Origin of the sequence: Streptomyces sp. NPDC048650 (assembly GCF_043199095.1) — a bacterium.
Classification (GTDB): Bacteria; Actinomycetota; Actinomycetes; order Streptomycetales; family Streptomycetaceae; genus Streptomyces.
Window position 1 is genome coordinate 541,973 of record NZ_JBICVM010000005.1, and the last position, 57,671, is coordinate 599,643.

Sequence of the window (57,671 nt, forward strand, 5' to 3'; positions counted from 1 at the left end):
GTAGGCAGAGGGCGGGCGCCGGGTTCGAAGTCAGTGCCTGGCCCGAGTGCACTTGTACCGGCTAGCCGGGGGCCACGCCGAACGACCGGCCCTACGCGACGCCCCCGGCCAGCAGCTCGTCATCTACCACGCCGAACCAGGCAGCCCCAGTGCCCAGTCCCTCAATATGCTCGGTTCCATTGTTCGTACGTGAGTGGTTCATTCGGAACCTTCCTTGATACGGCATGTATCAAGGAATTTTCGCGGCAGAAGAACAGTGCGGGGAATCACAGGAGTGGGCCGAACGAAATGCGAAAGCAGATTTGGTGCGCGGTGAATCCGGCGCAAGTGCAGGCGGTGAAATGGGTTACATCATGCGAGCGTAAAATCCCGGACGTCTGCGGTGCAGCTCCAAAGAAGCCCGCATTCCTGGAGAGGGGTCCGCGGGTCTGCGGCGCCCCACAGGGGAAGTTCGAGGGATGTCCGTAGCTGGGGCCCGCACCCCGAGGGATGGGGGCCCCAGCTACGAAGTAGGGTAAGCGTCAGGCGGGAGTGATGTTCTCGGCCGTTGGGCCCTTCTGGCTCGGTGCGATGTCGAAGGTGACCTTCTGGCCTTCGAGGAGCTCACGGAGGCCCTCGGCGGCGATGTTCGAGAAGTGGGCGAATACGTCAGCGCCGCCACCGTCCTGCTCGATGAAGCCGAAACCCTTGGCCGCGTTGAACCACTTCACAGTGCCAGACGCCATAAAATATCTCCTTGTGGGGCAGTACGCCGGGACCCGCAAGCTACGGATACCGGGTCGCCGCGATGACGCCCCGCCCGGAAAGTGACCGGAAATACCAAACGCTTCCCGCGGCTAAGATGCCGACGAAGGCGTTCAGGTCTTCGGGAACCACGACTGCAACTGACCGTGACAGTAGCATGCGATAGCAGAATGTGTATGGTCAATAATTCCACTCTGTTCGTGGCGGCAAACACACTTGCCGCGCGGCACATTAAACTCTCGTTTCGCGGTCATAGATATTGGTCCGCCCAGAATGCAGCGTTCCAGGAAGAGCGGGGTCGTTGTACACCGCTCGGAGGGCACAATTATTGCGGGTGGCATCGTCCTGCGACGTCGCCCCCATCAGTCCGTATGCCGGTCCCGACACAGATCAGGGCCGCGCAGCGCTGCTGCTGCGCGGCCCTGTCACGCGTGCCCCAGATCCCAGCACCATCGCCTGCAGGCCGACGCCCACGGTTCGGTCTAACCAGCCGGACAGCAGGTCCTGCCCGGGGCAGCTGGACGCTCCGAGCGCGGGCAGGAAGGTCAGGCCGGCTTGGGCACGCGCCACATCAGCCCGAGGTCGTCGGGTTCTCTGATTCGGCGGCGTGGCGGTGTTCGGCGTTGATGCGCCGGGCTTCTTCGAGTTGGTCTTCGAGGATGATGATGCGGGAGGCGGCCTCGATGGGAGTGCCCTGGTCGACGAGTTCGCGGGCGCGGGCGGCGATGCGCAGCTGGTAGCGGGAGTAGCGACGGTGCCCGCCCTCGGAGCGCAGCGGGGTGATGAGGCGGGCTTCTCCGACGGCGCGGAGGAAGTTTTGGGTGGTGCCGAGCATCTCGGCTGCCCGGCCCATGGTGTAGGCGGGGTAATCGTCGTCGTCGAGGCGGTTGTGCGATTCGTCTGTTGCTGTCATTGCACCTCTCTGTGGAACGCGTGGAGGGGCCCGGGTGCCGTATGGCACCCGGGCCCCGAAGGAACTGTTACACCATCTGCCGGCCCTGGTACTGCGCCGGCCTTCTTGTTCCGCAAGCCCACTTGGGAGTGGATGGGCAATGCGGGGATCGCGGTTGCTTGACCGGAGACCACCTCACTATCGATGTCCTGCGGTACCCGGGCTCAAGGCTTCCGCCCGAGCGATCCTGATGGCGCCTGGCTCCTCCGTTTCTTCCCTCTGGGATCAATCACTTACCTACTGCGGGTACTGCTCTTGTGCGTAGTGCTCTGTGGCAGCGCCACTCTTCGGCAGCCGGCCCCGTTGCCCGTCCTGCGTCTGCTCTGGCGTGGAACCCCACTGCCGAACTTCCCGGTGCGCGCGCCCGCAGCCGACGCCTTCACCGAGGTACTGCTCACTGACTTCACTGCTGGGTACTGCGAACTGCAGTTACCGAACTGCGGCACTGCTCATGGCGGCCCCTGTCACGGCCGGCCACCCGGTCCGGTCGTCAGCCCCGTCGCCGTCCTGCAACAACCCTGGCTTCGAAACTCCACCACCGCACCGTCCTGCGAACTGCAACTGTTTGCACTGCTGCCCGGCAGTTCATCTCTGCCGGGCCCTGCGGTCTCTCTGGGCTACGGCAGAAACCATACCCACACCGCCATTCAATGTCTACTCCGGCCAACATAGATTTCCGCGTGTTCGGCGGTGAGGTAATCGACCTCGACCACTGAACGGATACGAGGCGGTCCCACTCCAGCCAGGCTCGCCCTCTCCGACCACCGCCGTTACGCCGCCCTCGACGCCGCGGACACCACAGCCGCCCCGTCGGGACAGGTGGATGACCGCTCAGGACACACGCCATAGCTGGACTTGTGCGGTTACGCACCGCAGTGGGTCGGGCACAAGCACTCCCAGGCAGGGCCGTGCGTGACGATCCAGAGAAGGGTGACCTGATGGACGCAATGAGAGGCTGGCCCATGGTTGCCCAACTCGCTCGCGCTACCTACGCGGCCTCACCACCTACGCGGCCTCACCAAGGACGCCACCACCGCCCTGCGAGTCTGGGCCCAGCAGTGGGCCGGCGACCTCGACGAGCGGCTGGCACGGCGCTCAGGGTCTTGAGGCTGCCGCCTGACGGGTCACCGCGACCTCGTGGGCCGAGCGGGCGTGACTGAGCCGGCCACCCGCGGGCGCCGCGATCCTGCGCACGCGGCCCCCGCGGGTGGGGAATCTTGGCGAAGACCGGTCTGGTTCGGCCGTCGTTGAGTACGGAGGCCAGCAGTGGGTTGACGGCTGGCAGCCACGCGGCGCGGGCGTTCAGGAGGTGGGCCCGTAGGGGCTCCAGCCGTGCATGAACGGCTCGAGGTCCCCGGCGCGGGGCTCGGGGATTCCGGTAGCAACGGTGAACCCCCGTTGACTCACACCGACAGGCCTGCAGGTTCTAGCCCGCGGCCGAGGCCCAGAACCTGATACTGATCACCACCCAAGAAACCACTATGGCGGTCAAGCTGCCGGGGCCGGCTGGCGGACCTGTGTGCACGGCAGCCGGCGGGCCTGCGCCGTTGGGAATGGCCTTGGTGGCTTTGATGGCTCCCTTGGTTGAGGAGGCTTTTTAGCTTGCTTCGGATCTTCTCGGCCTCAGTGCGTCACTCCCTCTTCAGCTGCCATCTGGGCCAGGCGCTCGCCGAAGCCGCCGACGGCCCGGGGGTGCAACCGGCTTGAGGTCTCTACTGGGCAGTCCGGGGTGCGCAGAACTCGATGGCCGTTCCGTTCGAGTGCGCTGACAAGAGCGTGGTCCTCGCCTACGGGAAGGGGAGCGAACCCACCGACTTCTTGATAGGCCGTGGCTGCGACTCCGAGGTTGGCGCCGTGGACGTGAGGGTGGCGCCAGAACCCTCCACCGGCGGGGCGTGAGGCGTGGTAGAGCTGGTGGTGACGGTCTGCGAGCTGGGGGACTGGCGGCCACCGGGTCACGGTGACCGTGCCGATTACTGCCTCCCAGCCGACGCGTGCCTGGTCGAGCTGGAAGGCGAGCCAGTTGGGCGGGACGGCGCTGTCGGCGTCGGTGGAGGCAATCCAGATTGCGGTGGCGGAGGCCCCCAGGGTGGCCATGGCGTGCTGCGCGGCGGCGGCGCGGGCCTTACCGGGGTTCTGGGAACCCAGATGCAGGACGCTCGCCCCCGCCTCACTCGCCACCTTGGCCGTGTCGTCCACGCAGGCATCGGCCGCCACGACCGTCAGTACGTGCAGGTCCGCCAGCGCCGGATGCCGCGCGGCAGCTTCCACGGCGGCGAGCGCCCGAGGAAGGAGGTCCTCTTCGTTGTGCGCCGGGATGAGCACCGCAACCGCTTCGGGATTCATACCAGCCCTTCCCTCTCCGCTGCCGACACCGGCCGGCGCCCGTCCGAGCCGACTCGGCCGAACGTCTGCAGAATGAAGTCGCTCTCGCGGTGGTCGGCCGTCAGCATCAGACCGGGCACCTCCGCGAGGACCTGGGCGAGTTCAGCTCCGGTGGCCAGGTGTTCGTCCACCGGGTGGTTCCAGTGAACGGTGACGAGGGTGCCACCGGGCTCCAGGGCGGCGACCGTGCGGCGCATCACAAGGTCCAGCGCCGCGGCGTCGAAGTAGTAGAGCAGCTCGGACAGGACGATGAGGTCGAAGGTGCCCTGCGGCCACTCATCGGGAAGGGTGCGCTGCTCGACCCTCACGTGGGAGTGGCCGGCGGTACGGTCCGCTGCTGTGGCGGCGGCGGACGCGACGCGGTCGCATGCGAGGAGCATGTCGCACCGTTCGGCGAGCCGCGACGTCAGTTCCCCCACGGAGCAGGCCGGTTCGAAAGCGCGGCGGTAACGCGGCTGGGGGAGGGTAGCCAGTGTGAGGTCGTATTTGCGGTGCTCGTACCAGCGGTCGGCCAGATGCCAGGGGTCGGGGGAGTGCTGGTACATCGTCTCGAAATAGGAGGCGGGAGCGCTCATCGGAACACCACCTCCGCGGCCCGCAGATGATGGGCGATCTCTTCCGGCGGCAGGATAGCGGCGTCGCCCGGCTCGGGGCCCAGCGGGCTGACCTGGCTGGTGAAGCGACTGATCGCCGCGGCCTTCCGCTCCAGAGCAGTGTGTGGCAGGACGATGCGGGCGGCCTTGGTCCAGGGCACCCGTGGGTCGTCCGGCCTCGCCCAGTGCCACATCCAGACGGGATAGTGCAGGTAGGACACCCCGACTGCACCCGAGGCGGTGAGCGCGGCACGGCCCGCGGCCTCATGGTCGGCGTGGATGTCGCCCGTCCAGGGCGCGGCGCAAAGGGTCGCACCCGTCAGCACCTCGGTGAGTGCGGTGGCGACTTGGTTCTCGTGATCTGCGACTTCGGTGTCCGGCACGTGGAGCCGGATGATCTCCGCTTCGGCGGCCCCCAACTCGGCGAGTGCAGCGCGCGTTTCCTTGGAACGTATGCGCGCGAGGGACTCAGGGGTCTCTACTCGGCTGTGGGGGTGGGAGCGTTCTCCATCGGTCACACTGACGACAGTCAAGTCCATCCCCGCAGCTGCCAGCAGGCTGATGGAGCCACCGAACCCCAGCACTTCGTCATCCGGGTGGGCCGCGACCACGACGGCGCGGCCCATCGTCGGCAGTGTGAACTCCGGCAGTGCGTTCCACCCGGCCCAGTCCTGCCACTCGCTCTCGTCGGTTCCGCGGGCCTGGATCGGGTCGGCCGGCTCCTGGCCTTGTGTCGTCATCGGTTGTCCTCCGGGCGGGCGACGAGGCCGCCGAGCTCTGCGAGGTTGTGCTCGGCGTGATGTTGGCGTAGGTAGACACTCAGATCGGCGACGTTGCGCGCGTGGCGCAGATCGCGGCACAGAGGCCCGGCGCCCGTGGCCCGGCCCACGTGAGACAGCGCCGCGCTGCACGCCTCTTCGATGAAGGCGCGCACACGAAGACTGCGCACCCTGGCTGTCCTGCTTCTGTCGAGGGGATCTTGGTCGATCTCGGCTGCCGCCTGATCCAGGAGCGCGCCTGCCGCGTGGAGTTGTATGTCAACAGCGCCGAGGTGGGCGTCGGTGTGCGGGTCCGGCCTGCGCTGTGCGGCGCTCCGCAGCGGTTCGGTGACCGCGAGTGCTCCCCCGTACCAACAGGCGGCCACGCCGATACCGCCGTGCTGAAAGCCCGGGCGCCGGACGTACGCCTCCACACCCCCTACGGGCACGGCAGGCAGATCTGTGATCCGCACGTCGGGGGTGTCGCTGCCGGCCATACCGATGGCCTGCCACGTTCCCTCCACGGGTTGGCAGTTTGGGCCGCCGGTGCGGATGGCGAACAGTCGACGACCGTCTTCGGCGGTGGCCGAGACCAGAGCATGGGTGCAGCTGTGAGCGCCGGAGCAGTACTGCTTGAGGCCGTTGAGGCGCCATCCGGTTTCGATGCGGGCGGCGGTGAGACCTTCGCCGGGCGGTTCCGCCGCCCATACCCCCCATCGCTCGGAGGGGCCGGGCGTGGGGCCCCGTAGTTCCACGAGGATCGCCGTGGCATCGACATGGCCCTCGACGAGTCGCGCAAGGCAGAGGTCCCGTTGGGCGAGGGAGCGCAGAGCTGCCAGACGTTGCGGAGTCCGTCCTGAGCCAGGCAGGGGAAAGTCCAGCACTCCGGAGGCGATGTCCGTGACCACGGCGGCAAACTGTTGTGCGATCTCCCGCCGGGCCGTACCGGGCCTGAGTCCGGAGTCCTCGTCCAGGTCGGCGGGCCATTCAAGATCGGCCGCCAGCGGGGAGCTGACGTCACGCATACGACGACTCATTCCCGCTCCACGCAGGGCTCGCTTGCGACCGGCGCGTGACTGCCCGCGTCATGAGGGCCTGCCACCAGGGCCGGCGGGGTGTTCGGTGCATGTCGGTCTCCTGTGCGCTGGAGGTAACAGTTGCCGTGCGGCACGCGCCGCCGCTTCACCGTGACCGCGCGGGTTCGCCGGGAACGGCCGAGCTGCTGTTAGGCACGGAAGGCCCTCGTACGGTGATGCGTGAAAGGAGCTGGTCCGCTGCCTCCGGTTGCCCTTCCCGCCCTGATACATGCGCCTCACCAGCACCTCTGCAGCCCGCCGTCCGCACAAGGGGCTCGGCGAGCTCGTCTTCCCGGCGCAGCCGCTCTCAACGGCAGCGGCAGCACGTTCGTGTGTGGTGCCGGGAGAGGCGTCGCCGCCTTTTGGGTCACCCCCAGACGTCGGGGCCTCCGCCGAGCCACCTGATCCTCGGGTCTCTCAGCCCGACTTCCTCCGGCTCCAGGCCCGCCCGCCGCAGAAACTCCAACAGGTCGGCCACGCCGTAGGCGACGCCGAGGTCTTGGGCATCACCGTGCACTCGGCGACCGCCTGTCGGAGCTGACGGATGAACGACGATGCGGGGCCGGGGGTCGGACATACCTTCAGCCTGCCGAATGCCGGCACATGCCGCGCGCGGCGTAGGCCCAGTCAGGGGATATCGCCCTGCCGGCCGTCGGCGAGGGGCCGCCCGTGCGCACCGGTCCTGGTGATCGGCACCGCAGGCCCGCATCGTCCTCAGTCATCTCGAGCGGGGACCGGGAAACAGGCGCGGGCCCCGTCCACCCGGGTTTTCCTGTCCTGCTGCTGAAATCCGGGCCGTGGATGCTTGGTGGCTGGGTCGTGCGGCTGCGGCGATGCCCTGCATTTGAGCCGAGAAACATTGTGTTCCTCCGTGTGGGAGGCAAGGGCCGGGGCACATGATGGCTCGGAGGTTGATAGATATGGTTCCCCTGCTACTCGTTCTTCTTCTCGCCCTGCTTCTTTTCGGTGCAGGGTTCGCCCTCAAGGCCCTTTGGATCGTCGCGGTCATCGTTCTTGCAGTGTGGCTGCTCGGATTCGTGCTGCGTTCCGCCGGAGCAGGTGGAAAGCGTGGACGGTGGTATCGCTGGTAGCCGCCCTACCCCGCAATGACGCCTCGGGGCGGGAAGACAACACCGTGTTGTCTTCCCGCCCCGAGGCGTCATTGTCGTTCGCGGGGCATCATCCGTCCTCTTGTGGACACAAGGCCACTGTGCCCGGAGCGGCACTGTCCCCGTAGGGAAGCCTCCTCCATCACAGCGCGCTCCGGAGCACTTCCGCTCCGTCCGGATTGGTATTGGTTTTGCGGGTGCATCAAGGGGAACCCGAGTAATACCACCTACGAAAGGACCGCGTCATGAGCGCCAGCGAAAAGGCCAAGGCTAAGGCTGAGCAGACCGCCGGCAAGGTCAAGAAGGAAGCAGGGCGCGCGGTCGGAAACGAAAGCGCTGCCGCTGAAGGCTCGGCGAAGGAATCAAAGGGAGATCTCCGGGGCGCCAAGGAAAAGGCCAAGGATGCCTTCAAGGACTGAGTCGCGCGACGTATATCCGGTGGGTTCCAGCAGAACGCTGGGACCCACCCATACGTTCGGCGCCCCGCCGACGGCCGGTGTATCCAGAGCCGGCAGCTGCGTGCCTGCGTCCGTGTGGCGTTGCCTCGCGGTGTCTGCTGAGCCCGGCGCTTTGTGCGGATGGGACGGCAGCGTCAAACGAGGAGCAGCTGAGGGATTCGATGAGTGGGAGGGCTGATGTGAGCGGTACAGCAGGTGAGCGGCGGGTGGATTCGGCTGAGCAGGACCGGCTGGCCCGGGCTGGTCAGTGGTGGCGGCGCGCGTGGGGGTCGGAGGGCCATGAGCGTCACACGGTGCTGCTGATCGGGAAGAGCACTGTCGCTGCCACGCTCGCCTGGGTGCTCTCCTACAACGTCCTCAATGCTCAGTCGCCGGCGTTCGCGCCGTTCTCCGCGGTGCTGATCATGCAGGTGACCGTCTACCAGTCGCTTCTGCAGTCCACGCGCTACGTGGGTGCCGTGGCCGCGGGTGTGGCCGTGCAGGCCGCTCTCGGCTTTCTGGGCGGTCCTGATCTGCTGACCTTCGCTCTGGTGGCGTTGGTCGCGCTCACCATCGGACGCTGGCCGGCCCTCGGCTCGCAGGGCTCCCAGGTGGCCACCGCGGCGTTCTTCGCCTTCTCCACATACCTTTCCGCGACGTCCGACCTCGACAAGATCACCCAGCTCGGACAGATCATCCTGCTGGTCCTCATCGGGTGCAGTATCGGCGTCCTGGTGAACGTCACCGTTTTCCCGCCCTTGCGGCTTCGCGGTGCCGAACACGGCATCCGCACCCTCGCCCACGCGCTGTGCGACCTGGTCAGCGACATGTACCCGGCACTGCGTGAAGGCGAACTCGACGAGGAACGCACCGGGCACTGGCGAAAGCGGGCGGAACAGACCGGAGAACTGGTCACCCAGGCCCGAACGGGACTGCGCACAGCCCAAGAAAGCATCCACTACAACCCACGTCGCCTCCTGCGCCGACACCGCGGCCGCACCAGCTTCGAGGGCTACGGCGCGGTATTGGAAGCATTGGAGCGGACGCTGTACCAGATGGCTTCCCTCACACGAAGCCTGGACCAGTGGAGCAAAGACGAGGATGAGGATCCCCACCGCTACCGCTCTTTCCTGGAGTGCTACGCAGACTTCGTGGAGTCCGTCTCCGAGATCACCCGGGTCTTCGCTGCCCTCGACGATGACACATTGAACGAGCAGGCGCCGCAACTGTGCCGGCTGGCGGACCAGGCACAGCAGTGTCGTCACCGCGTGAGTGAACAGGCCGAGCAGGACGGCCTGCCACTCGCCGACCCGGACCGCCCGTACGGAGTCCTTGTCATCGAGGCCACCCGCCTCATGGAGGAATTCCAGTACACCTGCGACGTACTCCAACACCACGTCGACCAATGAAGCACTTGGCGCAGCACGAGAACTTCGCAGAGATGACCAATGCAGCCCATAGCCGCAGCTCACCGTCGCCCCTCATGGGAGGTGGCGGCCTGCAGGAACCGGCGGATGGGCCGGACTGCTGCTTCCCGCGTTCGTTGCCAGACGGATTGGCCCTTCCAGCGGGTCCCGGCACTCCGGCTGACCGCCGCGCCATGCCTTGGCAAGTGGGGCAATTGGGCACGCGACGGTGTGATCTCCCCACACGTACGGGAACCCGTGGGGAGACAGCCGGAGGTGCCGGCTTGCAGAGCGAGAGGCGTCGTGCCGTGGGCCATGGCGGTGATGTGATCGCGGAGCTGACCGCCGACCATCGGGAGGTCGATGAGCTCTTCAGGCAGTTCGAGGCCGCTCCCTCAGGGAGCGAGGACCGCAGGCGTCTGGTGGACGCGTTGACGATCGAGCTGGTGCGGCACTCCGTTGCCGAGGAGGAGTACCTCTACCCGGTGGCGCGTGAGCATCTGGAGGAGGGCGACGCGCTGGCGGACAAGGAGCTGGCCTACCACCTCCGCGTCGAGCAGCTCCTCAACGACCTCCAGCAGCGTGAGGCCGGCGATCTCGACTTCGACCGGATGGTGCTGAAGCTGCGTACCGAGGTGACCGCGCACGTGGCTGACGAGGGGCACCGTCTCTTCACTCAGCTACGCAACGGCGTTCACCCCTATGTCCTCGAGGAGCTGGGCAACAAGGTCCGCCAGGCGAAGATGACCGCTCCCACCCGCCCGCACCCCAGCGCCCCCAGCACCCGGCCGGCCAACAAACTGCTCGCCCCTGGCCTGGGAATGGTGGACCGGGTGCGCGATTACGTGTCCGGCCGCGGCCACTAATCACTGCTTCTTCCCTTCGCACACCGAACGAAGGCATAAGCGTGCCTGAGGCGCGCGACGACCTCATGACCCCGGGAGCGGAGCGCATCGATGCCGACGACAGCGCCGACGAAAACTTCGCCATGTTGGCCCGCAAGGTCCGCCGCCTGCCGATCCTCGACGGTCACCACCTGGTCGGCATGGTGGCGCTGGCCGACGTCCTCTGCGCCCTCCCCGGCCCCAGGCCGGCGACTTCCTCGAAGACCTCCACCAATTGATGACGGCACGCGCCGCCTGAGTAGCGCCGCGTGCCCACCAGACGTGGACTGGTATTGCCCACGGCAGACCCGCTGGGAAGACCGGCCGAAGAAAGGATGAGAAGCCGTGCCTGCAGGATCGAGCAAAAAGCGTGAACGGCAGTACGAGCACATCAAGGAACAGGCCGAGGAACGCGGCAGGTCTCAGAAACGAGCCAAGGAGATCGCCGCCCGTACGGTGAACAAGGAGCGCGCCCGCTCCGGCGAAGCCGAAACCGCCAGCAAGACCTCCACCCGCGACCCGAAATCCGCCCCCCAGCGCGGCGGTGAACGCTCCCACCGCGGACCCGTCAGCCCCACCAAGGACCAGCTCTACGAAGAGGCCAAGAAGAAGAACATCGAAGGCCGCTCCACAATGAACAAGGACCAGCTGCGCCGGGCCGTGGGGCGCTGAACCGCTTGCCCCGGCCAGACCCGCATCGGGACGAGCGCCGACCGCAGCCTGCAGCTTCCCGAGAGCGGCAGGCTGCGCCCGGCAGCTCAGTGCTGTGGCGTCAGTTGGTAGCCAGCATTTCTTCCCGCAAATGTGTGCAAATACGGGTGATGAGGCGGGAGACGTGCATTTGGGAGAGGCCGAGTTCCTTATCGATCTCGGACTGGGTCATCTCGGCGCCGAAGCGCAGTTCGAGGACGGTGCGGTCGCGGTCGTCGAGCTCGGCAAGGTGCGGCTTGAGAGCCTGGGTGTCCTCAGCCAGGGCCAGGGCGGGATCTTCTGTGCCGATGAGGTCGGCGACGAATCCGGTCTGCTGCTTGGAGCTGGAGGCTTGGATGGGCCGGTCGATGGAGTCGCTGTCGTAGCCGTGGGCGGCGACGAGTCCTTCCGACACCTCTGCCTGGTCCAGGTCAAGGTGGGCGGCGAGGTCGGACACGGTCGGCTTGTGGATGCCTTGGCCTTCGAGCTGTTCGCGGGCCCGGGCAAGGTCGATGCGCAGTTCCTGCAGGCGTCGCGGCACGCGGACCGACCAGGTGGTGTCGCGGAAGAACCGCTTGATCTCACCCTGGATGTAGGGGACGGCCAGCGTGGTGGACTCCACGCTCCGCGAGACGTCGTAGCAGTCGATGGCCTTGATCAGACCGATCGTGCCGACCTGCAGCATGTCTTCGGCGCACGCCCGGTGGCCGGAGAAGCGGCGAGCGGCATAGCGCACCAAGGTCAGGTTCATCTCGACGAGGGTGTTGCGCACATACTGGTACTCGTGCGTCCCTTCTTCCAACGCGTCAAGTCGCAGCAGGAAAACCTTCGTGAGCTCACGTGCGTCAGCAGGAGCGATGTGCTGAGGGTCCTGGATCTGCGGCAGCACCGTCGGGGCCGGAAGGGCACACTACTTGGTCATGGTCTCCCGCGTGGTTCCTGCTGTCATCGTGCCGTCAGTCATGTGCCGTCTCCCTCCGGTTGCTCAGCCCTCGTCGCCAGGCCCCTACCGGACACCGCGATGAGCACACCCTGCGGGTCCGTCGGGCTGGGGGGCTTTGGCACGGTTGAGACGGGCTCTACCGCTCACGCGTTCCTGGAGGCCGGGGCGGCAGAGGGGCGCCCGCGGGTAGCTCGACGGGCCTGCAGCCACCCAGAACTGGTAGAGCGTCATCCAGCGCAGCGCGCCGCCCGCCATCACTGACCCGAGTGCATCCATCCGGGTGAAGCAGCCCGAATTACTGCCTGTGGAAGCTTCTGACGGCAGCACCTGGATCTGTACGTGGTTGAGTCGTTCGGGGAGGGTCAAGAGGTGGTTGAGCTGCTAGGCCAGCACTGCCGAACCGCCTATCGCCCGGCGCAGCCCGGTTTCGTCGACAAGGTGAACTGGGTCACTTCGGAGCTGCAGCGCCTGTTCACCGAGGGTTGCCTGCCGCTGCAAGATCGAGCCGGTAGACCTCCGGCTCCCCGGCGGCCCGCCACTGGACGGTCGTCTCGCGGATCTCGGCCCAGATGTCCCGCTGGCCGCTGGCCGCTGGCCGCTGGCCGTGACCGTCCACGTGCCGGCACCGTCCGGGCGGGCGACCATCCAGGATCGGAAGGCCCGAGCCTCCGCGCTACCAGCGGACCGCGCTGCGATCCGCTCGCGGAACGCTGCGGACAGGAAGATCTGCCTCCGGCCGTGCCCCGCCCGGTGGGCGAACTCCACCGCCCGCAGGTGCGAGGTGACCCGCCCGTCCGGGCACCGGGAGATCACCGCCAGCGCGGGCCACGACGGCGACGTCGTCGTGATGTGCATCAGCATCCGCCCTCCTGGGGCGAGTTGATCCACCAACGCACCCGGCACGCAGGGGAGGGCGAAGGAGACGAAGATCCGGTCGTACGGGGCGCGCTCCGGCCAGCCGTCCTCCCCGCTGCCGCTCACCACGGCGGGCCGGTACCCGAGGACCCCCAATCGAGCCTGCGCGGCTACCACGATGTGCTGATCCCGGTCGAGGGTGACCACGCCGGTATCCCCGCAGATGTGACAGGCCACCGCCGCGGTCACCGCGGCTCCGGCGCCGAGGTCGAGCACCCGCTGCCCGGGCCGCAAGCCAGCTCCTGCGGCAGCAGGGCGGTAAGGCTCATCACGGTCGTAATGGACGTGATCCCCCGCCCGACCGGGCACGGCCGGTCCGGCCCACGAGAGGCTCCCCGTCGTGCTGGATGAGCACGCTCTCGCCGCCGTAGAACACCGCCAGCAGCTCATCGCGGTCACCCGGTTCTGACCAGTCCAGCAGGTCCCAGCGCGGCGGACGTTCATCGAGCGCGCTGCGGCGGACGTACGCCTGCGGCATGAGCACCTCGCGCGGTAACGCGAGCAGGGCCTCGCGCACCAGACCGGGACCGAGGGCGCTGGCCGCCTCCAGCCGGGCGACCATCTCCGCCCGCGCGGACGCTGCTTCACCTGCGAGCCCGGTCCTGGGCCGCCTGCCCCTGTCAGCCGGGCACTGCGCCGCCGGGGTGGCACACCGCCTTGCGTGCCGTTTCGGTCCGACCCTCGGCGCGTCTCAGCGGTCATGACCATTCCATTTCCGTGTAGCGGCGGCCTGCGCGGATGCCTTCGATGGCGGCCCGGGTGTAGGGCACGATCGGCGCCGGGAGCTCGTCCGGGTGCCACCAGCTCCAGCCCGTGCACTTGTCGGGCTCCCGGACCGCCGGAGTTCCCGACCACTCGCGAGCCCGGAAGACCACTTGCATCAGTGGTCGGCCACCGGGACTGTCCACGAGGTGCACGACGTGGGCGAGTTCGACGTCGCCGGGCTCGATCAGCAGCCCCGCTTCTTCCTCCGCCTCGCGAACGAGGCAGGAGAGGGCGGACTCCTGCGCGCAGTGGCCGGCAAGGAAGTGCCACGTCGATCCTGCGTAGGGGGAGTCGGGGTGGCGCAGACCGAGCAGCACTTCGCCGTCGGCGTTCTCCAGGTAGAGGTGGACGTCGATGCCATTGAGCACGGTGCTCCTGCCCGCGGTCGCCACACGAGCAGCGCGCGGGCGCGGGGTGCGGTGGGCGGCGGAACTCGTTTCGGCGTGGCGGCGGATCAGATCGAGGGTGGTCGGGGCCATCCGCAGGCGTGGCATGACGTCCGGCCGGAACCAGTGCAGCATGACGCCCTCGGTCAGTGGCAGTGCCGCGGGGTCGCCGGTCCACTGGCCGGCAAAGATCTGAATCGGGACGGCGGTGCCGTCGCTGCTCCGCGCTTCCTCCACGGCGAAGGGGACGAGGTCGGGGATGTCGAGGCCGGCCTCTTCGCGCAGTTCGCGCCGGACCGTCTCTTCCAGGGACCGGTCACCCGGTTCACGGCCGCCGCCGATCAGGGACCACGACCCCGGCTCCCAGATCCCGGGGATCTCGTCCCGCAGGTGCAGCAGATACGCGCCGGCCCCGTCGTGGATCAGCGCCGAGGCGTTCGCTTGCCCACGCTCTGGCGGTAGAGCGGGTGCAAGCTGCGGAGTCTGCTCGTTCACGGGTGCACCGTCCTGGAGTCGGAGGCGGCAGACGTGGTCTGATAGCCGGCCGCCTGGAGGGTGAACATCTGGGCGTAGTCGCCCCTGAGGGCCATGAGTTCTTGGTGGGATCCCGCGTCGGTGATGCGCCCGTTGTCGAAGACGTAGATGCGGTCGCATTCGACGACGCTGGCCAGGCGGTGGGAGATCAGCACGGTGATCTGGTCGTCGCGGAGTTTGCCGCGCAGCACGGCCTGGTAGACGTCGTGTTCGGCGCGTGGGTCCATGCTCGCTCTCGGTTCGTCCAGCAGGAGCACGGGCGCGTCTTTGTAGAGTCCGCGGGCCACGGCGATCTTTGCCCACTGTCCGGCCGACAGCTCCTGGCCGTCGCGGAACCGCTTGGACAACAGCGCCTGCCAGGTGCCGGGCAGGTCGGCGATGACCCGTTCAGCGCCGGAGGCCCGCGCGGCGTCCAGCGCCCGCTGAGGATCGGCCTCGGTGAGCGTGCCGCGCGAGACCGTGAGGTTCGCCAGCGCGCTGAAGGGGAAGCGCACCGGGTCCTGGAGCACGGTGGCCACCCGCCGCTGGAGGGATTCGGTGTCCAGGTCCGCGGCATCCACTCCGTCCCACAGGACCGATCCTTCCTGCGGGTCGTAGAGTCCGGCGATCAGCCGAGAACAAGTGCTCTTTCCCGACCCGTTGAGGCCGACGGAGGCGACGGTCTCCCCGGCGTGCAGGGTCAGGGAGATGTCATCGAGAGCTGGGGAGTCCTTGCCGGGGTAGGTGTAGCGGACGTTCCGCAATGTGATCGTCTTGACGGTTTCGGGCGCGGTCTGTTTGCCGCGGCGCGGCTGGAGGGTGCGGCACCGCTCCTGGAACGCCAGGAGGTCGGTCACCCACATCGCGTGCTCGTAGACGAGATGGGCGACATCGATGAAGCGGGTCAGGGAGGTTCGGCTGGCTTGGATGGCGATCACGGCGCCTGCGCCGGCAGCGAGCGGCAGCCATCCGGCGATCAGCATGGCTCCCAGTGCGACGTATGTGATGCCGGCACCGACTCCACCCAGGCCACGCCCGGCCAGCGTGAGCAGAGCGGCACTGACTCCCAGACGGGTGTCCTCCTCCGCGATGCGGCTCGTCAGGCGGTGGTGTTCGTCGAGCAGGGCCTGCTGGGCGGTGTCCGCGCGCAGTTCGGCTGCGGAGTACTGGTCCAGCAGGAGCCAGGAGAAGACCCGCACACGGCGCTGCATGGCATTCCACCGCCGGAAACTGTGGAACCGTGCCCGGGCGGTACGGACCGCTGCTGCGCCGACGGGCAAAACGGAGAGGGGGAGCAGGGGGAGCAGGAGAGGATGCAGGACGGTCAGGACGCTGGCCGTGCCGATCAGCCCCAGGAACGCGGAAGCCAAGGAGACGACCTGGCCGACGATCTGCCGTGCGTAGAAGAGCCCACGATCATTGGCCCGGTAGGCGTCGTCGTGCCAGTCGGAGTCGTCGACCACCTCAAGGCGGACGTGTGCGGTCAGCCGCAGGAACTCGCTCTCCAACGCAGTGCGGATCTTCGGTGTCACCCGGGCCTGCGCGACGGCGACCCCGGCTTCCAACAGGGCCTGTGCGGAGAGAAAGCCCACCACGAGCAGGATCTGCGGGACAGCGGAGCGGATCTTGTCCGGGGTCGGGCCCTGGGCGAACAGCTGCTGGAGAACAGCAACGGAGGCCGCGAGGCCGAAGGCGGACATCGCGGCCGATACAAGCTGGAGGACCACCACGGCCATGGTGGCCCCTCGGTCAGCCTGCCAGGCCAGCTGGGCGATCTGGCGCACGGTGCGGGGAAGCCGGACGAGGATCTGTCCGACCGTCGCCTTGGCCGCGGCGCCGTCGTAGATCGCCCAGTACGCCTCCTTCATGTCGCCGGCGATGTCGTCGCTCGTCGGGCCTGCAGGCATGGTCGCCGGTGGCAGTGTCAGGGGATCGCGGCGTGGTGCGGGTACCTTCCCTTGCGGTTCGGGGGTGTCGGCCGGGGCGGTCGTCTCGCTCATACCCCCCACCCCGTATCCGGCCGTGCTGAGCGCGAGGCGCAGCGCTCGCGGGCGTCAATCCCATGCACCAAGGAGTTCTGGGGAGTGCAATGGATGGCTGGGTGATGTTCGAACGTGGCGGATCCGCTCACGGGCACGGCTACGGGATTCACGGTTCCTCCGGGAGGGAGTGATGAGTACAGGTGCTCTAAGAACGGCCCGGATCGCGCCCTGTAACGGCTACTTCGGGGGCGAATGTTGAACGCATGTTCCAGACTTCGTTGCGGGGCGCATGGCGGTTGGTCTGTGGGTGTCTGCGGGCACTCGAACAGCATGGGTCGCTCTTTCGGGGTATTGCGGCGGTCAACGGGTGGCTTCGTGGAGGACGGGTGGTGGGCATGGCTGGGAGGGCACCGGCGGATTGCCGCTGCCTTGGGGATGGAACAGGTTCAGGCGGCTGAGGTCTCCTGGATCCGGTTCCACGCGTCGAGCCTGTCCGCGGCGAGCAGAGGGGCGACGGGCGAGCGGATGAATTCGTGCTCGACGAGGTAGAGGGCGGCTGTTCCGGCGTGCCCAGGGAAGAGGCGGGTGAGGTGTTCGTGGATGTCTTCGAGCGGCGTCCTCGGCGTCGAGGAGTCGTCGGGCGAGGATCTTGCGGTTCCACACGTCGACTCCGACGACGGCGGGGTCGCGTGAGGCGTCGGAGGCCATGACGGCTGCTGTGTAGGAGCCGACGCCCTTGATCTGTTGGAAGAGGTCGACAAGGTTGTCGGAGCAGGGCGATGACGGCGATTTCGAAGTGGTCTTCGGGGCAGCTCTGCCGCATGCCGGCCAGCGTGTGCAGGGGCTCGCGCATCGCCGGTACGCCCGCGGCGAGTTCGGTGAACGGGACGAGGTCTTCGTCCAGGCCGTGGGAGGTTGTCAGGCGGCGGGTAAGGAGTTCGCGGTGCTCGGGCTTGTAGTCGCCGTCGGTAAACACCTCGACGCTGACAGTCCGGTCGTCGCCTCCGCTGGACAGGGCCACGCCGATGATCAGGCCGTCGATACGGAAGGTTCGCCAGCTGCGGGTGGCGGTGTGGGCTTCGAGTCCGGTGGCGTAGTGGGAGGGCTTCCACACGGTGTGGCGGAAGCTGAAGGGGCCGTTGCCGGTGATGGGCAGCTGGAGGGCGTCGGTGTGGCTGAGGTGGCGGGGTTTCACGTCATGCTCCTGGGTGGCGGCCGTGAGTGGATCGCAGGCGGGAGTCGTCGTGCTGCAGCTCGTCGGGTGGGGCGGGCCGTGCGCCGCGGACGCCTCGTAGGCAGCGAGCGTGTGGCGCAGCTGGGCGGTGGTTGCTTGGCGGCGCCGGATGGACGGATTGTCCGAAGGACGGTCACAGGAGATCGCGGAGGTCGACTTCAGCTTTGTCTACGGTCTCAGTGAGGGCTTGCGTGTGGGCTGTTGAGAGGTGTCCTGTGCCGAGTCCTGACGCGGTGAGCACGGCGCCAAGTTTCTGTATCTGCGTGCTGGTCAGGTGGGGACGGGTCACGGAGTGGTTCAGGACGTCGCGAGCGGCGTAGGCGTCGAGAATGGCCACGTTCGCGACGGCATCCTGCAGTGGGGCCGTGTCGGGGCTGGTTCGGTCATGGGCCAGATCGAGCGCGGCCCGTCGCGCTCTGGTCTGGAACGCTGCCGTCGAGGGGTCGGGCGTAGCTATCAGCGCGGCTGTCCCTTGCAGAGCGAGGTCCAGCTCCGGCTGCGGCGCGGGCGAGGCCGGGGGCCGGCAGTAGATGCGCAGGAGGGCCGCGATGGCGTTCTCCCACGGTTCCGAAGGGACGGTGGTGTCGATCGTGTCGCGAGCCTGCCGGTCGAGCCCGCGTTCCATTAGCGACATGATGTGGAGTTGGCGGCCGTCGAGGAGGCGATTTCCGATGCCGCGGTGCTGGGCCATGGCGTCGGCGGCCTCGGTCCAGCGGCCGATCCGAGCGGGGGCGCGGGCGCCGTCGACGAGCACGGTGATCCACAGCTCCTGGCAGACCTTGCGGTGGTTCGCGTCCGTGTCGGTCAGCTCCGACAGGTCGACGGTGCGTCTGTGGATCTCGGCTGCCTCGCGCTTCTGGGCGGCGCGGTAGAGGCGGGTGAGAACGTCGTATGCGGCTTCGCCGTCGCCCTGACGGGTCAGCAACCGGGAGACATTGATGAGGGGCATCAACGACATCACAGCAACGTCGTCCGTCAGGTCCCGGGCATCCGCGAAGACTTGGTGCTGTCTCCAGCACAGGTCAGCTGCCAGCTCGGGTATCCCGACGTCGGAGGCGATGAGCGCTGCGTAGTTGAGGACCCCGCAGGCACGGGCCACCAGGTCGTGGTGGCTCGCGCCTGCGGGCGCGACGGTCAGCCTGTTGAGGTGGGTGATGCGGTCGTCCAGCGGGAGCGCCGGCGCCTTCGAGCGGCGGACCAGAGGGATGCGGCTGGCTTTCGCGGGAATCATCGGCTCAGCCCTTGCGCGGCCAGTCGACGACGAGACGGCTGTACGTCTTGTCGATGATGAAGCGCGGGTCGGCCGCAGCGAGCTTGTGGCGGGCATCCCCGACCGCCATGCGGAAGGCGGGCTCCGGCCCGGTGTTGCCCCAGCCCGCGTCCCAGTCGCGGATCTCGCTCACGACCTGTTCGGCGAGTGCGTCGCCGCGGGAGCCGTGAGCGATGACGCCGACTTCCCAGAACCGGCCGTCGTCGTCCTCGCCTTCGCGGATGGTCAGGTAGGCCAGGGAGTCGCCGTCGAGCGCGGCCATCGACCCCCAGCCGAAGTGCGGGGTGAAGCCGGGGCGAGCGCCAGCCAGGCGCGATAGGCCGTTGGGCAGCACACAGGCCAGATACAGGTACAGCCATTCCCACGGCGTTCCCGCACGGAACTTGACCCCGGTGTAGATCTTGGTCTGCGGCTGGTCCAGGACGGTGCAGATCGCGTCGCGGTCCACGTCCTGCTCGCTGAAGGTCTCCAGCCGGACGTTGCCTTCACCGCCATGGGCACGAGGGTGTAGATGTCGTCGCAGACGACCTTGCGCAGGGGAATGAAGGTGGCCATCTCGCAGGAGACGGTCTTCCTGGTGTCGCCGTCCCGCTCGAAGGCGAAGCTCCGACTGATGCTGCCGCGGATCCGCATGGGCAGGACCAGGCGCCCGCCGGGGGCGAGCTGGTCGTCGAGGATCTTCAGGGGACGTCGCCCGCGCCGACGGTGAACTGGATGCGGTCGTAGGGGGCGTGCTTGGGAAGGCCGGCGGCGCCGTCGGCCAGTATGGCGGTGACGTTGGTGGCTCCGGCCTGGGCGAGGTTCATTTGGGCGCCGGCGACAAGGTCTTGGTCCACATCCAGGGTCCACACGTGCCCGCTCGGGGCGATGAGCTTTGCCCAGCAGGAGGGCGTTGTAGCCGGTGGTGGCTCCGGCCTCCAGGACCTTGTGTCCGGGTCGGGCTCCGAGCTGTTCGAGCTGGGTGGCGACGATGGAGGGCGCGGAGATGCAGGAGATCATCTCGCCGTGCTCGTCGTGCTTGATGGGGACCGCGTCCTTCGCGCAGGTCGACGGGGTCGGTGACGGGTGTCACGGTGGTCTCCATTCGAGCGAGGTTAGGGTCCCCAGAAGTGGACCGGCGGGTAGACAGGTCGGCGTCCTCCCTTGTGGCAAAGGCGACTTGGCGACCCAGCCACGCGGTGGCAGCCTGCTCGCCAGCAGGCACGCCGGCGCGGTTTTCATGGCGGAAAGCAACATCACGCAGCGCTCGCGGGTGCCGGGGCTGCCGGTCTCGGGCAGGGCGCTTCGGCTGTCGGCGCAGAACACGTCGTGCGCCACGTCCATGCCCTCGGGCCGCCGAAAGCATCGATCTCCGGCTCGTAGATGCCACCGACCCAACCGGTTGCCTGCTGTTCGGCGACAAGGCGATCCAGCAAGGCGGCACAAGGGCGCTCGGTGCGCAGTCGCAGCCCTGAGCCCTTACACAGGAAGCGGAAGCGCTGGTCGTGCAGCGCGGCAGACAGGACCTGGGCGGCGGCGGGGTTCACCGCGCCTCCAGGGAAGGCCACACTGGCGTGCCACCAGGTCGCGTTGAGGGTGATCGGAAGGTCCTCGTCGTCGAAGTCCATACGCGTGGGGCTCCTTGTCGGTGGGATCGGTGCGGGGTCGGGTGATCAGCAGAGCGCTGGTCCAGTCCGTGGCGTTCGGCCCAACGCCGGGCGGCAGAGGACACCGTCGCACGTACGCTGACCGACCGCTTCCACCTCGCTCGGATCACCGACGCCACGCTCTGCCACGGCTGGGCCGGTCTGCTGACGCCCACCCGCGCCGTTGCCGCCGACAGCCCCTCCCCCGAGCGCTTCACCCTTGCGATCGACGACCTGCAACAGCGCCTGGCCGCAGACCTGGACCGGCTGCCCAAGGCCGGCTTCATGGAGGGCCGCAGCGGCGCGCAGCTCGCCCTCACTGGCACCGTTCTATCGCCTTCGGGCCCGAGGTATGGCTCCTCGGATGATTAAGTTGCCCAACGGAGAACTACGCTGCCGTCGCGCCGACTTGGACGCGTGGTGGGAAGCGTGTGAAAGGGATACGCCTGCATGGCGATGAGCTACAAGGTTCGCTTCTGGGAGATACGCGAGCGTCACGACCGCCGCAAGGGATTCGAAGTACGCTGGACGGTCAGCAGCCGAGAAAAGTCTGAGTCCTTCGTCACTAAAGGACTTGCAGAGAGCCGACGCGCCAAGTTGATGACAGCGGCTCGCGACGGTGAGCCGTTTGATACCCGGACCGGCCTGCCAGCTTCCGAGCTGCGTGCTCTGAAGCAGCGGACCACATGGTATGTCCTAGCGCGAGAGTATATCGAGCAGCGTTGGGACCGCACCCCTGGAAATACTCGCCGGACACTCGCCGATGCTCTGGCCACTATTACGCCCGCCCTCGTTGCCCCGGGAGCTGGTTACCGGTCACCGCGAGTACTGCGACGTGCCCTCTATTCGTGGGCTTTCAACAAGAAGGCGTGGAACTCCGATCCGCAGGAGGAATGGATGGCGGCACTGGACTGGCTGGAACGGCACTCCCCACCGGTCAGCAAGCTTGAGGAGCCCGACGTACTGCGCCGAGGGCTTGATGCTTTGTGCCGCCAGGTCGACGGGGGCGCCGCAGCGGCAAAGACCGTGAAGCGGAAGAAGGCGGCCGTCAACGAAGTGTTCGGTGTCGCCGTAGAGCGAGGCTACTTCGGGCAAAACCCACTTGCCGGACTGCGCTGGACTCCTCCCGCGGTTGCCGACGAAGTCGATCCGGAATGCGTGCCGAACCTGCCCAGGTTGGCCGGCTGCTCGCCGCAGTCAACGCGCTCCCTGGTCGAGGCCCGCCCAGGGGTGGGGGGAATCGGGAGTAAGGTCGAATTTCGTTTCGTGGCCTAGGTGCATCCTGGCCAGGGCGCCTGCCGGGCATCTGCCCTGGTCAGGCGCCCTTTCTCGTGCCTTTTAGAAGAACCCCGGCTTCTTCGCCGAGTAGCTCACCAGCAGGTTCTTCGTCTCTTGGTGGTACGCGACCTCCCCCTACTCTGACCTGCAGCAACGGGTGGAAATGCGCGATGCGAAGCCGAGTTGGTCCGCACCTGGCCCGGACCTTGGTACGTGGTGCCGGCGGCGGAGCTTCCCGCGGTACTCCATGGCAAGGTTGCAGCCGCCGTCCGGCCACCCGGGTCAGCCCGACTTCGGCGGCTTCTGCGCGTCGAAAGCGAAGAGAGTGTTCTTGGCCGCGGCCACGATCACCGCACGCCCTGCAAGAGTCACACGTGGGCTTGCGCCCTGCTGGCCCGTCAACCCATCGGCCTGCGGATCTGTGGTCCACAGGGGTTTGCCGTCGTGCGGCGACAGCGCGACCACCCGGCCGGTGGCCGAGCTGAAATACAGTGCGTCGGCTCCCGCAACAGGGCCCGACGCGCCCTCCACGCCGGTCTGCCGCGACCACTTCTTCCGGCCGGTCGCGGGGTCGAGTGCGTTGATGAGACCGGTCTGCCCGCTCACGTAGACGGTGCCGTCCGCCATGCCGGGCGTCCCCACGTATGTCTTGGCCAGTCGGGAGTACGTGACCTTCCGCGAGGCCGGGTCGACCCGTGCCACCCCGTTGTAGCGGTCCAGCTCCGTCCCCCCCATGTGGATTTGCAGGAGTACGAGCCTGCCGTCGGCGACGCCCATCGGCACGGCAGGGCCGTTGACCGAGATGGGCCTGCCCAGTTTCCCCGAGGCGCGGTCGACCGGGTACAGGGTGGGGTGGCGCACCGCCAAGGCATCCACCTCCGCATCCGTCGCGCACATCGCGAGGAGCCGTGGGCCCACCGGGACGGGAGCGCACTGCGTACCCGCAGGGAATGACGACGTCCAGGTGACCTGACCGCTGTGCGCGTTGCGGGCCTCGAAGCGGGAGTTGGAAGCGTCGACCGTCACGACGTCGGAGCCGACCACAATGGCGTCCTGAGTCCGACCCGTGACGGCCGTCGACTGGGCGCCGGACGGCACGGACCACAGCTCCCGTCCGGTGTTCGCGTCGATGGCTACCACCTCGCTGGGAGGGTCCTGCGGGGCGTCCTGGGCGGCGAAGCGGTAACCGAGCACCGTGTCGTCGGTGGCGCCCACCATGTGCATGCCGTTGACGGGGACGCCGGGGCTCTTCGCCGTCCACACCCGCGAGCCGTCCCTGGCCCTGATACGGGTCGCGACAACACTTCCGCCCCCGCAGAACAGCGCGTCGCCGCGCGCGACGCAGCGCAGCTCGTCGGGTGTGTCCTTGCGACCGCCCGGCACGGTCTTGTGCCACGACGTGAAGCCGTCCGGAAGTGCGGCACCCGGGGCCGCAAGGCTGTTGCCCTTGTCGCCGCCGCTGTTCCTCCCAAAGCCGCCCGCCGTCAGTGCGGCGACTCCTCCACCGATCGCTGCCACCGTGACCGCGACCGCGGCTGCGATCACGGGACGCCATCGGCGGCGCCGTGGGCGGCCGATGGGGGTGTCGGCGCTCCCCGTATCGGGATCGGCCGGGGTGGTGGTCGGGGCAGTCGGCGCCGGGGTGGCCGGCGTCGCGAAGTGATGCTGGGTGATCATGTCGCGGGTGCGGCCCGCGTCAACTCCCCACGCGTCGGTCTGGCCGAGGTCGGCCGGCAGGTCCCGTAGCAGCACGAGGAGTTCGTCCGCCGAGGGGCGCCCGTCGGGCTCCTTGGCCAGGCACGACTCGACGACCGTGCGCAAGGCCACCGGCACGTCCTCCAGCGACGGCTCCCCGTGCACCACCTGATACGCAACTATGTATGGGCTGTCCGCGTCGAAGGGCCCATGGCCCGTCGCTCCGTACGCCAGCAGCGTCCCCAGCGAGAAGACATCGGACCGCGGCCCCACGTCACGCGGCGCCTGCAACTGCTCCGGCGACATGAAGGGCGGCGTACCGATGACCCGCCCTGTAATCGTCAGAGTCTGCTGGTCCACGGCGCGCGAAATACCGAAGTCGATGACGCGTGGGCCCTCGGGTGAGAGCACGACGTTCGAGGGCTTCAGGTCACGGTGGACGACCCCCACCCGGTGGATGTCCCGCAACGCCTCCGCCAGCCCGATGGCGAGCCTCCGCAGCTCCGCTCCGCTCAGTGGGCCCTTCGTGGCGATGCGCCGGGCGAGCGTGTGCCCCTGGATGTAGGTCGTCGCCATCCACGGCTGCTCGGCCTCAGGGGCAGCGTCGACCACGGCGGCGGTGAACGCGCCGCTCACCCGCCTCGCCGCCGCCACCTCCTGCCGGAAGCGGCTGCGGAACTCGTCGTCCGCCGCGAACTGCGGGTGGATCAGTTTGACCGCGACAGGTCGCCCTGAACTCGAACGGGCCAGAAAGACCGTGCCCATACCACCTGAGCCGAGCCGGGCCTCAAGTGGATAACCGCCGATCTCGGCTGGATCACCTTCGCGCAGCGACACTCTTCCCGACCTCCCGTCCCCCGTGCATCTCTGCCACCACGGGCCTGCGTACCAGTCCTGCACACAAACTAGCCGCTCCAGGGCCCGTGCCTGACATTGCTCCCGCTCCGTCAGTTTCCGCAGCACCTCCTCGAAGTGCTGCGTCGTCTCCGCGGCGATCTGCGCGCAGGGGCGGTGCGGGCGATATCGCCCCCTCGCGGTCCGGCCGGTTTGTTCCGCTGGACGCAGGCGACGTCGAGGAGTTCCTGACGGACGACGTACTTGGTCCGCTTGCGGGTCGCCACAGACACCTTGCCCGATGCGGCACCAGGGGGCGTATCGAGTCGTGATCAATCCGCAGGATTCCTCCTCGTAACAAACGCCGATCACGCGGCCGACGGGCAGTCGCACTGGATGCGTATGCCGGTCAGCCTGTGGGCAGGCCGATCTGGTCGCGTTCGAGCACGGAGCGCAGCTCCGAGAGGATCTGTACGGCGGCCGGTCCTGAGGGACCGCCGAGGACGTCCGTGGTCAGCTCGACCAGTGTTTCGGTGAAGGACGCCTCCGCCGCCTCGACGAGTTGCAGGCCTCCGGCGGTCAGGTCCAGCAGCGATGAGCGGCGATCCGATGGATTGGTTCGCCGTATGACCCACGCCTGTTTCTCCAGGCGGTCGATGCCCTTGCTGGTCGCGCCGATCCCGATGGCGAGTTCGGTGGCGAGGTCCGCCACCCGGGACCCGGGGTGGTCGCGCAGGAAGCGCAGGAATTCGAACTGCGAGGTGACGATCCCGTGCCGCTCGCGAAGGCGGTCGTTCAGCGCGTTGTAGAGGCGTGTCTCGCAGCGGACGAGATCGGTGAAGAAGCCCGGAAGGTCGATCGGGCCACGGCTTGACTTAGATGCCATGGCATATATTTTTGCCTACATGCCTAGGCATATAGCCCTCAAGGCAAACCACTGTCCCCAACCGACCGGCCCAAGGCATTCTCTCGCTACCGCTTGCCCGCACGGGCCGACAAAGCTCCTGTCCCGTTGCCGTTAGCCGTGGCGGCAGGGATTTCCGCCGGTCGTACGATCCGTACCGGGGTGTGCCCGCCCTGTGGGGTTCGGGGGATGAGGCCCTCCTTCCGCCCGACCTCCTCGAACGCGCCCAGCACACGGGCCAGGTGCTGGTCCGTGTGCGCAGCTGTCAGCGTGACGCGCAGAACTTCGCGGCCCGCCCTGACGCCGGGATAGGTCATGGGGGCGGTGAACACTCCTGCTCTGCACAGCTCTCGCCACATGCGCAGACACCGTTCGCGTCCCCTGGCGAGCACGGGCACGACGGGGGTCACTGAGGTCCCGGTGTCGTATCCGAGGGCGCGCAGACCGTTGTGGAGTTGCTCGGCGAGGTCGAGCACCCTTACGCGGCGCGCTGGTTCGGTCTGAAGGATTTCGAGTGCGGCCAGTGCGGCGGCGACGTTGGCCGGTGAGGCTGCTGCGGTGAACAGCGCTGTGCGGGCGTGGAAGCGCAGGTAGTGGATCACCTCGGCCGGTCCGGCGATGACTCCGCCCACGGAGGCCAGACTCTTGGACAGGGCACTGGTGACCAGCAGGGGACGCAGCCTGAAGTGGTCCCCGGCGCCGGCGCCGTTGGGCCCGAGAACTCCGAGGTCGTGGGAGCTGTCCACGACAATCCGCGCGCCGTAGGTGTCTGCCAGCCTCATCAATTCCGGGAGTTTGCAGATGTCTCCGTCGACGGAGAAGACACCGTCGGTGAGAATGAGCTTTCCGGCTTTGTCGGCGGTGGATGCGAGTAGTTCCTCCAGGTGGGGCATGTCGCCGTGCAGGAATTTGCGTTCCTCGGCGTCACCGAGACGGATTACCTCATCCAGCGAGGCATGGTTCGAAAGGTCGCTGAAGACGAAGTGGTCTTCTGTCAGCAGCGGAGCCAGCATCAGATTCGCCTGGTATCCGGACGGCAGGACGGCCGCTGCCTCCTGCCCCAGGAATGTGGCCAGTCGGTCCTCCAGCTCCTCATGGAGGACCAGGGATCCGCTCACTGCACGTGATCCGCCCAGCGAGGTGCCGAAACGCCTCACCGCGGCAACAGCGGCCTCCCGTACCCTGGGATCGGCCGAGAGGCCAAGGTAGTCGTGGGAAGCGGCCATGATCACCCGCTTGCCTTCGAAGTCGACCGCCGTGCCGTCGAATGTGGCTTCGATCGCCCGGTAGTAGCAGTCCCGTCCCCCATCGCGCAGTTGTTCCACTGCCCATGAGCGGCACTTCTCCAACACGTCCATCCGTGCGATCTCCAGTTTGGCTCGGAGCGGTACGGGCCCGCTCGGCGGACGGGCTTCTGAGTCAGCCAGCAATATGTCATCTCGGCGCTTTGGTCGACCACTTCAGCCTCGGCAGCAGATTCCATCGAGGGGGATGATGATATTTTGGCGAGCCTTTATCACGCCCTCGACGCCGGAGAAACATGTCATTCGATGAACTGAAAAATATTATGATCGCCCTTGGGATTCCCGAGCCGGATATCCGGTTGGATGCCCCACGGGAGGACGTGGGCCTCGACTCCATCGGCGCGGTGGAATTGGCCTTGGTCCTGCGCCGGGAGAAGGGGCTGGCCGTGACGGAGGAGGAGATCAAAGCCGCCGCTACGGTCGGGGACATCGCCGCACTCGTGGCGGCGCGGTGAGCTTCCGTAGGACCGTCCAGGACGTGTGCGTTACTGGTCTCGGCCTGGTGACGCCGGCCGGCGACGGCTGGCACGCCACCTGGGACCGGGTGTGCGAGGGAATGCCGACCGCCGCTCTGGGGCCGCCGACGCCGGTCCCGCACCTGGCATGTTCGGTCGCGTCTTTCGAGCCGGCGCGCCTCGGCCGGGCCCGGTCCCGCAAGCCCGATCGCTGCACTCAGTTGGCGCTCCTCGCGGCGCGCGAGGCGCTGAGCGATGCCGGACTGGAGCCGGCGTGCTGGGACGGGGCTCGCGTCGCGGTGATCGTGGGATCCAGCAGCGGCGGGGCCGAGACGCTGGAGTCCGAGCACCGCGCGCTGCTGTGGAAGGGTGCGGAAGAGGTGTCGCCGTATGCGGTGCCGGCTTCCTTGAGTAACTCCGTGTCGGCGCAGCTGACGATTGAGTTCGATGCCAGGGGCCCCAGCCATACGGTCAACACCGCCTGCGCGTCGGGGGCGACTGCCATTGGCACGGCGCTGGATCTGCTGGCCCTGGGGCGTTGTGACATCGCTCTGGTGGGTGGCGCCGACGCCGTGATCACGCCCTACTACATCGCCGGTTTCGACCGGGTCGGCGCGCTGTCGCATCGTTTCGACGATCCGGCTGGAGCGCTGCGCCCGTTCGACGCACAGCGGGACGGCTTCGTCATGGGTGAGGGAGCCGGGATGCTGGTGCTGGAGCGTACCGCCGATGCCCGGGCCCGTGGGGTCGGAGCGCGGGCCCGGATCAGGGGGTTCGGTGCCTCTTCGGACGCTCACCATGTGGTGAAGCCCAGCCCCGACGGTGCCGGGCTCGCGGCGGCCCTGCGCGAGGCTCTCGACCGGGCCGGTGCATCGGTGGACGACGTCTCACACATCAACGCCCATGGCACCGGCACGCCGCTCGGTGACAGGGTGGAAGCGGCCGTGCTGGCCGATCTGTTCCCCCACCGTCCCCTGGTGACGTCCACCAAAGCGGTGACCGGACACCTGATGGGTGCGGCAGGCGCGGTGGAGGCGGCCCTGACCGTCCTGGCGGTCGAGCAGGGCCTCGTGCCGCCAACCGCCAATCTGGACGACCTCGATCCGGCTGTTGCTCTCGACATCCCTACCAAGTGCCGGGAGAAGCGGCTACAGCTGGCGCTCTCCCTGTCCATGGGCTTCGGCGGCCAGAACGCCGTGCTCGCCATCACCCCCAGCTGACTCCCCGGCGCCCCCGTACGCGACGGTCGTGAAGTCGTCGGCCAGACCAGGGAGGGTCAGGAGCCGACGTGGAACGTGCCGCAACAGCCCGGCCAACAGCTTGTAGCGCGCACTCGGCACACAGACGACGGGCGGGCGGCGTCGGTGGATGGCCCGCACCGCGCGCTCCGCGACGTACGGCGATGCGAGCGTCAGTAGCGGCGGTGACGGAGCGATCCCGGCCAGTTCGTGGAACCGCGAGGTGGTGTGTCCCAGCACCAGAGCCGTCAGGGCAACCGGCGAAGCGCGCAGCCGACGGGAGTAGGCCAGCGACTCGGTCAGTGCCAGGCCGAACGCCTTCGACGCACCGTAGGTGGTGCCCTGCCAGACGGGGCTGATGGCGGCCACCGATGTGACGTTCAGGACCCGCCCGCTGCCACGTTGAAGCATTGCCGGCAGCGCGGCGTGCAACAGGCGGGCGGGCGCGACGACGTTGAGCATCAGCATCCGCTGCTCCTGCTCCCACGTGGTGTGCTCGAAGGACGTCCCCAGGGCGGCGCCGGCATTGTTGACCAGGATGTCGGCGTCGCACGCCGCCTCGGCCACCCGCTCCAGGTCGGCTTCGACGGCCAGGTCGGTGTGCAGGGTGCGCACATCGATCCGATGCTCGGCCTCAAGGCCGACGGCGAGCCGGTCGAGCGCCTCCCCGCTGCGCGCGGCAAGGACGAGATCGTGGCCGCGCCTGGCGAGCGCGCGGGCGATGTCCGCGCCGATCCCGTAACTCGCGCCGGTGACCAGGGCCTTTCGCATGGCAGTCTCCTCAAGCCTCGGCCTATGGCGGCGTTCTGCTGCGGCGGTACCGCCGTCGTGTGTGCGTATCCATGCGGGCGGGGTGCGTGTCATGGCGAGGGCACGCCCGCGCGCGTCGGCTCATCGAGGCTGACGGTGATTTCGTCGTGCAGGCGCTCCAGTGCGTCCGCCCACAGGGCAACGAGGTTGCCGACCTCGTCCACGGCGCGGTCGAAGGTGACGCTGGCGACGACCTGGTCTCCGTAGGAGAGGAACACCATCTCGAAGAGGTCCTTGTCCAGGAACGCGGTCGTCACCACCGTCTCGATCGGGTCCGCCCCCATCGCCAGCCGACCTGGAAGGCGCATCAGACCGGACGTGGCGACGCTGCACTCCACCTTGGCAGCGACACTCCGGAAGATCCGGTACACAAGCCACTCCGGAAGGCTCACCTGAGCCCGCAGAACACGCCGCATGCCCTCGGTCTTGACCGGCCGAGTCGCACGGGCGATGGCGGCGACACGAGTGATCGGGGACTGCTCCCAGAACGACAGGGGGATTCGGACGGCCGAGAGTCTGTTGCCCACCGTGAACCGTTCCTCCGGCGTGCGCACGGAGACGGGCAGATTCGCATACAGTTCGCGGCCCCGCTGCTGGGGCGCGATCCAGCTCTCAGACATCCAGCTGCGTACCGCCTCCGCGAGAGCGGCCAGGCAGACGTCATTCGAGCTGGCCCCCAGCGCCCGCCCGGTCTCTCGCAGCCATGACTCGGGCACGGCTGCCGATACCACCCGGGCCTTGCCGCTCAGGGTGCGCTGCGTCGACCAGCGCAGCGAAGGCCGCAGGCCTTTCACCGCATCGGTCATCAGCCAGGCGACGGCTTGCACCGGAATCCGCTGCCACCAGAACCGGCCTGCGTCCGATACAGCGGCGGCCGCACGGGCCGGGGAGGAGACGGGCGGTTCTGTACCGAACAGTGCCGTCAGTGCGTCCATCATTGCCTGCCCGTCCTGGGCGGCGTGGTGAGCACGGTAGAACAGCGCGTACTCGCAGTCGGAGTATCCGTGAACGAGCCACACTCCCCAGCGCGGCGACTCCTCATCAAAAGGGGCGACGAGGAGCTTGTCCACGGCCTCCTCCAGTGCAGTGGGGCCCTCCGGGATCCGGACTTCGTGAACATGGTCGTACGGATCGAAGGCGGGATCGGCCTCCCACACCGTCCGGCGCCCGCGCTTGGTCACGGTGCACGCCAGCGTCGGCATCCGCTCGATGCGGCAGGCGATCTGCTCCTGCACCCGGCTCAATTCCGGAGCGCGGCCCTTTGCATGCAGGACCATTCCGATGTTGGGTCGGAAACCGCTCTGCTCTCGCTCATATCGAATGAAACAGCCGTCGACTGCATTCAGGCGTTGGATCATCGGTTCCCCAAAAGGCAAGGCAAGGCGACGGCGTACGGCAACGCCCTCGCGACGGCGTGAATGTCCCACTGGACTACGAGGGCTAACCGACCACCCGGAGCAAAGGTCACTTCCCCACCGCTGCCCCCAGCCCCTGCACAGCGGCAGTCCCGGCCATGCCACCAGCGCTTGGTGCCTCGTGCGTGTGACGTCAGACCGCGGAGCGTGACATGCCCGACGCCACCGCGTTGGCCAGGCGCACAGATCCCGCGCACAGATCCCGCGCACATCGGCCACGGTCACGGCCGTCGAGCAGTATCCGCCCCAGCACACGACGCCGTCGCGGCCCGTGTCCAAGCGAAAAGCCAGCCGCATGCGAAGCGATACCGACCGCGCGGCCGCTCGATGCGGCGCCGCGCCGGAGACGGCGAAAGTTCCGTCGCCCTCCTACACGATGACGGCCCTCCCGAGAGCGCTGCCTCTGCTCGGCCACGCGCCATGGTTCGCGCTCAAGCCGCTCGACTTCCTGACGTCGCTCGCCAGCCACGGTGACCTCGTACGTATCAGGTTGGGTCCACTCCGGGCGTACGTGGTGTGCCACCCCACACTGGTCCACCAACTCCTGCTCGCAGACCGAACCTTCGACAAAGGCGGCCCGTTCTACGACAAACTGCGGGAGATCGCGGGAAACGGCGTGGGAACGTGCCCCGCCTCGGCGCACCGGCGACAGCGCCGACTGGTCCAGCCGGCCTTCCACCGAGACCGGATGCCCGGCCACACCCATGTGATGGCCGAGGAAGTCGCAGCACTCACGGCACCCTGGCAGAACGGCCAGACCCTGGACGTGCCCGACGCGATGCATCGGCTCAGCACGGCCGTGGTGGTCCGGTGTCTGTTCGACCCCCGTACCGACACCTCCGGCATCCCCGCATTGCAGTCGAGCATCGACGCCATCGTCGACGGCATCACCCGACGGATGACATGGTCGATGCCTCTGCTCCACCGTCTTCCGACACCGGGCAACCGCCGATACGAGCGGGCCCGCCTCCACGTGCGCCACCTCACCAACGCCCTGATCTCCGAGCTCCGCTCCACGGGAGCCGACCGCGACAACCTGATGTCCCTGCTGATGGCCCCAGACGCGGACGGTGCGTTCCTGAGCGACACCGAAGTCCACGACCAGGTCGTCACCTTCCTCCTCGCCGGGGTACAAAGCATCGCCATCACACTGAGTTGGGCTTGGTACCTGATCGGCGCCCACCCCGACATCCAGAGACGACTGGACGACGAGGTCGACGCCGTACTCGGCGGCCGTCCCGCCCAGCTCACCGACCTGGACTCCCTCGATCTGACCGGCCGCATCGTCACCGAAACCCTGCGCCTGTACCCACCGGACTCTCTGCTGCTCACCCGGACCACCGCCACCGATACGGAACTCGGCGGACACCCACTACCGGCCGGCACCACCATGGTCTTCAGCCCCTACCAACTCCACCGACGTCCGGACACCTACCCCGCCCCCGACCGCTTCGCCCCGGAACGCTGGAACGCCATCGACAAACCAGCGGCAGGCACCTTCGTGCCCTTCGGAGCTGGACCGCGCAAATGCATCGCCGACACATTCGTCCGAACCCAGGCCACGCTCGCCCTCGCCACAGTCGCAGCCCGCTGGCAGCTCCGTCCCATCCCGGGCCAGACCATCCGCCCCGTCGGCCAAGCAGTCCGCGCACCTCACAAGCTCTCCATGCGGCTGAATCAGCGCCCGTCCGCCCCGATAGGGAAACCGACATCTGAGACCGACAGCCAGTAGCGTCCCATCTGCAGTCCGATCGGCGATGAATCCCACGCACAGCCCGGCATCCGGTCGAAGCGTCAGCCGGATCCCTTTCGCAACCAACTGGCTGCCGGGGTGCCAGCAACTCCTATGCCCCGCCATCTCGCACGGAGCCGGGTCATAGGCAGCGTCTGATACACCCTCGCGACCGCAGCCAGGTGCCCGGGCGGTGCACACTCCTCCGTACCTGACGCAATTCGGCTCCGCACGAGGGGTGACGTCATGACGAGGCCCGGATCAGTCCGGTCTTTGGTAGTGAATCCGTCGAGCAGGCTGGGTTGTTACTGCATGTGTTTCAGGCGGATGCAGGTCAATGCGGCGAGTTCGTCGATGCTCTGGGCGCCGGCGTCGTCTACACGCAGGTCGCGAAGGGCGCGGCCTGCGCCCTCGGTGTGGCGGCCACCACCGACGGCCGTATTGGCGAGCTCAAGTGGTCAGCGCAGCACCGCTGTTCATAAGGGCAGCGTCGGGGACTGTCTGATCGGTGGGTCCTCCGGGGCGGCAGGCTGCTGACCGTGGGAGCGCGCTGATCCCCGTGCGGGAGTCGGGACCAAGGCCGCGCCATTCGCTGGCGCCGTTGGTGAACCCTGAGGCTGATCGTGATGTCCTCCTTCGCGATCCGTCGTTGTCGTCCAGAGTCAGATTCAGGGTGTTCCTTGAGCTGGGATGGAGAATGTTCTGCCGGGCCTGGGCGAGGGCCGTGAGCGCCGGGAGAATTGGTGGGTGCTGTCCCGGGCCGGGGTCTGACTCATGAAAACTCTGACCGCGGTGTCCTACTCACGCTGTGTCGACAGCTGACGGGGATGGAGACGGCAGGCGCAGCTGAGGGCGCCGGGCAGGCGGGCGACGACACCGCACAGAGCTGACTCACCGCCGCCGCAGGGTGGCACCGCACGGGGCAGGGCCCGGACCGCGACGCGCGGGACGGGCCCTGCTGCCGGACCGGGGCTCTGGTGGGCGGCGCGATGACGAGCGACGGGAGTGACACCCATGAGGAATTGATCGAGGCGGCCGGGGAGGCGTCTCCGCGTGAACATGCCGTCTCCGCTCCTGCGCGCAGGAATGAGGTGCTTGCGCGCGGGCACGAGGTGCTTGCGAGGCAGATCGCCGGGCACGGTCGTGCCGGTCACGCCGTCGATGAGCGCACGCGTCGAAGGAGAAATGGTCTATGACACAGGGTGAACCGGTCACCAGGAATCCGGACAAAGGCTATATAGCGCTTCTTGGCTGGAGCCTCAATGCGGTGGAAGCCCTCGACCGGTTCGATCGGCGATACGTCGTCGTGGCGCCGGAGTGGGCCGAGGAGTACTGCGTCGACCACGACATCCCCTACCTGCCGTGGGATTTCGAACGGCTCAACGACCGCTCCTTGGAGATCGCCGAGACTCTTCAGAACGAGGGTGTCGACGTCGCGATCCCGCTCTTCGAGGAAACGGTTGAATGGGCAGGGGCGATCAACTCCGTGCTGCTGGACAACCCGCGTCTGTACGGTCAGGCCATGCTGCTGCGGGACAAGGCGCTGATGAAGCGCCGCGCGCAACTCGGCGGCATCCGGGTCGGAATATTCGAGGAAGCCCACGACCGGGACGACGTGATCCGCTTCCTCAAGCGCGTCAATCAGACCCTGCTCAAGCTGGACGGCGACCCGAACGACCCGATCCATCTCAAGGCGTTCGACAAGGCAGGATGCCTCGGGCACCGCGTCATCCGCACCCCGGACGAGGTCGACATGATTCCGGAGGAGGAGTTCCCGGTTCTCATGGAATCCCACCTCGATGGCTGGGAGTTCGCGGTCGAGGCGTGGGTGCACAACGGGAAGATCAAGTTCCTCAATATCTCCGAATACGTCACGCTGGGATATTCGGTGTTCGTGCCGGCAACTCCGCAACTGGAGCAGTACCGGCCGCAGATCACGGCGCAGATCGAGAAACTCATCAAGACGTTCGACATCGAGTTCGGCTTCGTGCACCCGGAGTATTTCGTCACCAGTGACGGCGAGATGTACTTCGGCGAGGTCGCCTACCGGCCGCCGGGCTTCAAGGTGTTCGAACTGCTGGAGCGGGCCTACGGGTTCAACGCCTACCACGGGTTGGTGCTGGCCTTCGACCCGAAGACGACCGAGGAGGAGATCGACGCCTTCTTCCCACGCGAGGTCGTTGACGCATCCGGTGTGGCCGGCTGCTTCGGCGTCTATCCGCGCCGCCGCGTCGTCAGCGACCTGGTGATCCCGGAGGAGACCGAGGACGACGACTACTACGAGTCGCATGACCTTTCGACGCCGCTCGAGGAGACTGTCACCAAGAGGACCGCGTTCGGCACCCACTGGGGTCTGCTGTACTTCTTCGGCGATGACTCCTACCGGATGCGCGACCTGTTGAAGAGGCAGGAAGAGCTCGACTTCTACGTCTGACGACCCGTGGATGCAGGAGACCAACCCGAGGGAAGACCTTTGAAACCGACCGTCGACGTCAGCGGTGAGGCCACGACGCTGGACAAGCGCGTGACTTCACTCGACGACGCCATCCAGGCCATGGCCGACACCCGCGACTTCGGCAAGCACACGAAGCTGCGGCGGGTCCTGGAAGCATTGCGGCGGGTGCTCATGCAGCCGGGTGGCGTCGCGGCGGTCCAGGCCAGGGCGCAGGCCCTTGAGGAAGCCGGCCTCTTCCGGGGGACGGACTGGGCGTCACCGGAGATCCTTATCCCGTCGCTGGTCAGCCCGGGTCTGCACAGCGCAGACGCGGACACCGTTGTGATGGAGGCGACCAGCGACCTGCGGATGCTCGCCGTCGCCCGCGGCGACTTCGCGCACCCGACGTTGCCCGCCGAGGACGCCCGCCAGTTCCTGTCCCAGGTACTGGCAACGAACCTGGAGCTGCTGTTCACCCCGCCCAGCGAGGCGGAGCGAACCCAGCAGGGCCGGACCGCACAGCTCATCCGGGACCTGTTCCGCCACCTCGCCGACGAGATCGGTTACGACAGCGTCCTGGACAACCTGGTCGACGAGATCTGGCGGATCCTGCGCCAGCGTCCGATCCAGGTCGAGGCGGTGCAGTCCCTGATCACCCGGATCGCGATCTACCGCAACGACCCGGACGTCGCTCTTGGCGTGTCGTCAGGGCAGGGCATCGACCGGCTCATCACGAGTCTGTTCGGGACCACCGAGGCGTGCCGGGAGGACCCGGGCTTCGAGGTCTTCCGGTCCCGGCTCGAGGCGATGGACGCCGGCGGTCTTCAGTACGAGGCGACGGGGTTCGCGCGGGCGATGCACGACACCGGCCTGGTGTCGCCGTACCACGCGGAACTGCTCCGGTTCCTGCTGCGCGAGAGCGACTACCTCTACCTCGTCGGTGAGGCGCTCGGGCTGTCCGACACCGGCCGGAACTGCCTGCTGCGCTACAGCCAACTGGTGCACCGGCTGATCGAGGTGGCCGTGCACCCGCAGACCGCGCAGTGCATCTACGGGCTGGCGCTGCTGCTCGACCGCGGCATCCTCTACGAGCCGCCGGTGGTGCCCGCGCTGTGGCGCCAGCTGGCGCTTGAGCTCTCCCCGGTCGCGCGGGAGCGGTTGACGACCGTCTTCGGCGAGGTGCCGGGTCCGCAGGCGCGGCTGGTCGCGGGGGTGCTCTCGATGCTGGGCCAGCCGCTCGGCGTCGGTCAGGGCGACAACCCCACCTGCCAGTCGGCCCGCGCGCTGTCGATGTGGGCCTACAACGACCCGGACTACCTGCTGCAAGTGGTGGTCTGGGCGGCCCGCGACGACGAGGTCCTCATGCACTTCGAGGGTCAGCCGATCTCGTCGAAGGACAGCGTGAGCGGAGTCGCGAGCACGCTGCCGATGGACCTGGACCCCGTGTCGCTGCTCGTGGTGCCCCACTTGGACCGGATCTACGCCGAGATGGGGCGGCGCTGCGCCGCGCGGCCGGGGGACCCGCACCGGTGGGTCAACCCCGAGTTCCACGGCTGGTGGACGGCGCGTGGGTTCCACATCAACGTCGACGTCGCGACCGGAAACCTGGTCGACCTGGACGATTTCCTGCGGCAGTTCCACGCCAGCTACCACCCGTCCTACAACGGTGAGCAGCCGCTGATCCACCCGCAGCCGGCCGGCGTCGCCGTCACCGACAGCGCGGGCCGCTACGTCGGCTGGCACGCGATCACGATCCTGCGGGTCGCGCCGGACCCACAGGACGTCATGCGGCTGTATTTCTTCAACCCGAACAACGACAGCGGCCAGGACTGGGGCGACGGCGTCGTCGTCTCCACCGCGGGCAACGGCGAGCGGTTCGGCGAGGCGTCACTGCCGTTCGACCAGTTCGCCTCGCGGCTCTACATCTTCCACGCCGACCCGCTCGAGCACGGCGAACCGGAGCGGGTGCCCGCCGAGGACGTCGCGCGGATCATCGGCTACATCGAGCGCAGCTGGGGCAACGACCGGCTACCCGCGGGGATGCTGCAAGCCGCCGAGAGGCCCACGAGCCTGTGAGCCCAGTACTCCGGATGTAGATCCTGAAGAGCCCGACAACGCCGCGGAGCGCGTGCCAGGCGTCGAGGCGCAGGCTGGGAGTTTGACGACAACTCCCAGGTCGCCGCAGCTTCGCCGTGCACCTGCCGGAGCACGGCTTCGGGGCGCAGTCCCCGGCCGCCCATCGGGCCCTTCCGGTGGCTGGACCAAGGGGCCCGGCCACCGGTCGACTTGGGGTGAGGTGGTGTGCTGCCACCGGGTACGTACGGCGGACAGGTCGGCTCCGCGCGGCGGCTGCCGACGACGAGCTGGTATGGCGTGGTGGCCGGGTCCTCGGTGGACGCCTCGATGCGCCGGCCGATGTGGTGGGTGATCTGGGGGAGGGAGCGCTGGAGGATGCGCCCGCCCCAGGGCTCTGGGGAGCCGACCGGTCCGGCGAGGAGGGCAAGCAGCTCTCGCGGGTCGGCCCCGGCGCCGAGGAGGCCACGGTGCTGTGCCTCCCGGAGGACCGTCACGGGGGCTACGGGGGTGCTACGCCGCGTCAGGGTGATCAGGCACTGCCACAGCTCGGCGTGCAGAGGGTGGGTTGCGCGCTCGCGGAGCCCTGTGGGCAAGGGGCCGTGAGACCGCAGGCGTATGTCAGGCAGCGCGCGAGGGCGTGTTCGGGAATGCGTCGGCGCGGCGGCTGTGACGCCGTGGTCACGGCTGCCACGTCAAGATCGTCCCACTACCCCGGAGCCCAGACTTACGGAGATCGGTACCTGCCAGAATTTTGCTGGGCGGTCTCGTCACCGGCGGTACTGTGCGACGCAGAACCAAGGGGGATGAGCTGGTGCGCCCAGTGCTGTTGGTGGATGTGGACGGACCACTGAATCCGTATGCCGCGAAGCCGCACCGTCGGCCCGAGGGCTATCAGACGCACCGCCTGCTGACGCCTCGCTGGGAGGCCGCCGAGCGGCGTCGGCTGACTGAGTGGGGACTGCCGAACAAGCCGGTGCAGCCGCTGCGGGTGTGGCTCAACCCGGATCACGGACCGGCGCTGGACGCGCTTCCCTTCGACCTCGTGTGGGCGACAACATGGGAGGAGGAAGCCAACGCCTTCGTCGCGCCAGTCCTGGGATTGCCCGAGCTGCCCTTCATCCCCTGGCCCTCGCCGCGGCCCGAGACCGGGGACGGTGTGTTCTGGAAGACGCCTGAGATCGTCGCGTGGGCGAAAGGCCATGCGTTCGCCTGGGTCGACGACGAGATCACAGAGGCGGATCGTGCCTGGGTGAAAGAACACCACGAAGGCCCCGCCCTACTGCACCGGGTCGACCCGCGATGCGGCCTTGCCATCGACGACTTCGCCGCCCTGACGGCATGGGCAACCGGCCTGGACTGACTCTGCAGCCGGTCGACAACCGGCTGCGACGCCGTCCTGCGTCATCGTTACGGGACAGCCCTCAGGCGGACCCCGATCAGGTGCGCGGCGCGCACTCACCTTTCCAACGCCCGGCATATGGCTGGGAGTTGTCGGTTTTGACGAATGCTCAGGATGTCCTCAAATCGAACGGGTGGGACTTGTTCTTGCGCACCGAATGAGTGACTCTACGTGCAACTTCTCGTGCAGAGCGCGATCTGAGCCATGGGGGAGATCAGGGTGGCTGACGAAACCGACTTCATCATCCAGCCGGCCAAGGATCCGGGCACCGGTGGGCCGGCCGGCACACCACCGCCCGCAGCCGGTGTGCCACCGCGTCCGGTCGGGCCACCGCCTGGGCCTGCTGGGCCACCGCCAGGTGTTGCCGGACCCGGGGCCGGTTCCGGAGCATCGGGGCTGGGCGGGCTGCTTCGGGCGCTGCAGCCGAAGCGCCGGGCGCCGGGATCCGGTACGGCCTCCCTGCCCCAGCAAGCGGGTACGCAGCCGCGGCAGGATGCTTCACGGAGTGAAGGCACGCGCGGCCTCACCGGGCTGCTCCGCCACTGGCCGCTGCTCGTTGCTGCGGTCGTGCCCTGCCTGATTTTGGCCGGCATCGGATGGTGGCTTTGGCCGGAGCAGCCGCCCGTCGGGCCGCCGCACATCGCAGCGGGCACCGTCCAAGCAGACCTCCTCAGTCCTGACAGCGTCAGCCGGGTGGCAGGGACGACGCTGGTGGCCGGCGCCCAGTCGGACCGGCCCGGCGCCGCGCTCAAGGTGTCGCCGCGGGCGTGCGCCGTCGCAGCGGGTCCGACGACCCAGTCGGTATACGGGGATGGCTGGAACGCGTTCCTGTCGGCTACCTATCGGGACTCCGCTGCCACCGGCTCCTACACCGTGAACCAGGTGATCGGCGTGTACCCGGACAGCAAGGATGCCGGTGCCGCCTTCTCCACCCTCACCAAGGGGCTGTCCAAGTGCCCGTCCTCGACGCGTACCGACCAGGCCGGCCGTACCTCGAAGTGGACATACAAGGCGAACCCCGCCACGGAGGTCGCCGTGGCGTGGACGGCGGCTCAGGACGCCGCCGCGAACTGGTCCTGCGCCCACCAGGCCCGAGTGAACGGCACGAGCCTCATCCAGGTCTCGGTGTGCCAGGCCGGTGACGGCCAGGCGACCGCCTCGAAGCTCACCGACAACCTCGCCAAGAAGGTGAGCCGATGACCGCGAACCCGCTCAAGCCTCCTGGTCGCCGCCGAGGCATACTGCGGCGCTTCCTCTTCCTGGTGCTGGTGGCGCTCCTGCCGGTCGTCGGCACAGCAGCCCCGGCCACCGCAGCCATGGCGTCGACGGGCACCGTCGCACCACTCGTTCCCACCGGGGACGTCTCGGCCGCTTCGGCGACTCTCGTACGGGAAGTCGAGGAATTCAACCGTCGCGAGGCGGAGTTCGCGGTGCAGGCGAAGGCGGTGGTCGCCGAGGCGGAGCGACTCACCAAGAAGGCCGAGGCGCTGCGCGCCGCCACGTCGAGGCTCAACTCCAAGAGCACTTCCGTGAACCAGAAGGCCGGCAACTTCAACTCACGCGCGGCATCCCTGAATGCGAAGACCAGGGCCCACAACAGCAAGCCGCACACCTTCCGGTTGCCCGCGCAGGCCGCCGCGGCCGCCGCCTACGATGCCGAGGCGAGCCAGCTGAGAGGCGAGCAGGCCCAGCTGCGGGGCATGCAGAGCAGCCTGCAGAGCGAGCAGAGCCAGCTCAGGCAGGAGGAGTCCAAACTCAGCTCTCAGAAGTCCCAGCTCACCGCTGACACCTCGGCGCACGACGCGAAGGCCGACGCGCTCCGGAGCAAGGAACAGCAACTACAGGACCTGGGGCATCGGTTGCTCCAGGAGATGGCCCAGGCCGTGCAGAGTTTCGACGCCAATCCGCCGAACCCGGTGGCGACGATGGACCAGGGCGGCGACGCTGCCGGCCCGCCGCAGTACCGCGACCAGGCGCAGAGCCAGGAAGCCGGCCTCGCCGACAGTCCGTCCGGGCAGCCGCAGGCCTCCGCTCTGAAGGCGTACGCCCAGCGGACGGGCACCACCGTGGACATGCACCCGGGTACGGCATATCTGACGCCTGAAGCGATTCAGCAGCTCCCCGCGTCGCAGGCAGCGCAGCTCGGCAGCCCGTCCACCACGTACGACGGTCTGGTCCGCAAGCCCAACGGGCGTTACAAGGCCCTCCGGGTGCAGGCGCCGGGGGCTACCGAAAGCCCGGGACAGAAAGCCTTCGAAAGGGCTTTGACGAAAAAGGGTCGGCTCGTCGCCTACAACCAGGAGGTGAAGCTCATCATCGACGAGCTCCAGGATGTTCCGGCATCGGGGGCCTCGGACCCCGGGCCTGGTACACCGCCGCCTCGGCGGAACGACAAGGCCGCCTGCCTCACCAAGAAGCCGGGCACGGCGAGGACCAGCGGCACCGGGTGGATCTCGAACACCAGCAAGGGCATCAAACGTCGCAACCTGACCGTGCCCAGCCGTCACAGCACCCGGGCCGCCACCGCGGAGGCGTGCCTGACGGACCCCCTGGAGAAGGGGACCGAGCCTGGTGGCGCCAACATCGCCGGCTGGGGGGACGCTCGGAAGATGTATCCCCAAGGCAACCTGGCCCGATGCCATCTGATTGCCAACGTCCTCGGTGGACTCGGCGAAGGGAAGCCGAACTGGTCGAACCTCGTCCCGTGCTGGCAAATCGGACTGAACATCAAAGGGGTGAGCATGCGGCACTACGAGATGGCGGTCCAGTCGGCGGTGGAAGGCCTGCCTAAGAACGCCGCCGTCCATTACGTCGTGACTCCCTTCTACCGGACCGGCGACAGCACCATCCCGGAGGGTGTCACGATGAGCGCCGAGGTTCAGCTGCCCAACGGGGCCTCGTGGCCCGTCTTCAACGAGGTGAGTCTGCTGAACGTTCCCTACGACGGTGGGCCCAACCTGGGGAACTGAGCCCGGTCCGCGGCACGAGAGAGTCCGGTACCACCTGGAGTTCGGCATGACCCGTACCACCCCGCCACGGCCGGCCGACGTCGCTGCCGTCTTCCCACGGCTGGGCCCGTTGGCCCGGACGGCGACCCGGCTGCACCCGCGGCCCGGTTCACCGTCCCGCCAGGACAGCTCGGTCGGGGGCCCGCTGCTGTGGCCTTCGGCCGAGCCGTGGCCGCACTGCGAGGGCACGCACTGGGCGCCGGATGTGCTTCCGGCGACTTCACCGGCGGATGTCAGGCTGCTGCGCGAGATCCGGTCAGCAGCCACAAGCCGGCCCCCGGAGGACCGCTTCTACACTCCGGATGAACGCGCCGTGGTGGCACGGATCAACGCCGGCCACCCGTGTCCGGCGGGTCCGGTCGCGTTGCTGCCCGTGGCCCAGCTGTACGTCCGTGAGGTGCCTGACCTGCGCCCGCCCGAGGGGGCGGACCTGCTCCAGGTGCTGTGGTGCCCGTTCGACCACCCGGGGGAGATCATGCCCAGAACCGAGCTGTTCTGGCGGTCCGCCGCCGCGGTCGGCGGTGTCCTCACCATGCCGCCGGAGCCCGCCGCGATGCAGCACAGAGGCTATCTGCCGGAACCATGCCTGCTCTCTCCCGAGCAAATCACCGAGTACCCGCTGACCGTCGAGCTGGAGCCGGACCTGTGCGAGGAGATCGAGGCATGGAGTGTCCGGCAGAAGGCGGGGGAGCTGCCGGGCAGCGCCTATGAGGGGATGGAGGAGATGTACTACGACAGGGAGTTGGCCGTCTCCCCCGGCTGGAAGGTCGGCGGCTGGGCGCCCTGGAGCTTCACCGACCCCACCACCCAGCACTGCCGTGTCTGTGACAGCCCGATGGAGCCGATGTTGACCATCGCGTCGAGGGAACAGAAGACGGGCATCGGTAGCTGGACGCCCCTTGAAGACCAGGCGGCGGCCGCCTCGTCCCCGGACGCCGTTCCCCCGGATCCGACGACCCCGACCCAGGTCACCATCGGCGACGCTCACCACCAGCAGATCTACGCCTGCCCCGCGTCTCCGGAACACCCGCACACTGCCCTGGTGCAGTAGCCGTCGCCGTACGGTACCCATGGATTGCCGCACGAGTGCGTCGGCCCGTGCCAGGTTCGGCACCACTCGCAGCCGGGCGAGGCTGTGACGGGACAGGATCATCCGACCGATCGCGGCAAGCTGGGATCGAAGATGCACCTGACCACCGACCGGGGCCGGACTGCCCCTGTCGCCGGCGAACCGGCCCCGGCGCTCCCGCGCCCGGGCCGGCTTCCGGAGCGGGCTACCAGCGGCGGCGCGGCGGCACCGGGTGGAGCTTGGCGGTGAGCGCCGAGAGGAAGGTCGGGAGCTTGTCGACCATGGCTTTGGGGACCGGGGTGGACTGGACGGTACCCCTCCTCACGTCCTGGACGACGAGGGCGTAGGTGCCGTTCTCCTCGATGAGTTCGGCGGCAAAGAGCAGTGTCTGCGTGGAGGTTTCCATCAGAGCTCCTGAGCTTGGGTGTCGTTGAGCCAGGCGGTCCACGCCTCGGTGGCCTGCTCCTCGTCGCTGTCCTCGGCGAACAGGTGGTGGCCGAGCCAGATCGGCACGTTCCAGGTGCTGCCGTTGAAGAACCGGTACAGGGCGTCCGGGCCTCGTAGACCGACGAAGTCGGTGCTGAGCCAGTCGACGACCACCTCCACGGGGTCACGGTCCGGGCCGGGGGCGAGGAGCGTGAACCGGTCGCCGACGGCCGCGTCGTCGTCGAGACCGAGGCGTCGGCGCAGGGCGGCGAAGTCGGCCGGGTCGGCGGTCGGTTCGGGGCGCTGGGACCTGACGTAGACGGCGGGGCGGCCGGCGAAATGCTGGAGGTACTCGGCGAGGGCGTGCTGGTGGAAGTCGACGTACTTCTCGGCCACGTCCGACTTGGCGTCCCAGTTCCAGGCGTCGTCGACGATGCCCGTGTGCACCCAGTGGATTCCCATCCGCAGGTGGCTCGTGACGCCGTCGGCCGGCTCGATGCGGTAGCTGAGCGTGTTGGAGAACCCGCCGTCCCGGGTCGCCCGGACAGCGAAGTGGTGCGGTGGCTCCCACGCCACGACGGTGGCATCTCCCCGGGTGACCTTTCCGCCGACGCGCGGCTCGATCTCCATCGGATAGAGCCAGCCGAGGTTGCCGGGGCCGGTGGCGACCGCGTCCCAGACCTGGTCGGGTGGGACGGGCAGGTCCTGCTCCCGGCGGACCTCGAACTCTCGGGCCATGGTCGGTTCTCCTTCGTCGTCGTTCAGGTGTCAGTAGGCAAGCGGGAGGGCGGTCAGCCGCCGTTGCAGCGGGTTGTCCCGCCAGTCCAGCGCCGACCCCTCGGCCAGCCGCAGTTCGGGGAGCCTGCGCACCAGCGTGCCGATGGCCACCTCCGCCTGGAGCTTGGCCAGCGGGCCGCCGAGGCAGAAGTGCGGGCCGTGGCCGAAGCTCAGGTGCCGGTTGCCGGGGCGGGACAGGTCGAGCCGGTCGGGGTCCTCGAAGCGTTCGGGATCGCGGTTGGTCGCGCCGAGGAACAGGTACACCAGCTCGCCCTCGCGCAGCGTCCGTCCGCCGATCTCCAGGTCTTCCGCGGCGACCCGGACGATCGCCTGGGTCACTGTGTCGTAGCGGGTCAGTTCCTCGACGGCGCCGCGGATCAGGCTCGGGTCCCCGCGCAGCCGGGCCAGTTGGTCCGGGTGGCGCAGCAGGGCCAGCACGCCGTTGCCGATCAGGTGGGTGGTGGTCTCGTCGCCGGCGGTGATCAGGACGAAGCAGGTGGACAGCAGTTCGGAGTCGGTGAGCCGGTCGTCCTGTGTCTGGGTGGCGACCAGGGCGCTGATCAGGTCGTCGCCCGGTTCACGCCTGCGCTGCCTGATGAGCCCGGACAGGTACTCCTCGTACTGGTCGATCGCCGCCTCGGACTTGTCGATGTCCTCGCTGAGCCGGCCGAAGCGGCGGAACCAGCTCTTGACCCGCGGTCGGTCCTCGTCCGGAATGCCGAAGAGCTCGCAGACGACGGACATCGGCAGCGGGGAGGCGACGGCTTCGATCAGGTCCATGGTCGGCCCGGCCGCGACCGCCTCGTCGATGAGCCGGTCGACGATCCGCTGGATGCCGTCGCGCAGGGCCTCTACCCGCCGGGCGGTGAAGGCCCTGTTGGCCAGTTTGCGCAGCCGGGCGTGGTCCGGCGGGTCGGTGTTGGTCATCACCCGGCCGAGTCGCTCGGTGAGCCGGCTGAGGGCTTTGAGGTCGCCGCCGAGCGCGCTGTAGGCGCGGGTCATCCGGTCCCGGTCGCTGGACAGCCGCAGGTCTCCCAGGGCCGCCTCGACGTCGGCGTACCGGGTGAGGTACCAGATGCCCTGGGGGCTGCAGTGGACCGGGTCCTCGCGCCGCATGCGGGCGTAGAACGGGTACGGGTCCCGCCGGGCCCCGGAGGTGAACAGGGCCGCGGCGAGGTCGTCGGGCCGGACGGGGCCCGCGGCGTCGCGGGCCCCGCCCAGTGTGTCGGTGGTGGTCACGTGCCGTGCTACCGCTGGGCGTTCATGGCGTCGGCGAGGCTCTTGGGCCGCATGTCGGTCCAGGCCTGCTCGATGTGCTCCAGACAGGCGGCGTGGGAGTCGGGGCCGTGTACGACGGTCCAGCCGGCCGGGACGTCCGCGAACTGAGGCCAGAGCGAGTGCTGGTTCTCGTCGTTGACGAGGACGAGGAAGGTGCCGTCCTCGTCGTCGAAGGGGTTGGTCATGGGTCAGTCCTCCTGATGGGAAAGGGTGGTGTCGCCGGCGTCGCCGGTGACCTCGGCGATCCTGGTGGCCAGGATCGGTCCGATCTGGGCCAGCGATCCCGCTTGGGTCATCTGGTCGTGCCGGGTGGTGATCTCGTGCGATTCGATCCGGCCCGTGATGTACGGGCGCCAGACCTCCGGACCGGCGTCGTCGTGTCCCCGGTCGATCGTGGAGTTGAACAGCAGCAGGTCCCCGTCGTACCTGCCGGGGACGAAGTCGACCGCCAGCTTCGCGTTGTTGATCATGATCTGGACGATCACCTCGACCTGCCGCTCGTTCAGGCCGGCCAGCGCGCTGCCCCGCCGGTTCAGCACCTCGGCGACCTCGGCGTAGGTGATCTCTTGGTCGCCCAGCTCGTCCGGGTCGACGTCGAGCACCCCGACGAGCACGTCCCGCACGGTGGGCACCGGCTCCTCCTCGAACCGCACGTCCTTCACCGGGTAGGCGTCCAGGATCGCCAGCAGCGCGGTCCGTTCGCCGCGGGCCTGCAGTTCGCAGGCCAGCGCGTGGGCGATCAGCCCGCCCGCGGACCAGCCGAGCAGCAGGTACGGGCCCTGCGGCTGGATCTTCTGGACGTGGTCGGCGTAGTCGGCCGCCATCTCCTCGTAGGACATCGGCAGGGGTTCGGGGCGGCCGAGGCCGCGCGCCTGGATCGCGTACACCGGGTGCTGCGGACCGAGGTGGTTCAGCAGCCCGCTGTAGGACCAGCTGATGCCGCCGCCAGGGTGGACGCAGAACAGCGGTGTGCCCGTCCCGGTCGAACGCAGCGGCAGCAGCACGTCCAGCGCGTCGTCCGGACCGTTCATGGCCAGGTGTTCGGTGAGCCCGGCCACGGTCGGCGCCTCGAACAGCAGGCGCAGTCCCAGCTCCAGGCCGAGGGTCTCCCGGACCCGGGAAGCCAGCCGGGCGGCCAGGAGCGAATGCCCGCCCAGATCGAAGAAGCCGTCGTCGATGCTCACCTGCTCCCGGCCGAGGACCTCGGCGAACAGGCCGCACAGCAGTTGTTCCTGCGGCGTCCGGGGCCCGCGTCCGGCGCCCGACGCCCCGTAGTCGGGGGCGGGCAGGGCGGCCCGGTCGAGCTTGCCGTTGGCGGTCAGCGGCAGCGTGTCCACGGTGACGAACGCCGCCGGCACCATGTAGTCGGGCAGTTCGCGGCGCAGCCGGCCGGCCAGCTCGGCCGTCCCGGGTGCGCCCTCGGGCGCGGGCACCAGGTAGGCGACCAACCGCTTGTCTCCCGGCCGGTCCTCACGGGCGACCACGGCCGCCTGGGCGACGCCCGGGCAGCCTGTCAGGACGGCCTCGATCTCCCCGGGCTCGATCCGCAGACCGCGCAGCTTGACCTGGTGGTCGACGCGTCCGGCGAACTCCAGCGTGCCGTCGGGGAGCCACCAGGCGAGGTCGCCGGTGCGGTACATACGGCTCCCGGCCGGCCCGTACGGGTCGGCGGTGAAGCGTTCCGCTGTCAGGCCGGGCCGGCCGAAGTAGCCGCGGGCCACGCCTGTCCCCGCGAGGTACAGCTCGCCGACCATGCCCGTCGGCACCGGCCGCAGCCGGTCGTCGAGCACGTAGGCGCGCATGTTCGCCATCGGCCCGCCGATCGGCACGGTCGCGGCGTTCTCGGGGAGGTCGTGCACAGGGTGGCAGGTGGCCAGGGTGGTGGCCTCGGTGGGCCCGTAGCCGTTGACCACCTCGATGCCGGGGCAGGCCGCGAGCACCCGGGCGGCGGCGGCCGGGGAGACCACGTCGCCGCCGGTCCACACCTCGCGCACCCTGGCGAGCACGCCCGGTCGCTCCTCGGCGACCAGCCGGAACAGTCCGGCGGTCAGCCACAGTCCGGTCACCCCGTGCGTGGTGATCGTGTGCTGCAGCAGGTCGAGGTCGAGCTGCTCGGGCGGTGCGACCACGACCCGGCCGCCGTTGAGCAACGGCACCCACAGCTCGTAGGTCGAGAGGTCGAAGGCCGTCGGGGAGTGCATCAGCACCCGCTCATGTCCGCCGCCGCGCCATTCGGGGGTCAGCGCCAGGCCCACCACGTCCCGGTGGGTGACGGCCACGCCCTTGGGCCGTCCGGTCGAGCCGGAGGTGTACATGATGTACGCCACCTGCCCTGGTTCGCAGGAGACGTCGACGTCGGACGGGTCGACAGCCGCGGACCGCATGAGTGCGGCGAGCACCTCCGGGGTGAGCACCAGGGCGGCTCCGCTCTCCCGCAGGATCAGGTCGATCCGGGAGGAGGGGAAGCGGGAGTCCAGCGGTACGTAGGCGCCGCCCGCCTTGACGATCGCGAGGATCGCCACGACCAGCTCCGCCGAGCGGTCCATCAGGACCGCGACCGGCGTCTCCGGCCGTACGCCCTGGCGGATCAGCGCCCTCGCCAGGCGGTCGGCCCGCAGGTCGAGCTCCGCGTAGGTCAGCTCGGTGCCGCCCGCCACGACCGCGACCGCGTCCGGGTTGGCCCGCACCTGGCGGGCGAACAGCTCCGGCACCGAGGCCGACGGCAGCTCCGCCGCCGTCTCGTTGAACCCGTACAGCAGCCGGTGGCGTTCGGCGTCGGACATGAGGTCGATCCGGCTGATCGGCCGGTCCGGGTCGGCGACCGCCGCGCGCAGCAGGCGGGCCCAGCGCTCGAACAGCAGCTCCACCGTGGACGCGTCGAACAGGTCGGTGGCGTACTCCACCGCGCCGACCAGACCGTCGGCGCCGCCGTCCGGGCGGAACTGCTCGGCCAGGCTGAACGTCAGGTCGACCCGTGAGGTCCCGGTCGGCGCCTCCAGGTGGCCTGTCTCCAGCCCTGGCAGCGTGAACTCGCCGAGCGGCGCGTTCTGCAGGGCCAGCATGATCTGGAACAGCGGGTGGTGGGCCAGTGACCGTACCGGGTTGGCCACCTCGACCAGGTACTCGAAGGGCACGTCCTGGTGGTCGTACGCGGTGAGTGCCTTCTGCCGCACCCGGCCGAGCAGTTCGGCGAAGCCGGGGTCGCCGCTGGTGTCGGTGCGCAGCACCAGGGTGTTGACGAAGAAACCGACGAGCTCGTCCAGCGCCTGGTCGGTACGGCCGGCGATCGGGCTGCCGATCGGGATGTCCGTACCGGCACCGAGCCGGCTGAGGAGAGCGGCGAGGCCGGCCTGGAGCACCATGAACATGCTGGCGCCCCGCGCGGTGGCCAGGTCCCGCAGCGCCTGGTGCAGCTCGGGGTCCAGCTGGACCACGACCCGGTCGCCCAGCTGGGAGGCCACCGGCGGCCGGGGCCGGTCGGCGGGCAGTTGCACCTGCTGCGGGAGTGCCGTCAGCTCGTTCTTCCAGTAGGCCAGTTGCCGGGCGAACAGGCTGTCCGGGTCGTCGGCGTCGCCGAGCAGGTCGCGTTGCCAGCGGGTGTAGTCGGCGTACTGCACCGGCAGCGGGGACCACTGCGGCTCCTCGCCCCGGCAACGCGCCGCGTAGGCCGTCGCGAGGTCGCCGGAGAGCGGCCCCATTGACCAGCCGTCGGCGGCGATGTGGTGCACCACGACCAGCAGCACGTGCCGGTCGGGGGCGAGCGCGTAAAGCTCGGCCCGGATCGGCGGCTCCGCGGCCAGGTCGAAGCCGCGCCGGGCCGCTTCCGCCAGCCGCTCGGCCAGCCGGCGCTCGTCGAGTTCGACCACCGGCAGCGCCGGGTGTGCCTGCGTGGTGCTCAACACGACCTGGTACGGGACGCCGTCGGTCTCGCGGAAGACCGTCCGCAGGCTCTCGTGCCGGGCGATCACGTCCGCGAGCGCGGCGTGCAGGGCCGGCCGGTCGAGGCCACCGGTCAGGCTCAGCGCGAGCGGCATGTTGTAGGTGGCGCTCGGCCCGTCCATCCGGTGCAGGAACCACAGGCGGCGCTGGGCGAAGGACAGTTCCACGCGCTCCGGGCGGGGCCCGGCGGTCAGCGCGGGCCGCGCTGCTCCGGAACCGTCCAGGTGGGCCGCCAGTCCGGCCACGGTCGGAGTCTCGAACAGGGTCCGGACCTCCAGCTCAGCGCCGAGGGTCGCCCGGACCCTGGAGGCCAGGCGGGTCGCCAGCAGCGAGTGTCCGCCGAGGTCGAAGAAGCTGTCGTCGACCCCGACCTGTGCCAACCCGAGCACCTCGGCGAACAGCTCCGCGAGGAGCTGCTCCTGCGGGGTGCGCGGCGCCCGTCCGGCAGCGGCCGGACCGAGGTCGGGGGCGGGCAGCGCGCGGCGGTCGAGCTTGCCGCTGGCCGTCAGCGGCAGCGCGTCCAGCGCGACGAACGCCGACGGAACCAGGTATTCGGGCAGCCGCCCTTGCAGCCAGTTGCGGAGTTCGCCGAGGAGGGCGCCGGTGCCACGGCTGCCGGTCGGGCGGTTGGTCAGCGACGACAGCGCCCTGCCGGTGGCCCCGGCCGGCCGGTACGGCTCGACCGGCGAGCCGTGGAGCGCCCGCGGATCGGCGAGGACGACGTCCACGGCGTCGGCTGCGGTGGCCGACCAGGTGACGGCCACCGCGCGGCCGAACTCCCGCCCGAGGGCGTGGAAGTCCTCCGGGTCGGGGAGGTCGTTCGCCTCCGGGGCGTGCAATCGCTCCTGCAGCTCCGCGAGCGGCCCGTCCTCGTCCTGTACCGCCCGGGCCAGGGCGGCTTCCTCCACCACACGGCGGTTCGGCACCCCGGTGATCCGCAGCACCTCGGCGGGCGGCTGGGCGAGCAGCTCGCGCAGCCCGGCCGGGCCGGTGACCTGCCGCCCCCACGCCAGCTCGACGGACCGGCTCGGGGTCTGCGGGGCGACCGGCGGCTTGTGCAGCGTCACGTCGTAGCGGTAGCGGGTCAGTTCGTTGTGGTGGCGGCCGCGCTTGACCTCCACGGCCATCGTGCCGATGTCCGTGCCCTGCTCGTGCAGGACGGTGAAGAAGTCCGGGTCGACCAGGAGTTCCTTCTCCACCCTGAGAGCCTGCTCCACCGCGCGGCGCACGGCCGCGCGGTCGGCGCCGTCGCCGGCCCGGTGCAGCTCGACGGCGGTGGCCAGCGGGCGCAGCAGCCGCAGGTTGCGGACGTCGCCGACGAAGAGCGCGCCGCCGGGGGCGAGCAGCCGCATCAGTTTCCCGATCACGTCCGCGAGGTAGTCGGCGGACGGGAAGTACTGCACCACCGAGTTGATCACGATGGTGTCGAACCGCCCGGCCGGCAGCCCGTCGGTGTCGTGTGCCGGACGGGTCTGCAGCACCACACGCCCGTTCAGCCGCTCCTCTCCCGCCACTTGGGCGGCCAGCGCGTCGATCGCGGTGGCGGAGAAGTCGGTCGCCCAGTAGGCCTCGCAGTGGGGTGCGATCTGTGAGAGCAGCAGGCCGGTGCCGACGCCGACCTCCAGCACCCGGCGCGGGTTCAGGGCCAGGATGCGGGCCACGGTGGCATCCCGCCACTCCCGCATCTGCTCGACGGGAATCGGGCCGGCATCGTAACTACTGTTCCAGCCGACGAAGTTGTGGCCGAAGACCGCTTCGTCGGGGGCGATGGGCAGGGCGTCGTAGATGCCCTGCCACTCGCCCACGTGGTCCGCTTCCAGCCCGCTGTCCCGGGCTGCGTCCTGGTGCGGGACGACGTAGCCGACGAGCCGGTCGTGCTGGGCTGCGACGGCGGCCTGGGCGACGGCGGGGTGCTCGGCCAGGGCGGCCTCGACCTCGCCGGGCTCGACGCGGAAGCCGCGGACCTTCACCTGGTCGTCGGCGCGGCCGACGTACTCCAGCTGGCCGTCACTCAGTCGGCGCACCAGGTCGCCGGTGCGGTACATGCGCTCACCGGGTCCGAAGGGGCAGGCAACGAACCTCCCCGCCGTCAGGCCCGGCCGGTCAAGGTATCCGCGCGCCAGGCCCGCGCCCGCGACGTACAGCTCCCCCGTCACGCCCGGCGGCACCGGCCGCAGCCGATCGTCCAGCACGTACACACGGGCGTTGGCGATCGGCCGGCCGATCGGCGGCACGCCCGCCCCCGGGGACAGCGGGTCGCTCATGGTCGCGCACACCGTGGTCTCGGTCGGGCCGTACGCGTTGATCATCCGCCGTCCGGGCGCCCAGCGCTCCACCAGCTCCGGCGGGCACGCCTCACCCGCCACCACCAGCGTCGACACGGCCGCCGTGCCGTCCGGCACGGCGGCGAGGACGGACGGGGGCACCGTCACGTGGGTGGCGTCGAGGTCCGGGTCGGTCAGCGCGGCAAGCGGATCGGCGGCGGGGGGCAGCACCAGAGTGGCGCCGCCCAGCAGGGCGGTGAAGATCTCCGACACCGAGGCGTCGAAGCTGGGCGAGGCGAACTGGAGCACCCGGCTGCCGGGTTCGATCGCGAAGCGCTCGATCTGTCCGGCGACCAGGCTCGCCACACCGCCGTGGCCGACCACGACGCCCTTGGGCCGGCCGGTCGAGCCCGAGGTGTAGATGACGTAGGCCGGGTGCCGGATGTCGAGTGCGACCTCCGGGTCGGTGTCCGGCCAGTCGCCCTCGCCCACCATGGCGGGGTCGTCGACCACCACGGCCGGACGGGCGTCGTCCAGCATGAACGCGATCCGTGTCCGCGGGTAAGCCGGGTCCACCGGCAGATACGCCGCCCCGGCCTTCAGCACGCCCAGGACCGCCACCACCGACTCCACCGACCGCGGCAGGGAAACCGCCACCACCTGCTCCGGACCGACCCCCCGCGCGATCAGCGCATGCGCGAACCGGTTCGCCCGCGCATCGAGTTGCCGGTACGACAACTCGGTCCCGCCGCAGACCAGTGCGATCGCGTCCGGTGCCGCCGCCACCTGCGCCGCGAATGCCTGCGGCAGCGGGACGGCGTCCACGTCCCGGGCGGTCGCGTTGTCCCGTTCCAGCAGCCGGTGCCGCTCGTCGGCGTCGAGGAGGTCGATCCCTCCGATCGACTGCTCCGGGTCGGCGGTGACGGCCTCCAGCAGGAGCGTCCAGCGCCGGACCAGGGCGGCGACCGTCGAGCGGTCGAACAGGTCGGTGGCGTACTCGACCGCGCCGGCGATTCCGGCCGGGCTCCCGTCCGGACCGAACTGTTCGACCATGCTCACTCCGAGGTCGAACTTGGCGGTTCCGGTCGCGACCGCGTAGGTGGTGACTTCCAGGCCGGGCAGCGAGAAACGGCCCATCGGCGCGTTCTGCACGGCCAGAATGGTCTGGAAGAGCGGGTGGTGGGACAGTGAACGAGACGGGTTCAGCGCCTCCACCAGATGTTCGAACGGCACGTCCTGGTGTGCGTACCCCGACAGCGCCGTCTCCCGCACCCGGCTCAGCAGCTCTGCGAAACTCGGATCACCGCTCGTGTCGGTGCGCAGCACCAGCGTGTTGACGAAGAAACCGACCAGATCGTCCAACGCCTCGTCCGTACGCCCCGCGATCGGACTCCCGATCGCGATGTCCGTACCCGCACCCAGCCGCGTGTACAGCGCCGCCAACGCCGCCTGCAGCACCATGAACAGACTCGTCCCGGTGCTCCGCGCCAATTCCACCAGGGTGCTGTGCAGTTCGGCGTCGAGCTCCAGACCGATGTGGTCCCCGTGCCGGCCGGCGACGGCCGGGCGAGGCCGGTCGGCGGGCAGTTGCAGCAGCTCCGGAAGGTCGGCCAGCTGCCGCCTCCAGTAGTCGAGCTGCTCGGCGAACCGGCTCTGCGGGTCGGCGGCGTCGCCGAGCAGCTCGCGCTGCCACAGCGTGTAGTCGGCGTACTGCACCGGCAGGGCCGGCCGGTTCGCCGTACGGCCTTCGCAGCGGGCCGTGTACGCCTCGGCCAGGTCACGGGCCAGCGGCCCGGTGGACCAGCCGTCGGCGGCGATGTGGTGCATGACCAGCAGCAGCACGTGCTCGTCCGGCGCGAGAGCGAACAGCTCCGCCCGCAGCGGCGGCTCCGTCGCCAGATCGAAGGGCTGCCGGGCGAACTCGGCGAGCTGCTGCGGAAGTTCGCCCTGTGTCACGTCGGTCGGCCGAGCCCGGAGGCGGACCGCGGACGGGTCCAACACGCGCTGGCAGGGTACGCCGCCGACCTCCGGGAATACCGTCCGCAGGCTCTCGTGCCGGGCCACCACGTCGGCCAGCGCCTGGTCCAGGGCGAGGCGGTCGAGCGTTCCGGTCAGCCGCAGCGCCAGCGGGATGTGGTACGTCGCGGCGGCGGCATCCATGCGGTGCAGGAACCAGAGCCGGCGCTGGGCGAAGGACAGCGGCACCGTCTCGGGCCGCTCGTACGGGCTCATCGCCGGGCGTGCGCGGCCGGCCTCGGCCAGCGCCTCGGCCAGGCCCGCCACGGTGGGCGCCTGGAAGAGTGCGCGAAGCCCGAGTTCCACGCCGAGCACCGAGCGCACCCTGGCGGCCAGCCGGGTGGCGAGCAGGGAATGCCCGCCGAGCGCGAAGAAGTCGTCGTCGACCGAGACCCGCGGCACGCCGAGCACCTCGGCGAACAGCTCGGCGAGGATCTGCTCCTGGGGCGTGCGCGGCGCACGCCCGCTTGCTGCTTGGGCGGCTTCGGGTTCGGGCAGCGCCGCCCGGTCCAGCTTCCCGTTCGGCGTCAGCGGCAACGCGTCCAGCACCATGAAGGCAGCCGGCACCAGGTAGTCCGGCAGCCGCTCGCGCAGGTGCGCCGCCAGCTCCGCAGGACGGGCGGCCAGGTCGGGGCGGGCCACCACGTAGCCGACGAGCCGGTCGTGCTGGGCCGCGACGGCGGCCTGGGCGACGGCGGCGTGCTCGGCCAACGCGGCCTCGACCTCGCCGAGTTCGACGCGGAAGCCGCGGACCTTCACCTGGTCGTCGGCGCGGCCGGCGTACTCCAGCTCGCCGTCGGGCCGACGCCGCACCAGGTCGCCGGTGCGGTACATCCGCGCGCCCGCCGGCCCGAACGGGCAGGCCGTGAACCGTCCCGCCGTCAGGCCCGGCCGGTCCAGGTAGCCGCGTGCCAGACCCGGGCCGGCGACGTACAACTCGCCTACCACACCCGGCGGTACGATGCGCAGCCGCTCGTCCAGTACGTACGTCCGGAAGCCGGCGACCGGTCGCCCGATCGGTGGCACGCCCGCCCCCGGGGACAGCGGGTCGCTCATGGTCGCGCACACCGTGGTCTCGGTCGGGCCGTACGCGTTGATCATCCGGCGCCCGGGTGCCCAGCGCTCCACCAGCTCCGGCGGGCACGCCTCACCCGCCACCACCAGGGTGGTCGCCGTGAGCTCGGTGCCGTCCAGCGCGGCCAGGGCCGAGGGCGGCAGCGTCACGTGGGTGACGTCGAGCCGGCGGTCCGCCAGCGTCTCCAGCGGGGCCTCGGCGGGGGCCAGGACGAGGGCGGCGCCGGTGAGCAGCGCGCTGCACAGGTCCCAGAAGGACGCGTCGAAGCTGGGCGAGGCGAACTGGAGCACCCGGCTGCCCGGGGCCACACCGAGCCGGTCGACCTGCTCGGCCACCAGACCCGACACGCCGGCGTGGCTCACGACGACGCCCTTGGGCCGGCCCGTCGAGCCCGAGGTGTAGATGACGTAGGCCGGGTGCCGGACGTCGAGTGCGACCTCCGGGTCGGTGTCCGGCCAGTCGCCCTCGCCCACCATGGCGGGGTCGTCGACCACCACGGCCGGACGGGCGTCGTCCAGCATGAACGCGATCCGTGTCCGCGGGTACGCCGGGTCCACCGGCAGGTACGCGGCCCCGGCCTTCAGCACGCCCAGGACCGCCACCACCGACTCCACCGACCGCGGCAGGGAAACCGCCACCACCTGCTCCGGACCGACCCCCCGCGCGATCAGCGCATGCGCGAACCGGTTCGCCCGCGCATCGAGTTGCCCGTAGGTCAGCTCCACACCGCCGCAGACGACCGCGACCGCCTCCGGCGTAGCCGCCACCTGCGCCGCGAAAAGCGACGGCAGGCTCACCCGGGCCGCCTCGTCCTCGACGGCGGGCAGCAGCTCGGAGCGTTCCTCGGGGGACAGCAGGTCGATCCCGCCGATCGGCCGGTCGGGCGCGGCGGCGACCGCGGCCAGCAGCCTGGTCCACCTGGCGGCCATGGCCTCGACCGTCGCACGGTCGAACAGGTCGATGCTGTATTCGACCGCACCGCTGAGCCCGGCCGGCGCGCCGTCGGGCCCGTGCTCCTCCGCGAACCCGAAGGTCAGGTCGAGCCGCGCGGTCCCGGTGAGCACGGCCATCCCGGAGACCTGGAGGCCCGGCAGTTCGAAGTCGCCGCCCGGCGCGTTCTGCACGACCAGCCCGGTCTGGAAGAGCGGGTGGTGGGACAGTGAACGAGACGGGTTCAGCGCCTCCACCAGATGCTCGAACGGCACGTCCTGGTGTGCGTACCCCGACAGCGCCGTCTCCCGCACCCGGCTCAGCAGCTCTGCGAAACTCGGATCACCGCTCGTGTCGGTGCGCAGCACCAGCGTGTTGACGAAGAAACCGACCAGATCGTCCAACGCCTCGTCCGTACGCCCCGCGATCGGACTCCCGATTGCGATGTCCGTACCCGCACCCAGCCGCGTGTACAGCGCCGCCAACGCCGCCTGCAGCACCATGAACAGGGTCGCCCCCGATCGTCGTGCCAACTCCACGAGCGCCGCGTGCAGCTCGGCGTCGATCCGGAGTTCCAGCAGGTCACCGCTGTACGACATGACCGCCGGGCGCGGCCGGTCGGCAGGCAGCTGCAGCTGTTCGGGCAATCCGGCCAGCGTCCGTGTCCAGTAGGCGACCTGGCGGGCGAACGCGCTGTCCGCGTCGTCCTCGTCGCCCAGGATCTCGTGCTGCCAAAGGGTGTAGTCGCCGTACGTCACCGGCAGCGGTGGCCATGCCGGGGCCACGCTGCCCTGCCGGGAGGTGTAGGCGGTGGCCAGGTCACGGGCCAGCGGGCCCATGGACCAGCCGTCCCCGACGATGTGGTGCATGACCAGCAGCAGCACGTGCTCGTCCGGCGCGACAGCGAACAGCTCGGCCCGCAGCGGTACTTCCGAGGTCAGGTCGAAGCCGCGCACCGCCGCCTCACGGAGCAGGGCGGTCACCTCCGTCTCGCCGGCCGTGCGCACGGTCAGTGGGACGGCGACCTCGGTGGTGTCGAGCACCCGCTGGTGCGGAATTCCGTCCGTGTGCGGGAAGACCGTGCGCAGGGTCTCGTGCCGGGCCATCACGTCCACCAGCGCGGCGCTCAGCGCGGCCCGGTCGAGGTCTCCGGACAGCCGCAGGGCCAGCGGCATGTGGTAAGTGGCGCTCGGCGCCCCGAACTGCTGGAGGAACCAGAGCCGACGCTGCGCGAACGACAGCGGCATCGGTTCGCGGCGGGGCCGGGGCACCAGAGCCTGCCGCGCGGTTCCGGCGTCGTGCAGACCGGCCGCCAGCCCGGCGGGGGTCGGGCTACGGAACAGGGCGCGCAGCTCCAGTTCGGCCCCGAGGGTCGCCCGGACCCGCGAGACCAGCCGGGTGGCGAGCAGGGAGTGCCCGCCCAGCTCGAAGAAGTCCTCGTCGACCCCGACCCGCGCGATCCCCAGCACCTCGGCGAACAGCTCGCACAGGATCTGCTCCTGGGGCGTGCGCGGCGCACGCCCGTTTCCTGCTTGGGCGGCTTCGGGTTCGGGCAGCGCCGCCCGGTCCAGCTTCCCGTTCGGCGTCAGCGGCAACGCGCCGAGCAGCACGAACGCGGACGGCACCAGGTAGTCCGGCAGCCGTTCGCGCAGGTACGTCGCCAGCGTCGCCGCGGTCGGCCCGGTCGGCCCGGTCGCCCCGGTCGCGTCCGAGGGGACGACGACGTAGGCGACGATCCGGTCCTCCCGGGCGAGCACCGCGACCTGGGCTACGCCCGGGTGCGCGGTCAGCTCGGCCTCGATCTCGCCCGGCTCGACCCGGAACCCGCGCACCTTGACCTGGTCGTCGACCCGGCCGGCGTATTCCAGCTCGCCGCCGGCGCTCCAGCGCACCAGGTCGCCGGTGCGGTACATCCGCGCGCCCGCCGGACCGTATGGGTTGGCGACGAAACGCCCGGCGCTCAGTCCGGGCCGGTTCAGGTAGCCGCGTGCGAGCCCCGCTCCGGCCAGGTACAGCTCGCCCAGCACGCCGGGGGCCACCGGTCGCAGTGCCGCATCCAGCACATACGCCTGGCAGTTGGCGATCGGACGTCCGATCGGCACCGGCAGCGGGCAGTCGGCGGGGTCGGCCGGAAGCGCGTAGGCGGTGACCACATGGGTCTCGGCGGGCCCGTAGTGGTTGTGCAGCACGCGGCCCGGCCGGCGGGCCTGGAAGCAGCGCACGGCACTGCCCAACCGCATCGCTTCTCCGGCCTGCGCGACCAGCCGCAGGTGCGGCAGGTCCAGCCCGGCCTCCTCGGCGGCCTCGGCCAGCGCCTCGACCACCAGGTTCGGCGCGAACAGCTCCTCGACCCGGTGCCGGTCCAGCCAGTGAGCGAACAGTTCGGCACTGCGGCGCTGCTCTTCGGTCGGCACCACGAGGGTCTTGCCGTACAGCAGCGCGGAGAGCATCTCCTGCACCGAGACGTCGAAGCTGATCGCGGTGAACTGCGCGGTGCGCGTGCCGGGTTCACCACCGACGGCCCGGTGGTGCCACGACAGCAGGTTCAGCAGTCCGGCGGCGGGCATCGTCACGGCCTTGGGCCGGCCGGTGGAACCGGAGGTGTAGATGACGTAAGCCGGGTGCCGGGTGTCCGCGGGGGCTGCCGG

40 protein-coding genes and 5 pseudogenes (1 of these 45 cut by a window edge) are annotated in these 57,671 nt (G+C 69.3%); 19 read left to right on the forward strand and 26 right to left on the reverse strand.

Annotation, left to right across the window (positions count from 1 at the left end; all coding sequences use genetic code 11):
* Positions 1–91: 91 nt before the first annotated feature.
* A pseudogene (locus ACGFML_RS17670) lies at positions 92–193 on the forward strand (transcriptional regulator); the annotation flags it as partial.
* A 328-nt stretch (positions 194–521) separates the two neighbouring features.
* On the opposite strand, the gene ACGFML_RS17675 reads toward ACGFML_RS17670, so the two are convergent.
* From ACGFML_RS17675 to ACGFML_RS17700, 6 genes are all read right to left on the reverse strand, one after another.
* Positions 522–725, reverse strand: coding sequence for a cold-shock protein (locus ACGFML_RS17675; protein WP_393544606.1), 204 nt, complete (start codon positions 723–725; stop codon positions 522–524).
* 590 nt (positions 726–1,315) lie between these two features.
* Positions 1,316–1,657, reverse strand: a complete 342-nt coding sequence (locus ACGFML_RS17680) for a helix-turn-helix domain-containing protein (protein ID WP_393544608.1) — start codon at positions 1,655–1,657, stop codon at positions 1,316–1,318.
* Positions 1,658–3,319: 1,662 nt separating this feature from the next.
* Positions 3,320–4,042 carry a glycosyltransferase gene (locus ACGFML_RS17685; RefSeq protein WP_393544610.1) on the reverse strand — a complete coding sequence of 241 codons (723 nt, stop codon included), beginning with the start codon at positions 4,040–4,042 and terminating at the stop codon, positions 3,320–3,322.
* Entirely contained in the window at positions 4,039–4,656 is a 618-nt protein-coding gene (locus ACGFML_RS17690) for an SAM-dependent methyltransferase (protein ID WP_393544612.1), read from the reverse strand. The genes ACGFML_RS17685 and ACGFML_RS17690 overlap by 4 nt, the downstream gene beginning before the upstream one ends.
* Entirely contained in the window at positions 4,653–5,414 is a 762-nt protein-coding gene (locus tag ACGFML_RS17695) for a PIG-L deacetylase family protein (RefSeq protein ID WP_393544614.1), read from the reverse strand. Before ACGFML_RS17695 ends, ACGFML_RS17690 begins: the two co-directional genes overlap by 4 nt.
* On the reverse strand, positions 5,411–6,457 hold the full coding sequence (locus ACGFML_RS17700) for an acyl-CoA dehydrogenase (RefSeq protein WP_393544616.1): 1,047 nt from the start codon (positions 6,455–6,457) through the stop codon (positions 5,411–5,413). The genes ACGFML_RS17695 and ACGFML_RS17700 overlap by 4 nt, the downstream gene beginning before the upstream one ends.
* A 971-nt stretch (positions 6,458–7,428) precedes the next feature.
* On the opposite strand from ACGFML_RS17700, the gene ACGFML_RS17705 reads away from it, so the two are divergent.
* The 6 genes from ACGFML_RS17705 to ACGFML_RS17730 all read left to right on the forward strand — a co-directional run bounded on the left by ACGFML_RS17705 (position 7,429) and on the right by ACGFML_RS17730 (position 11,016).
* Positions 7,429–7,599 (forward strand): hydrophobic protein, encoded by a 171-nt coding sequence (locus tag ACGFML_RS17705; protein ID WP_086716166.1) that lies wholly within the window; start codon positions 7,429–7,431, stop codon positions 7,597–7,599.
* Positions 7,600–7,862: 263 nt separating this feature from the next.
* Entirely contained in the window at positions 7,863–8,036 is a 174-nt protein-coding gene (locus ACGFML_RS17710) for a CsbD family protein (RefSeq protein ID WP_393544617.1), read from the forward strand.
* 200 nt (positions 8,037–8,236) lie between these two features.
* The gene (locus ACGFML_RS17715; protein ID WP_393544619.1) at positions 8,237–9,463 is read left to right on the forward strand and encodes an aromatic acid exporter family protein; all 1,227 of its coding nucleotides are present in this window, start codon (positions 8,237–8,239) and stop codon (positions 9,461–9,463) included.
* Positions 9,464–9,768: 305 nt separating this feature from the next.
* Positions 9,769–10,326, forward strand: coding sequence for a hemerythrin domain-containing protein (locus tag ACGFML_RS17720; protein WP_393544706.1), 558 nt, complete (start codon positions 9,769–9,771; stop codon positions 10,324–10,326).
* Positions 10,327–10,367: 41 nt separating this feature from the next.
* Positions 10,368–10,583 carry a CBS domain-containing protein gene (locus tag ACGFML_RS17725; RefSeq protein ID WP_393544621.1) on the forward strand — a complete coding sequence of 72 codons (216 nt, stop codon included), beginning with the start codon at positions 10,368–10,370 and terminating at the stop codon, positions 10,581–10,583.
* 106 nt (positions 10,584–10,689) lie between these two features.
* A complete protein-coding gene (locus ACGFML_RS17730; RefSeq protein WP_393544623.1) occupies positions 10,690–11,016 on the forward strand; it encodes a plasmid stabilization protein in 327 nt (108 codons plus the stop codon).
* Positions 11,017–11,116: 100 nt separating this feature from the next.
* On the opposite strand, the gene ACGFML_RS17735 is transcribed toward ACGFML_RS17730, so the two are convergent.
* From ACGFML_RS17735 to ACGFML_RS17780, 10 genes and pseudogenes are all read right to left on the reverse strand, one after another.
* Positions 11,117–11,923, reverse strand: a complete 807-nt coding sequence (locus ACGFML_RS17735; RefSeq protein WP_393544625.1) for a SigB/SigF/SigG family RNA polymerase sigma factor — start codon at positions 11,921–11,923, stop codon at positions 11,117–11,119.
* Positions 11,924–12,358: 435 nt separating this feature from the next.
* Complete coding sequence (locus tag ACGFML_RS17740; protein WP_393544627.1) at positions 12,359–13,126, reverse strand: protein-L-isoaspartate O-methyltransferase; 768 nt, start codon at positions 13,124–13,126, stop codon at positions 12,359–12,361.
* 34 nt (positions 13,127–13,160) lie between these two features.
* Complete coding sequence (locus tag ACGFML_RS17745; RefSeq protein ID WP_393544628.1) at positions 13,161–13,454, reverse strand: hypothetical protein; 294 nt, start codon at positions 13,452–13,454, stop codon at positions 13,161–13,163.
* A 136-nt stretch (positions 13,455–13,590) separates the two neighbouring features.
* A complete protein-coding gene (locus ACGFML_RS17750) occupies positions 13,591–14,538 on the reverse strand; it encodes an NUDIX domain-containing protein (protein ID WP_393544630.1) in 948 nt (315 codons plus the stop codon).
* Complete coding sequence (locus tag ACGFML_RS17755; RefSeq protein ID WP_393544631.1) at positions 14,535–16,556, reverse strand: ATP-binding cassette domain-containing protein; 2,022 nt, start codon at positions 16,554–16,556, stop codon at positions 14,535–14,537. Before ACGFML_RS17755 ends, ACGFML_RS17750 begins: the two co-directional genes overlap by 4 nt.
* Before the next feature lie 1,349 nt (positions 16,557–17,905).
* Positions 17,906–19,003: a hypothetical protein gene (locus ACGFML_RS17760; protein ID WP_393544633.1), complete on the reverse strand. Its 1,098-nt coding sequence runs from the start codon at positions 19,001–19,003 to the stop codon at positions 17,906–17,908.
* Between the two features lie 4 nt (positions 19,004–19,007).
* On the reverse strand, positions 19,008–19,490 hold the full coding sequence (locus ACGFML_RS17765) for a hypothetical protein (protein WP_393544635.1): 483 nt from the start codon (positions 19,488–19,490) through the stop codon (positions 19,008–19,010).
* Between the two features lie 232 nt (positions 19,491–19,722).
* Positions 19,723–19,878 (reverse strand): hypothetical protein, encoded by a 156-nt coding sequence (locus tag ACGFML_RS17770; RefSeq protein WP_393544637.1) that lies wholly within the window; start codon positions 19,876–19,878, stop codon positions 19,723–19,725.
* 94 nt (positions 19,879–19,972) lie between these two features.
* Positions 19,973–20,041: pseudogene (locus ACGFML_RS17775) on the reverse strand (hypothetical protein); the annotation flags it as partial.
* A gap of 236 nt (positions 20,042–20,277) precedes the next feature.
* Positions 20,278–20,649 (reverse strand): hypothetical protein, encoded by a 372-nt coding sequence (locus ACGFML_RS17780; RefSeq protein ID WP_393544639.1) that lies wholly within the window; start codon positions 20,647–20,649, stop codon positions 20,278–20,280.
* Between the two features lie 334 nt (positions 20,650–20,983).
* Between ACGFML_RS17780 and ACGFML_RS17785 the strand changes: the two are divergent.
* Both ACGFML_RS17785 and ACGFML_RS17790 read left to right on the forward strand, forming a co-directional pair.
* Positions 20,984–21,127, forward strand: a pseudogene (locus ACGFML_RS17785) (DNA-binding protein); the annotation flags it as partial.
* Positions 21,118–21,942, forward strand: coding sequence for a hypothetical protein (locus ACGFML_RS17790; protein ID WP_393544641.1), 825 nt, complete (start codon positions 21,118–21,120; stop codon positions 21,940–21,942). The pseudogene ACGFML_RS17785 and the gene ACGFML_RS17790, both read left to right, overlap by 10 nt.
* Before the next feature lie 285 nt (positions 21,943–22,227).
* Here the strand turns inward: ACGFML_RS17790 and ACGFML_RS17795 are convergent, their stop codons facing one another.
* The 3 genes from ACGFML_RS17795 to ACGFML_RS17805 all read right to left on the reverse strand — a co-directional run bounded on the left by ACGFML_RS17795 (position 22,228) and on the right by ACGFML_RS17805 (position 26,736).
* Entirely contained in the window at positions 22,228–24,477 is a 2,250-nt protein-coding gene (locus ACGFML_RS17795) for a serine/threonine-protein kinase (RefSeq protein ID WP_393544643.1), read from the reverse strand.
* A gap of 406 nt (positions 24,478–24,883) precedes the next feature.
* Complete coding sequence (locus ACGFML_RS17800) at positions 24,884–25,360, reverse strand: MarR family winged helix-turn-helix transcriptional regulator (RefSeq protein WP_393544645.1); 477 nt, start codon at positions 25,358–25,360, stop codon at positions 24,884–24,886.
* An 86-nt stretch (positions 25,361–25,446) separates the two neighbouring features.
* Complete coding sequence (locus ACGFML_RS17805) at positions 25,447–26,736, reverse strand: aminotransferase class I/II-fold pyridoxal phosphate-dependent enzyme (protein ID WP_393544647.1); 1,290 nt, start codon at positions 26,734–26,736, stop codon at positions 25,447–25,449.
* Positions 26,737–26,918: 182 nt separating this feature from the next.
* Here ACGFML_RS17805 and ACGFML_RS17810 point away from each other — a divergent pair, with 182 nt between their 5' ends.
* Together ACGFML_RS17810 and ACGFML_RS17815 are read left to right on the forward strand one after the other, a co-directional pair.
* On the forward strand, positions 26,919–27,137 hold the full coding sequence (locus ACGFML_RS17810) for an acyl carrier protein (protein WP_393544648.1): 219 nt from the start codon (positions 26,919–26,921) through the stop codon (positions 27,135–27,137).
* The gene (locus tag ACGFML_RS17815; protein ID WP_393544650.1) at positions 27,134–28,357 is read left to right on the forward strand and encodes a beta-ketoacyl-[acyl-carrier-protein] synthase family protein; all 1,224 of its coding nucleotides are present in this window, start codon (positions 27,134–27,136) and stop codon (positions 28,355–28,357) included. The genes ACGFML_RS17810 and ACGFML_RS17815 overlap by 4 nt, the downstream gene beginning before the upstream one ends.
* Here the strand turns inward: ACGFML_RS17815 and ACGFML_RS17820 are convergent.
* Positions 28,286–29,146 (reverse strand): SDR family NAD(P)-dependent oxidoreductase, encoded by an 861-nt coding sequence (locus ACGFML_RS17820; RefSeq protein WP_393544651.1) that lies wholly within the window; start codon positions 29,144–29,146, stop codon positions 28,286–28,288. The genes ACGFML_RS17815 and ACGFML_RS17820 overlap by 72 nt on opposite strands.
* 89 nt (positions 29,147–29,235) lie before the next feature.
* Positions 29,236–30,543 carry a wax ester/triacylglycerol synthase domain-containing protein gene (locus tag ACGFML_RS17825; RefSeq protein WP_393544653.1) on the reverse strand — a complete coding sequence of 436 codons (1,308 nt, stop codon included), beginning with the start codon at positions 30,541–30,543 and terminating at the stop codon, positions 29,236–29,238.
* 433 nt (positions 30,544–30,976) lie between these two features.
* On the opposite strand from ACGFML_RS17825, the gene ACGFML_RS17830 reads away from it, so the two are divergent.
* The 8 genes and pseudogenes from ACGFML_RS17830 to ACGFML_RS17865 all read left to right on the forward strand — a co-directional run.
* Positions 30,977–32,332, forward strand: a complete 1,356-nt coding sequence (locus tag ACGFML_RS17830; protein ID WP_393544655.1) for a cytochrome P450 — start codon at positions 30,977–30,979, stop codon at positions 32,330–32,332.
* A 1,192-nt stretch (positions 32,333–33,524) separates the two neighbouring features.
* On the forward strand, positions 33,525–34,766 hold the full coding sequence (locus tag ACGFML_RS17835) for an acetyl-CoA carboxylase biotin carboxylase subunit family protein (protein ID WP_393544656.1): 1,242 nt from the start codon (positions 33,525–33,527) through the stop codon (positions 34,764–34,766).
* Between the two features lie 39 nt (positions 34,767–34,805).
* Positions 34,806–36,842 (forward strand): hypothetical protein, encoded by a 2,037-nt coding sequence (locus ACGFML_RS17840; RefSeq protein ID WP_393544658.1) that lies wholly within the window; start codon positions 34,806–34,808, stop codon positions 36,840–36,842.
* An 808-nt stretch (positions 36,843–37,650) separates the two neighbouring features.
* Positions 37,651–38,202, forward strand: coding sequence for a hypothetical protein (locus tag ACGFML_RS17845; RefSeq protein WP_393544708.1), 552 nt, complete (start codon positions 37,651–37,653; stop codon positions 38,200–38,202).
* A gap of 243 nt (positions 38,203–38,445) precedes the next feature.
* Positions 38,446–39,441, forward strand: coding sequence for a sensor domain-containing protein (locus ACGFML_RS17850; protein ID WP_393544659.1), 996 nt, complete (start codon positions 38,446–38,448; stop codon positions 39,439–39,441).
* Entirely contained in the window at positions 39,438–41,210 is a 1,773-nt protein-coding gene (locus ACGFML_RS17855) for a DNA/RNA non-specific endonuclease (RefSeq protein WP_393544660.1), read from the forward strand. The genes ACGFML_RS17850 and ACGFML_RS17855 overlap by 4 nt, the downstream gene beginning before the upstream one ends.
* 46 nt (positions 41,211–41,256) lie before the next feature.
* Complete coding sequence (locus ACGFML_RS17860; protein WP_393544662.1) at positions 41,257–42,300, forward strand: hypothetical protein; 1,044 nt, start codon at positions 41,257–41,259, stop codon at positions 42,298–42,300.
* Between the two features lie 66 nt (positions 42,301–42,366).
* Positions 42,367–42,474: pseudogene (locus ACGFML_RS17865) on the forward strand (IS5/IS1182 family transposase); the annotation flags it as partial.
* A gap of 49 nt (positions 42,475–42,523) precedes the next feature.
* Here ACGFML_RS17865 and ACGFML_RS17870 read toward each other — a convergent pair.
* From ACGFML_RS17870 to ACGFML_RS17890, 5 genes and pseudogenes are all read right to left on the reverse strand, one after another.
* The gene (locus tag ACGFML_RS17870; RefSeq protein ID WP_393544664.1) at positions 42,524–42,724 is read right to left on the reverse strand and encodes a hypothetical protein; all 201 of its coding nucleotides are present in this window, start codon (positions 42,722–42,724) and stop codon (positions 42,524–42,526) included.
* A complete protein-coding gene (locus ACGFML_RS17875; RefSeq protein WP_393544665.1) occupies positions 42,724–43,482 on the reverse strand; it encodes an SRPBCC domain-containing protein in 759 nt (252 codons plus the stop codon). The genes ACGFML_RS17870 and ACGFML_RS17875 overlap by 1 nt, the downstream gene beginning before the upstream one ends.
* A 30-nt stretch (positions 43,483–43,512) precedes the next feature.
* Positions 43,513–44,760, reverse strand: a complete 1,248-nt coding sequence (locus tag ACGFML_RS17880; RefSeq protein ID WP_393544667.1) for a cytochrome P450 — start codon at positions 44,758–44,760, stop codon at positions 43,513–43,515.
* Between the two features lie 8 nt (positions 44,761–44,768).
* On the reverse strand, positions 44,769–44,984 hold the full coding sequence (locus tag ACGFML_RS17885) for an MbtH family protein (protein ID WP_393544668.1): 216 nt from the start codon (positions 44,982–44,984) through the stop codon (positions 44,769–44,771).
* A 3-nt stretch (positions 44,985–44,987) separates the two neighbouring features.
* A pseudogene (locus ACGFML_RS17890) lies at positions 44,988–57,671 on the reverse strand (amino acid adenylation domain-containing protein) (its annotated part continues 3,180 nt past the right edge of the window); the annotation flags it as partial.

Coding starts and splice junctions, on each gene's coding strand:
- ACGFML_RS17675 (WP_393544606.1), bottom strand. CDS start 725: ATGGCGTCTGGCACTGTGAAGTGGTTCAACGCGGCCAAGGGTTTCGGC.
- ACGFML_RS17680 (WP_393544608.1), bottom strand. CDS start 1,657: ATGACAGCAACAGACGAATCGCACAACCGCCTCGACGACGACGATTAC.
- ACGFML_RS17685 (WP_393544610.1), bottom strand. CDS start 4,042: ATGAATCCCGAAGCGGTTGCGGTGCTCATCCCGGCGCACAACGAAGAG.
- ACGFML_RS17690 (WP_393544612.1), bottom strand. CDS start 4,656: ATGAGCGCTCCCGCCTCCTATTTCGAGACGATGTACCAGCACTCCCCC.
- ACGFML_RS17695 (WP_393544614.1), bottom strand. CDS start 5,414: ATGACGACACAAGGCCAGGAGCCGGCCGACCCGATCCAGGCCCGCGGA.
- ACGFML_RS17700 (WP_393544616.1), bottom strand. CDS start 6,457: ATGCGTGACGTCAGCTCCCCGCTGGCGGCCGATCTTGAATGGCCCGCC.
- ACGFML_RS17705 (WP_086716166.1), top strand. CDS start 7,429: ATGGTTCCCCTGCTACTCGTTCTTCTTCTCGCCCTGCTTCTTTTCGGT.
- ACGFML_RS17710 (WP_393544617.1), top strand. CDS start 7,863: ATGAGCGCCAGCGAAAAGGCCAAGGCTAAGGCTGAGCAGACCGCCGGC.
- ACGFML_RS17715 (WP_393544619.1), top strand. CDS start 8,237: ATGAGTGGGAGGGCTGATGTGAGCGGTACAGCAGGTGAGCGGCGGGTG.
- ACGFML_RS17745 (WP_393544628.1), bottom strand. CDS start 13,454: ATGGTCGCCCGGCTGGAGGCGGCCAGCGCCCTCGGTCCCGGTCTGGTG.
- ACGFML_RS17755 (WP_393544631.1), bottom strand. CDS start 16,556: ATGAGCGAGACGACCGCCCCGGCCGACACCCCCGAACCGCAAGGGAAG.
- ACGFML_RS17760 (WP_393544633.1), bottom strand. CDS start 19,003: ATGATTCCCGCGAAAGCCAGCCGCATCCCTCTGGTCCGCCGCTCGAAG.
- ACGFML_RS17780 (WP_393544639.1), bottom strand. CDS start 20,649: ATGGACTTCGACGACGAGGACCTTCCGATCACCCTCAACGCGACCTGG.
- ACGFML_RS17790 (WP_393544641.1), top strand. CDS start 21,118: ATGGCGATGAGCTACAAGGTTCGCTTCTGGGAGATACGCGAGCGTCAC.
- ACGFML_RS17800 (WP_393544645.1), bottom strand. CDS start 25,360: ATGGCATCTAAGTCAAGCCGTGGCCCGATCGACCTTCCGGGCTTCTTC.
- ACGFML_RS17805 (WP_393544647.1), bottom strand. CDS start 26,736: ATGGACGTGTTGGAGAAGTGCCGCTCATGGGCAGTGGAACAACTGCGC.
- ACGFML_RS17810 (WP_393544648.1), top strand. CDS start 26,919: ATGTCATTCGATGAACTGAAAAATATTATGATCGCCCTTGGGATTCCC.
- ACGFML_RS17820 (WP_393544651.1), bottom strand. CDS start 29,146: ATGCGAAAGGCCCTGGTCACCGGCGCGAGTTACGGGATCGGCGCGGAC.
- ACGFML_RS17825 (WP_393544653.1), bottom strand. CDS start 30,543: ATGATCCAACGCCTGAATGCAGTCGACGGCTGTTTCATTCGATATGAG.
- ACGFML_RS17830 (WP_393544655.1), top strand. CDS start 30,977: ATGACGGCCCTCCCGAGAGCGCTGCCTCTGCTCGGCCACGCGCCATGG.
- ACGFML_RS17835 (WP_393544656.1), top strand. CDS start 33,525: ATGACACAGGGTGAACCGGTCACCAGGAATCCGGACAAAGGCTATATA.
- ACGFML_RS17850 (WP_393544659.1), top strand. CDS start 38,446: ATGGGGGAGATCAGGGTGGCTGACGAAACCGACTTCATCATCCAGCCG.
- ACGFML_RS17855 (WP_393544660.1), top strand. CDS start 39,438: ATGACCGCGAACCCGCTCAAGCCTCCTGGTCGCCGCCGAGGCATACTG.
- ACGFML_RS17860 (WP_393544662.1), top strand. CDS start 41,257: ATGACCCGTACCACCCCGCCACGGCCGGCCGACGTCGCTGCCGTCTTC.
- ACGFML_RS17870 (WP_393544664.1), bottom strand. CDS start 42,724: ATGGAAACCTCCACGCAGACACTGCTCTTTGCCGCCGAACTCATCGAG.
- ACGFML_RS17875 (WP_393544665.1), bottom strand. CDS start 43,482: ATGGCCCGAGAGTTCGAGGTCCGCCGGGAGCAGGACCTGCCCGTCCCA.
- ACGFML_RS17885 (WP_393544668.1), bottom strand. CDS start 44,984: ATGACCAACCCCTTCGACGACGAGGACGGCACCTTCCTCGTCCTCGTC.